This window comes from Streptomyces sp. NPDC097129 (genome assembly GCF_055668065.1).
On the sequence record NZ_JBVOQE010000014.1, the window covers coordinates 112,470 to 157,986 of the forward strand.

General features: G+C 72.6%; 38 protein-coding genes (1 of these 38 running past the window's edge). 16 read left to right on the forward strand and 22 right to left on the reverse strand.

Annotation, left to right across the window (positions count from 1 at the left end; all coding sequences use genetic code 11):
* The 6 genes from AC0B9F_RS32765 to AC0B9F_RS32790 all read left to right on the forward strand — a co-directional run.
* Window positions 1–455 carry the 3' portion of a flavodoxin family protein gene (locus AC0B9F_RS32765; protein WP_472008680.1) on the forward strand. 217 nt of this gene lie to the left of the window's left edge, so the window shows 455 of its 672 coding nt (coding positions 218–672); its start codon lies beyond the left edge, outside the window; it ends in the stop codon at window positions 453–455.
* Window positions 452–1,894 carry a phenylacetate--CoA ligase family protein gene (locus AC0B9F_RS32770; protein WP_472008682.1) on the forward strand — a complete coding sequence of 481 codons (1,443 nt, stop codon included), beginning with the start codon at window positions 452–454 and terminating at the stop codon, window positions 1,892–1,894. The genes AC0B9F_RS32765 and AC0B9F_RS32770 overlap by 4 nt, the downstream gene beginning before the upstream one ends.
* A gap of 16 nt (window positions 1,895–1,910) precedes the next feature.
* Window positions 1,911–3,389, forward strand: coding sequence for an anthranilate synthase component I family protein (locus AC0B9F_RS32775; RefSeq protein ID WP_472008684.1), 1,479 nt, complete (start codon window positions 1,911–1,913; stop codon window positions 3,387–3,389).
* Complete coding sequence (locus AC0B9F_RS32780; RefSeq protein ID WP_472008685.1) at window positions 3,386–4,036, forward strand: anthranilate synthase component II; 651 nt, start codon at window positions 3,386–3,388, stop codon at window positions 4,034–4,036. The genes AC0B9F_RS32775 and AC0B9F_RS32780 overlap by 4 nt, the downstream gene beginning before the upstream one ends.
* A 93-nt stretch (window positions 4,037–4,129) precedes the next feature.
* Window positions 4,130–5,437, forward strand: a complete 1,308-nt coding sequence (locus tag AC0B9F_RS32785) for a phenylacetate--CoA ligase family protein (RefSeq protein WP_472008687.1) — start codon at window positions 4,130–4,132, stop codon at window positions 5,435–5,437.
* Window positions 5,409–5,648, forward strand: coding sequence for a DUF6052 family protein (locus AC0B9F_RS32790; RefSeq protein WP_472008688.1), 240 nt, complete (start codon window positions 5,409–5,411; stop codon window positions 5,646–5,648). Before AC0B9F_RS32785 ends, AC0B9F_RS32790 begins: the two co-directional genes overlap by 29 nt.
* Before the next feature lie 170 nt (window positions 5,649–5,818).
* Here the strand turns inward: AC0B9F_RS32790 and AC0B9F_RS32795 are convergent, their stop codons facing one another.
* Window positions 5,819–7,231: an extracellular solute-binding protein gene (locus AC0B9F_RS32795; protein ID WP_472008690.1), complete on the reverse strand. Its 1,413-nt coding sequence runs from the start codon at window positions 7,229–7,231 to the stop codon at window positions 5,819–5,821.
* A gap of 62 nt (window positions 7,232–7,293) precedes the next feature.
* Window positions 7,294–8,463: an epoxide hydrolase family protein gene (locus AC0B9F_RS32800; protein WP_472008691.1), complete on the reverse strand. Its 1,170-nt coding sequence runs from the start codon at window positions 8,461–8,463 to the stop codon at window positions 7,294–7,296.
* 297 nt (window positions 8,464–8,760) lie between these two features.
* Here AC0B9F_RS32800 and AC0B9F_RS32805 point away from each other — a divergent pair, with 297 nt between their 5' ends.
* Entirely contained in the window at window positions 8,761–10,299 is a 1,539-nt protein-coding gene (locus AC0B9F_RS32805) for a methyltransferase domain-containing protein (protein WP_472008692.1), read from the forward strand.
* 53 nt (window positions 10,300–10,352) lie between these two features.
* A complete protein-coding gene (locus AC0B9F_RS32810) occupies window positions 10,353–11,738 on the forward strand; it encodes an FAD-binding oxidoreductase (RefSeq protein ID WP_472008693.1) in 1,386 nt (461 codons plus the stop codon).
* A gap of 160 nt (window positions 11,739–11,898) precedes the next feature.
* Here AC0B9F_RS32810 and AC0B9F_RS32815 read toward each other — a convergent pair whose 3' ends face one another.
* Window positions 11,899–12,339 (reverse strand): enediyne antibiotic chromoprotein, encoded by a 441-nt coding sequence (locus AC0B9F_RS32815; RefSeq protein ID WP_472008694.1) that lies wholly within the window; start codon window positions 12,337–12,339, stop codon window positions 11,899–11,901.
* Between the two features lie 281 nt (window positions 12,340–12,620).
* Here AC0B9F_RS32815 and AC0B9F_RS32820 point away from each other — a divergent pair, with 281 nt between their 5' ends.
* Complete coding sequence (locus AC0B9F_RS32820; RefSeq protein ID WP_472008696.1) at window positions 12,621–14,198, forward strand: MFS transporter; 1,578 nt, start codon at window positions 12,621–12,623, stop codon at window positions 14,196–14,198.
* Window positions 14,199–14,273: 75 nt separating this feature from the next.
* Here AC0B9F_RS32820 and cmdF read toward each other — a convergent pair whose 3' ends face one another.
* The 4 genes from cmdF to AC0B9F_RS32840 all read right to left on the reverse strand — a co-directional run bounded on the left by cmdF (window position 14,274) and on the right by AC0B9F_RS32840 (window position 19,774).
* Window positions 14,274–15,884 (reverse strand): tyrosine 2,3-aminomutase, encoded by a 1,611-nt coding sequence (gene cmdF / locus AC0B9F_RS32825; protein WP_472008698.1) that lies wholly within the window; start codon window positions 15,882–15,884, stop codon window positions 14,274–14,276.
* An 88-nt stretch (window positions 15,885–15,972) separates the two neighbouring features.
* Window positions 15,973–17,451 carry a class I adenylate-forming enzyme family protein gene (locus AC0B9F_RS32830; protein WP_472008700.1) on the reverse strand — a complete coding sequence of 493 codons (1,479 nt, stop codon included), beginning with the start codon at window positions 17,449–17,451 and terminating at the stop codon, window positions 15,973–15,975.
* Window positions 17,448–18,476, reverse strand: coding sequence for an FkbO/Hyg5 family chorismatase (locus AC0B9F_RS32835; protein WP_472008701.1), 1,029 nt, complete (start codon window positions 18,474–18,476; stop codon window positions 17,448–17,450). The genes AC0B9F_RS32830 and AC0B9F_RS32835 overlap by 4 nt, the downstream gene beginning before the upstream one ends.
* The gene (locus AC0B9F_RS32840) at window positions 18,473–19,774 is read right to left on the reverse strand and encodes a cytochrome P450 (RefSeq protein WP_472008703.1); all 1,302 of its coding nucleotides are present in this window, start codon (window positions 19,772–19,774) and stop codon (window positions 18,473–18,475) included. Before AC0B9F_RS32840 ends, AC0B9F_RS32835 begins: the two co-directional genes overlap by 4 nt.
* Window positions 19,775–19,964: 190 nt before the next feature.
* Between AC0B9F_RS32840 and AC0B9F_RS32845 the strand changes: the two genes are divergently transcribed.
* Window positions 19,965–21,443: an MFS transporter gene (locus tag AC0B9F_RS32845; RefSeq protein WP_472008704.1), complete on the forward strand. Its 1,479-nt coding sequence runs from the start codon at window positions 19,965–19,967 to the stop codon at window positions 21,441–21,443.
* A gap of 8 nt (window positions 21,444–21,451) precedes the next feature.
* Here the strand turns inward: AC0B9F_RS32845 and AC0B9F_RS32850 are convergent, their stop codons facing one another.
* The 6 genes from AC0B9F_RS32850 to AC0B9F_RS32875 all read right to left on the reverse strand — a co-directional run bounded on the left by AC0B9F_RS32850 (window position 21,452) and on the right by AC0B9F_RS32875 (window position 28,092).
* Window positions 21,452–22,684 (reverse strand): ATP-grasp domain-containing protein, encoded by a 1,233-nt coding sequence (locus AC0B9F_RS32850; RefSeq protein WP_472008705.1) that lies wholly within the window; start codon window positions 22,682–22,684, stop codon window positions 21,452–21,454.
* Entirely contained in the window at window positions 22,681–23,643 is a 963-nt protein-coding gene (locus AC0B9F_RS32855) for a PLP-dependent cysteine synthase family protein (RefSeq protein WP_472008707.1), read from the reverse strand. The genes AC0B9F_RS32850 and AC0B9F_RS32855 overlap by 4 nt, the downstream gene beginning before the upstream one ends.
* Window positions 23,644–23,680: 37 nt before the next feature.
* Window positions 23,681–24,388 (reverse strand): serine O-acetyltransferase EpsC, encoded by a 708-nt coding sequence (gene epsC / locus AC0B9F_RS32860; protein WP_472008709.1) that lies wholly within the window; start codon window positions 24,386–24,388, stop codon window positions 23,681–23,683.
* Window positions 24,389–24,418: 30 nt separating this feature from the next.
* Window positions 24,419–25,687, reverse strand: coding sequence for an ATP-grasp domain-containing protein (locus AC0B9F_RS32865; protein ID WP_472008711.1), 1,269 nt, complete (start codon window positions 25,685–25,687; stop codon window positions 24,419–24,421).
* Window positions 25,684–26,934, reverse strand: coding sequence for an ATP-grasp domain-containing protein (locus AC0B9F_RS32870; protein ID WP_472008713.1), 1,251 nt, complete (start codon window positions 26,932–26,934; stop codon window positions 25,684–25,686). Before AC0B9F_RS32870 ends, AC0B9F_RS32865 begins: the two co-directional genes overlap by 4 nt.
* Window positions 26,935–27,171: 237 nt before the next feature.
* Window positions 27,172–28,092 (reverse strand): GNAT family N-acetyltransferase, encoded by a 921-nt coding sequence (locus AC0B9F_RS32875; protein WP_472008715.1) that lies wholly within the window; start codon window positions 28,090–28,092, stop codon window positions 27,172–27,174.
* A gap of 526 nt (window positions 28,093–28,618) precedes the next feature.
* Here AC0B9F_RS32875 and AC0B9F_RS32880 point away from each other — a divergent pair.
* The 3 genes from AC0B9F_RS32880 (at window position 28,619) to AC0B9F_RS32890 (ending at window position 33,112) form a co-directional block, all read left to right on the forward strand.
* Window positions 28,619–29,842: an aldehyde dehydrogenase family protein gene (locus tag AC0B9F_RS32880; RefSeq protein WP_472008716.1), complete on the forward strand. Its 1,224-nt coding sequence runs from the start codon at window positions 28,619–28,621 to the stop codon at window positions 29,840–29,842.
* A 193-nt stretch (window positions 29,843–30,035) separates the two neighbouring features.
* A complete protein-coding gene (locus tag AC0B9F_RS32885; protein WP_472008718.1) occupies window positions 30,036–31,742 on the forward strand; it encodes a thiamine pyrophosphate-binding protein in 1,707 nt (568 codons plus the stop codon).
* On the forward strand, window positions 31,739–33,112 hold the full coding sequence (locus AC0B9F_RS32890; protein ID WP_472008720.1) for a class I adenylate-forming enzyme family protein: 1,374 nt from the start codon (window positions 31,739–31,741) through the stop codon (window positions 33,110–33,112). The genes AC0B9F_RS32885 and AC0B9F_RS32890 overlap by 4 nt, the downstream gene beginning before the upstream one ends.
* A gap of 138 nt (window positions 33,113–33,250) precedes the next feature.
* Here the strand turns inward: AC0B9F_RS32890 and AC0B9F_RS32895 are convergent, their stop codons facing one another.
* From AC0B9F_RS32895 to AC0B9F_RS32935, 9 genes are all read right to left on the reverse strand, one after another.
* Window positions 33,251–33,580: a hypothetical protein gene (locus AC0B9F_RS32895; protein WP_472008722.1), complete on the reverse strand. Its 330-nt coding sequence runs from the start codon at window positions 33,578–33,580 to the stop codon at window positions 33,251–33,253.
* A gap of 69 nt (window positions 33,581–33,649) precedes the next feature.
* A complete protein-coding gene (locus tag AC0B9F_RS32900) occupies window positions 33,650–35,476 on the reverse strand; it encodes an NAD(P)H-dependent oxidoreductase (protein ID WP_472008724.1) in 1,827 nt (608 codons plus the stop codon).
* Window positions 35,473–36,891 (reverse strand): dihydroorotase, encoded by a 1,419-nt coding sequence (locus AC0B9F_RS32905; RefSeq protein WP_472008726.1) that lies wholly within the window; start codon window positions 36,889–36,891, stop codon window positions 35,473–35,475. Before AC0B9F_RS32905 ends, AC0B9F_RS32900 begins: the two co-directional genes overlap by 4 nt.
* On the reverse strand, window positions 36,879–37,979 hold the full coding sequence (locus AC0B9F_RS32910) for an acyl-CoA dehydrogenase family protein (RefSeq protein ID WP_472008728.1): 1,101 nt from the start codon (window positions 37,977–37,979) through the stop codon (window positions 36,879–36,881). Before AC0B9F_RS32910 ends, AC0B9F_RS32905 begins: the two co-directional genes overlap by 13 nt.
* Window positions 37,976–39,037, reverse strand: a complete 1,062-nt coding sequence (locus tag AC0B9F_RS32915; protein ID WP_472008729.1) for a PrpF domain-containing protein — start codon at window positions 39,035–39,037, stop codon at window positions 37,976–37,978. The genes AC0B9F_RS32910 and AC0B9F_RS32915 overlap by 4 nt, the downstream gene beginning before the upstream one ends.
* On the reverse strand, window positions 39,034–40,881 hold the full coding sequence (asnB, locus tag AC0B9F_RS32920) for an asparagine synthase (glutamine-hydrolyzing) (protein ID WP_472008730.1): 1,848 nt from the start codon (window positions 40,879–40,881) through the stop codon (window positions 39,034–39,036). Before asnB ends, AC0B9F_RS32915 begins: the two co-directional genes overlap by 4 nt.
* A 30-nt stretch (window positions 40,882–40,911) precedes the next feature.
* On the reverse strand, window positions 40,912–41,853 hold the full coding sequence (locus AC0B9F_RS32925; protein ID WP_472008732.1) for a PLP-dependent cysteine synthase family protein: 942 nt from the start codon (window positions 41,851–41,853) through the stop codon (window positions 40,912–40,914).
* A 26-nt stretch (window positions 41,854–41,879) separates the two neighbouring features.
* Window positions 41,880–42,677: an HpcH/HpaI aldolase family protein gene (locus tag AC0B9F_RS32930; RefSeq protein ID WP_472008733.1), complete on the reverse strand. Its 798-nt coding sequence runs from the start codon at window positions 42,675–42,677 to the stop codon at window positions 41,880–41,882.
* On the reverse strand, window positions 42,674–43,534 hold the full coding sequence (locus AC0B9F_RS32935) for a TauD/TfdA dioxygenase family protein (protein ID WP_472008734.1): 861 nt from the start codon (window positions 43,532–43,534) through the stop codon (window positions 42,674–42,676). The genes AC0B9F_RS32930 and AC0B9F_RS32935 overlap by 4 nt, the downstream gene beginning before the upstream one ends.
* Window positions 43,535–43,835: 301 nt before the next feature.
* On the opposite strand from AC0B9F_RS32935, the gene AC0B9F_RS32940 reads away from it, so the two are divergent.
* From AC0B9F_RS32940 to AC0B9F_RS32950, 3 genes are all read left to right on the forward strand, one after another.
* Window positions 43,836–44,042, forward strand: a complete 207-nt coding sequence (locus AC0B9F_RS32940; protein ID WP_472008736.1) for a tautomerase family protein — start codon at window positions 43,836–43,838, stop codon at window positions 44,040–44,042.
* Window positions 44,039–45,298 (forward strand): MFS transporter, encoded by a 1,260-nt coding sequence (locus AC0B9F_RS32945; RefSeq protein WP_472008738.1) that lies wholly within the window; start codon window positions 44,039–44,041, stop codon window positions 45,296–45,298. Before AC0B9F_RS32940 ends, AC0B9F_RS32945 begins: the two co-directional genes overlap by 4 nt.
* 91 nt (window positions 45,299–45,389) lie before the next feature.
* Window positions 45,390–45,517, forward strand: a 128-nt coding sequence (locus AC0B9F_RS32950; protein WP_472008745.1) for an S-adenosylmethionine synthetase N-terminal domain-containing protein, incomplete at its 3' end; no start/stop codon positions are given.

Sequence of the window (45,517 nt, forward strand, 5' to 3'; positions counted from 1 at the left end):
TACAGAAGATGATCGAGGCGGACGGCATAGTCTTCGCCGCCCCGGTCCACGGATTCGGCACCGCGAGTCTGATGCAGACCTTCATCGAGCGGGCCGGCGTCGGCTACCTGCGCTTCGACCGTCCGCTGAGCAACAAGGTCGCCGGCATCATCTCCGTCGCACGCCGCTACAGCGCCGGCGAGGTGTGGGCCCAGCTCACCGTCAACGCCCTGCTCAACCGGATGATCGTGGTGGGCAGCGGATTCCCGGCCACGGTGCACGCGCTGCACCGCGGCGACGCGCTCAAGGACGACGAGGGGCTGACGAACGTGCAGCGTCTGATCGACCGCATGGTCGACATGATCCAGCTGCTCGACGAGCACCGCCGGCTGACCGGACGGGACGACCTGCTCGCCTCCGGCGAGGTCAACGAACGCGTCGGCCTCGCCCTGAACGAGACGCAGGTGCCGGCATGACCACTGCGCTCCAGACGCTGCGGGCTCCCGCACGCGGCCGCGACCTCGACGACTTCCTCGCCGTCTACCAGGACGTCAGCCACCGCTTCTACGCCGGCACCCTCACGGACGCCCAGCTCGCGGACTGGCGCAGCGAGCAGCTGACCACCGTGCTGCACCACGTCACCGAACGCTCCCCGTTCTACCGCTGTCACCTCGCGGGCGTGGACATCGACGCCGTCACCCCCGAGGACCTGTCGGCGCTGCCTTTCACCACCAAGGACGACCTGCGCCGCGAGATGTACGACGTGCTGTCGGGACGGGTCGGCGAGGCGAGCATCTACTACGAGACCAACGGCACCACCGGCGCCGCCACACCCTGCCCGCGCGGCCCCCGGGACATCGCCACCTCCAACGCGGCAGTCGAGGAGTCCTGGCGGCGGCTCTTCACATCCCGCTTCGGCGACCGCATGCCCGTCGTGGGTCTGATGGGCCCCTCCGAGCTGTACGCGTTCGGCGACGTGTTCAGCGCCGTCACCGCCTCGCTCGGCGCCTGCCACGTCAAGATCTGGCCCGAGTCACCCCGGGTCGGCTTCCAGAAGGCCCTGCGCCTGATCGAGGAACTGAACGTCGAGGTCGTGGTCTGCGCGCCCGCCCTCTGCCTGAGCCTGGCCAAGGCCGCGCTGCACTACGGCTACGACCTCGCCCAGCTACCGGTGAAGCTCTTCTTGGTGCTCGGCGAGATCTGCACACCGCAGTTCGCCGCCAACGTAGCCACCGTGTGGCCCCAGGCCGTCGTACGTCCCGCGCTGTACGGCTCCCAGGAGGCCCTGTGCATCGCCACCGGAGCCGACGACGGCCGGCTGCACCTGTCGGCGCCCAACTACGTCACCGAGTTGATCGACCCGGACACCGGAGCCGTGCTCGGCGACACAGGTGAGGGCGAACTGGTGCTGACCATGCTCGTCGACGGCATCAAGCCCCTGATCCGCTACCGCACCGGGGACCTGGTCCGCCTCACCCCCGCACCCGCCGGCGCACCGCTGCCCGGCCCCGTCGTCGAGGTCGTCGGCCGGGTCGCCGACCGCGTCGCCGTGGGACGGGCCCGGCTCCACCCCGGGCAACTGGAGACGGCCGTCCTCGACGGGGTGCGCGGCTGCCTGGGCTACCAGGTCGTCATCGACCGCACGGACGACGGCGAGGACGAGATCACCGTCCGACTGGACCTGCTGCCCGGGACCGCGGACCCGGACACCGTCGCCGACGCCGTGGCCGGACGGCTGCGCACCCTGACCGGCGCCCGGGCCAGAACCGTCATCGAGGCCGAGCTGGATCCAGTGACCCACACCGGCTCCTTCGTGAGCTGGAAGGCGGCCCGGGTGCTCGATCTGCGGTCGGCTCCGGACCACGCGGCCGTCACCGCCCGGCAGGTCGCGCCCCGCTACGCGATCACCACATGAACCGAAGGAACCTGCGATGACCGAGCCCTGCCCGGCTCCGGCCGCGGTCCGGGTGACCACCCGGACACACCGGCTCCCTCAGCTGCCGATGCTGCCCGCCTACCGCGCCCTGGCCGCGCACTTCGGCGACGACAGCGTCTACCTGCTCGAATCGGCGGCCGGCCCCATCCGCGAATGCCGCTTCCAGTTCGTCGGCTTCGGCGCACTGCTGTCCGTGGCGGTCACCGACGGAATCGTCCGCGTCGAAGGCGTCCCCGCACTGCGCGAGCCGCTGCTGCAACGCATCCGGCCACTGGTCGCCGAGGGAGCCGACGGCACCTTGCGCCTGCGGACCCTGGCCGGCCTGTGGCCGCTGCTGCGCACCGCCCAAGGGCTGTTCGACGCCCCCGGCTCGGCGACCCGCTTCCGCTTCGGCTTTCTCGGCTACTTCGGCTACGACACCGTGCGCTACGTCGAAGACCTGCCCCACCTCATCGAGCAGGGCCCCGACCTGCCGGACGTCGCCCTCGTCCTCCACCAGGGCCTCGTGGTGCGCGACGTCGCCGAAGACCGGACCGAACTGCTGCTGCACGAGTCCGACGCCTGGCCGGCGTACGACCCGCAGGAGATCACCGAGCTGCTGGACGACGCGGTGAGCACCTGGCCCGAACCCGAAGCGGACGACGTCCCCGAGGCGCTCGTGAGCGACGACACCGACCCCGAGGCGTTCCGACGGGATGTGGAACGCTGCCTGGAGCACATCGCGGTCGGCGACATCTACCAGGTGCAGATCGGCCATGAACTGACCATCCGTTCCGGCGCCGACCCCGTCGACGTCTACCAGCGACTGCGCCGACGCAACGCCTCCCCGTACATGTACCTGGCGAGTGTCGGCGGCCAGCGGATCATCGGCGCCAGCCCCGAACTGTTCGTACGGATCGAGGACGGCACCGTCACCATGCGGCCCATCGCCGGCACGCTGCCGCGCACCGGCGACGACGAGGCGGGCGCCCGGCGCCTGCGCTCGGACCCCAAGGAGATCGCCGAGCACACGATGCTGGTGGACCTGTGCCGCAACGACATCGGGCGGATCGCCCAGGCGGACTCCCTCGACGTGCCCGACGAGTTCTCCGTCGAACGGTACTCCCACGTCCTGCACCTGGTCTCCACCGTGACCGGGCAGGCCGAGGCGGCCAAGGACGCCTTCGACGCCGTCGCCGCCCTGTTCCCCGCGGGCACCATGACCGGCACCCCCAAGATCCGGGCCATGGAGATCATCGAGTCCCTCGAACGCAGCCGCCGCGGCCTGTACGCCGGCGCGCTCGGTGTCATCGACGTCGGCGGGTACACCAACCTCGCGCTGTGCATCCGCACCCTCTTCCAGCACGACGGCGTCTACCGCACACGTGCCTCGGCGGGGATCGTCGCCGACTCCGAACCGGCGAACGAGTGGCGCGAGACGCTGGCCAAGATGAGTGCCGCCCACTGGGCGGTCACCGGAAAGGAGCTGTTGTGACGACACCGCCGCCCGCCGCCGGACACCCCGTCCCACGACCGCGCATCCTGGTGGTCGACGCCTTCGACAGCTTCGTCGACATCCTGCGCCAGTACCTGATGTCCGCGGACGCCGAGCCTTTGATGGTGCGCTCCAACGCGCTGCGGCTGACGGAAATCGAACGACGCCACCCCGACGCGATTCTCCTCGGCCCGGGCCCCGGGCACCCGGACGACTCCGGACACGTGGAGATCGTGCGGGCTTTCGCCGGCCGGCTGCCGCTGTTCGGCGTCTGTCTCGGCCATCAGGCCATCGGCCGCGCATACGGGGCCCGAGTGGTACCGGCGCAGCGGCTCATGCACGGCAAGGCGAGCCACATCGAGCACGACGGGCGCGGACTGTTCGCCGGAGTGCCCAACCGTTTCTCCGCCACCCGCTACCACTCTCTGATCGTGCCCGAGGCGACCGTGCCGGCCGAACTGGAGGTCACCGCCCGCTCCGCCGAGGACGGCTACGTGATGGGTCTGCGCCACCGCACACTTCCCATCGAGTCCGTCCAGTTCCACCCGGAGAGCTTCCGCACCGAACACGGCCTGCGCATGATCTCCAACTGGCTGCGCACGGTACGGGGCTTCGCCACCGAACGGGGCCACGTACTGGCGGCCTGAGGCCGCCGCCCGAACACGGCACGCAGCGAGATGCGCCGCCGTCCGCCCGGATGATGGGCTCGCCGAGTCGGAGTCACGCACCCCGGAGGCGACGTGGAGTACTGGAACGGCACGGCGGAGACCATGCCCCGCGAGGAACTCGAGCAGTGGCAGTGGCGCCGCCTTCGGCGCGCCCTGGACCACGCCCGGCACAACTCCCCCTTCTGGGCGGAGCGGATCCCCGACGGCATCACCTCGATGGCCGCGTACACCGAACGCATGCCCCTGCTGTACAAGGCGGACCTCCTCGCCTCCCAGCAGGCCGCACCGCCGTACGGCACCTGGCCCTCGCTCGACCCGGTCCACGGAGTGCGCCACCACCAGACCAGCGGCACCAGCGGCAACCCGCCGGTGCGCACCTTCGACACCGAACGCGACTGGAAGTGGATCACCGACACGTTCTGCACCGCGCTGTACGCCAACGGTGTGCGAGCCCACCACCGGGCCCTGGTGTCCTTCGGCTACGGCCTGTTCGCCGGCTTCTGGGGCATGCACTACGCCCTGGAACGCATGGGCTGCACCGTCGTACCCGCCGGCAGCCTGGACTCCCGGACGGTGGTGCGGCTGCTGGTCGACTACCGGATCGAGGTACTCGGCCTCACCCCGAGCTATGCCATGCGGCTGATCGAGACCGCGAGCGAGATGGGCGTCGACCTCGCCCGGGACGCCAACGTGCAGGTGATGCTGGCAGGTGCCGAGCCGCGCTCCGACTTCACGACCCGCACCATCGAGCAGGCGTTCGGCGCCCGCGTCTTCAACGCCGCCGGAACGACCGAGTTCGGCGGGGTGTTCATGTTCGAGTGCCCCACGCGCCGCGGCGCCTGCCACATCAACGAGCCGACCGTCATCGAGGAGGTGCTGCACCCCGAGACGCGGCAGCCGGTGGGCTACGGCGAGGAAGGCGTCCGCGTCACCACCGGCCTGTACCGCGAGGGCATGCAGCTCTTCCGCCACTGGACCGAGGACATCGTCGTCAAGCGGCCCTACAGCGAGTGCGGCTGCGGCCGGACCTGGGACTTCCTCGACGGCGGCATCCTGCGGCGCGTCGACGACATGCGCAAGATCCGCGGTGTCTCGGTGACCCCGGTGATGATCGAGGACGTGCTGCGCTCCTTCCCCGAGGTCCACGAGTTCCGCTCGTCCCTGCGCACCGTGCGCGGGCTCGACACCATCCATGTCCAGGCCGAGGCGGGCGAGCTCAGCGGCGAGGCGGCGCAGGCCCTGTGCGCGCGCATCGCCGAGGAGTTCAAGCGCGAGATCGGCATCCGGCCCCAGGTGGAGCTCGCCCCCCGGGGCAGCCTGCCCCGAACCAAGTGGAAGGCGGCACGACTTCATGACGAACGACACCTCGCTCACGCCTGAGCAACTGGACCGCCTGCTCGAGAGCTACCGCACCTTGATGGGTCTGTCCGGCACCTGCCGGGTGCCGGCCGTCCGGGCCGCCCTGCGCGGCGCCACCGCCGAACTCCGTGTCGCCCTCGACGGCCAGGCCGTGGACCTGGACGACTACTACCGCCCCGCGCCGGCCGAGCGGGACGGGACAGCACACACGCTGCCGGACCTGGTGGCCTGAAGGAAGAACAAGCACGAGGAAGATCGTTGCGGGCCGGTTCACGGCACTCGACGAAGTGGTGGAGGCTCCGGAGAAGTGGAGCATGCTGACGCGTCGTCGCCGCCCGTTACCGGCACACCACGAGGGGGGCGGACCATCCGGTCCGCCCCCCTCGCCGTCCCTGCAGGCGGCTACTTCGAGCCCTTCACCGCGTTCTCCAGCTGGGCGCCCGTGTAGGCCTCCGCGTCGCGGAAGTACTCCACCCGCAGGCTCTGCGGGCTGCGCACGCCGTGGGTGACGCGGTCCTTCTCGTAGGCGTCGAGGAGTTCCTGTGCCTCCGCCGTGGCCTCGGCGAACCGCTCGGCGGGCTCCGCGCCCCGCTGGAGCACGTCGTCCATGGCCCGCGTCATGACGTCCTGAGCGCCGGCGAAGTCGCCGAACAGGGCGCCGCGGCACGGCGGCACGCCCTCGCCCTGGCCCTGGCCCTCGGCGTACGAGCCGAGCTGCTCGCTGGCCAGGCGGTGGTACGGGTTGGCGTCGAACCAGCCCTCGTCCTCCAGAAGCCGGAAGGAGGAGCGGGTGACCGGGACGAAGCTGGAGGCGATGTGCCGGTCTGCGGCGTTGCGCGGGCTGTTCAGGAACTGCATGAAGGCCAGCGCGCCGTCCTGCGTGACCTCGTCCAGACCGTCGGCCAGCCACAGCGACGTGCCCGCGATGATGTTGCCGCCGTACGACTCGCCGTCGCGGCCCGGGAAGCGGCCGACGCTCATCTCGAAACCGGCGTTCTCCGCCGCCATCGCCATGTAGTTGAGGTCGTTGGAGGAGGTGATGCGCAGCGCCACGTCCTGGTCGGCGAACGCCTTGATGTTGCCCTCCCAGTCCGGGATCTTCCCGGTGTACAGGTAGTGGCCCCGGCGGTGCAGTTCCCGCCACCACTCGACCCAGGTGAGCATCTCCTTCGACGACAGGTCCAGGCGGCTCGCCCGGCCCGTACGGCCGTTGGCGTTGTCGGCCAGCTCACCGCCCTGCACGGCGAGCGCCTGCTGGAAGAACAACCCGTGGTTGGACCAGGTGACCCCGTGCGAGGGACCGCCCTCGAGGGCCGCCACCGCCTCGCAGGCCGCCTCGATCCCGCCCCAGGTCGTGGGCAGCGAGCCGATGCCGGCCCTGTCCAGGATCGTCTTGTTGCCGTAGACCAGCATGGCCGTGACGACGGCGGGCATGGAGGTCAGGTCCCCGTCCACCGAGTAGTACTCGCGCACGGCCGAGATCAGGTCGTCGACGACCACCGGCTCGCCGAGGATCTCGCTGCGGCCCGCGATCGCCTTCTGCACGGAGGTGAACAGCGGCCTGCCGTCGGCGGTGCGCGAGTCGCGGGCCGCCTGGGTGACCGCGAAGTAGTACTCCGCGACGGCCGGGGGACGACCGGACTGCGCGGCCTCGGCTATCTGCTGCGACAGCAGCCGGAAGTCACGGCCCTCGATGTTGATCCGGTACTCGGGGTGCGCCTTCTCGAACTCCGCTCCGAGCCGGTGGAGCCGGTCCATGTAGCCGGGGAACGTCAGGTCGGCCACCCAGACGTCGATCACGGTCCTGGCGGTCATGCGGTGCCTCGTCTCTCTTGGTCTGTGTTGTCGAACCGGGTCGGGGGCGTGCGCGCCGCGCCTCAGGCCGCCACGGCCACGGGGCGCAGACTGCGGGCGAAGGCGCGGATGTCGCCGGTGAGGGCGGCGGGCTGCTCCAGCGCGGCGAAGTGGCCGCCCCGCTCGAACTCCGTCCAGTGCGTGATGGTGGGGATGTCCCGGTCGGCGAGGCTGCGGATGGGCACGAAGATGTCGTCCGGGAAGACAGCGACACCCACCGGCACGGTCAGCGGCGGCGGTACGGACCCGGCCGCCGCGGCGCGCACACCGGCCGCGCCCTCGTAGTAGAACTGCGCGGAGGAACCCGCGGTGGCCGTCAGCCAGTAGATCGTCACGTTCGTCAGCAGCCGGTCGCGGTCGACGGCGTCCTCGGGCAGCGCGGTGGCACCCGTCCAGTCCAGGAACTTCTCCACGATCCAGGCCAGCTGACCGACAGGGGAGTCGGTGAGCGCATACGCCAGCGTCTGCGGACGGGTCTGCTGGAGCTTCATGTAGCCCGACAGCTCCGCGTCGAAGCGGGCGAGCTTGCCCAGGCGCGCCTGGTCGCCCTCGTCGAGGCCTGCCAGCTCGGCGGGGTCTCCGGAGGGGAAGGTCATCAGCATGTTCACGTGCACGCCGGCGACGTGCTCGGAATCGATGCGGCCGAGTTCCAGTGAGATCACCGCTCCGGCGTCGCCGCCCTGCGCGACGTACCGGTCGTAGCCCAGACGCGCCATCAGCTCGGCCCAGGCGCGAGCGATGCGCGCCGTGTCCCAGCCGGTCTCGGTCAGCGAGGAGAACCCGTAGCCGGGGATCGAGGGGATCACCAGGTGGAAGGCGTCCGCCGGGTCGCCGCCGTGCGCACGCGGGTCGCTCAACGGACCGATCACGTCCAGGAACTCGGCGACGGAGCCCGGCCAGCCGTGCGTGAGCAGCAGCGGCGTCGCGTCCGGCTCGGGGGAGCGCACGTGCAGGAAGTGCACTCGAGCGCCGTCGATCTCCTCGGTGAACTGCGGGTGGGCGTTGAGCTGGGCCTCCGCGGCCCGCCAGTCGAACGAGGTGCGCCAGTACTCGGCGAGTTCCTTGAGGTAGCCCAGCGGCACTCCGCGGTCCCAGCCCACACCGGGCAGCTCGTCAGGCCAGCGTGTCGCGTCCAGGCGGCGGTGCAGGTCGTCGAGCTGGGTCTGCGGGATGTCGATGCGGAAGGGATGCATGAGCGCTCCGTCAGTGGCTGACCGTCAGGCGGTCGTCGAATCGAGGGGTACACGGGCGCGCTCGCACAGGGCGGGGATCGGCTCCCGGACCACCCGGAGCGCCCAGCCGTATCGTCCGCCGCCCCGCAGGCCGCCCGCATCTTGCGGATTGCTGGACCCGCCCGACTGCCCGTGCACAACGGCCCGGCAGGCAACAGCGCAGCCAGGAAGATGCAGCGCCGCCGTGCTCCCTGGCAGCGTGGCGCACCGCGCGCGGCGCCGGCGCCTGCCGCACCGACCCCGGAAGGACCACACCAGATGACCGTTTCCCCCGCCCCTGCCGCCGTCGGACTCGCCGACGCGTTCGTGGACGCCCGGCCAAAGGACGTGCCCGCACGGTTCCGCGCCCTGGCGGACGCCGTGTGGAGCAACGGCCGGGCGCACCCGGACGCCCTCGCCGCCGTGCCCGCGCTCGTGTCGGCCCTTGAGCGGTCCGGCACCGACCGCAAGGGGTATCCGGCCGTGCTGCTCGGCCTGCTGGCCGAGACCGAATACCCCGACCCCGACGGCCCGCTCGGCACTGCCGTGCGCGACCACCTCGACGTCTATCTCGACCTGCTGGGCACCGAGGGGATCGGCACACCGCTCACCCTCGCCCTGCTCTACCTGCTGTCGCACTTCCCCGGTGACCGCGAGCGCATCCTCGCCGCGACCGCGGGGCTCGCCCTGGAGGCGGAGGACCTCTCCCGCCTGGACCGGTCGCTGAGCACGCTCGACCCCTCCCGGCCGGACCTCGGACGGGTGTGGCCGTCGCCCTCGGCGTGGACCCTCAACGCGGACGAGCGCGCCTTCGACCAGAGCTGGATCAGTGAACTGACGCCCCAGCAGGTGCAGGCGAACTGGGAGAACGACACCCGTACGGTCCTGGGCTGCACCGGCGCCCGCGCGTACTGGGCGGTGTGCCACGGCGACCCGCGCAACCTGCCCGAGGCCCCCCTGCCCGACCACCGCGACGTCAGCGCCCCCGTCGCCGACGCGGCCCTGTTCGCCCCGCACCTCAACGCCCTGCGCTGCCCCGCCTGCCGGGGGTCCCTGGCCTCCCACGACGGCGTCGCCCGCTGCGCCGGCTGCGCGGCCCGCTACCCCGTGGCCGGTGGCATCCTCGACCTGACCGCACCCGCCGGGGAGCACGACGCCGACGCCTCCGCCGACTTCCTGGAGAAGCTGTCCAGGGTGCCCAGCATGGGCCTGTTCTACGAGGCCGTCGCCCGCCCCGCCTTCCTGCGGGTCTCCGGCTCCAACTGGGGCGGCGCCGTCACCCCGCAGGACGAGGACCGGTACATCGCCGACCACGTGCGTCCCGTCGACGGGCCCGTCCTCGACCTGGGCGCCGGCGCCGGACGGTGGACCGCCGTCATAGCCGAGACCGTCGGTGCCGACCGGCTCATCGCCCTCGACAGCGCGCTGCCCATGCTCAACGTGCTGCGCGGGCGGCTGCCCGAGGTGCCGTCCGTGCTGGCGTCCGCCGCCGAACTCCCCTTCGACGACGCCTCGCTGGGCGCCGTCGTGTGCTGGAACGCCCTGCAGGCCTTCTACGCCGACGCCGGCGCGGCGATCGCCGAGGTGAGCCGGGTGCTGCGGCCGGGCGGCACGTTCACCATGATGACCTTCCGCCGCTCCGACGACCCGGTCTACAGCTACTTCCAGTCCGCGCACCGCTTCCCCCAGCACCAGGGCGGCCTCCAGCTGTTCGACCTCGACCGGCTCAAGGGATGGCTGGCCGACGCCGGCCTGACGGTCAGCGAAGAGAGCGGGCCGGGAACCTTCGTGTTCATCACGGCGGTACGCGAGCACTGAGGCACGGCGAGCCCGTCGCAGCACCGACGCACAGAAGAAGGAAGAACGCTGTCATGAACCAGCACGACGTCCTGCGGACGGCCCTCGCGGCACCCGGCACAGCGCAGTACGACGAGGCCACGGCCGTCTTCAACCTCGCCGTACCGGCGCGGCCCGAGACAGCCGTGACCGCACGCAGCGTGGCCGAGGTCCGCTCTGCCGTGCGTGAGGCCGCCAACCGGGACCTGCCCGTCCGTGTGCACACCACCGGTCACGCCTCGGGCGCCCGGCCGGCCGTCGACGGCGGCCTGCTCATCCGCACCCGGCTGGAGGGCGGTGTCGTCATCGATGCGCGACGCCGGATCGCCCGGGTACCGGCCGGCACGACGTGGGGCGAGGTCGTCGCGGCGGCGGCACCTCACGGCCTGACCGCCCCGCACGGCTCGGCGGCCCACGTGGGCGTGGTCGGCTATCTGCTCGGCGGAGGCGTCAGCTTCTACGGCCGCCACACCGGACTGGCCGCCAACAGCGTGCGCGCGGTCGAACTCGTCACCGCCGACGGCACATCGGTGCGCGCGGACGCCGACAACGATCCCGAGCTGCTGTGGGCCCTGCGCGGCGGGGGCGGCGGCTTCGGCGTCGTCACCGCCGTCGAGTTCGAGCTGTTCGACGTGGCCAAGGTGGTCACCGGAGGCACCTACTGGTCTGCGGCCCACGCCCCCGCACTGCTCTCCGCCTGGCGCGACTGGGCCGCGCACGCCCCCCGCCGGGCCACCACCTCGCTGCGCGTGATGAACCTGCCACCCGTCCCCGGTGTCCCGCCCGCGCTGGCGGCCGGCCCGGTGATCTGCGTCGACGGCGCGGTGTTCGCCGCCTCCCCGGACGACGTGGCCGACGCGCGACGCCAGGCCGACGATCTGCTCGCACCGCTGCGCGACATCGCCGAACCGCTCATGGACACCTGGGCGCTCACGGACGCGGCCGGTGTCCTCGACGCCCACATGGACCCCGCGGAGCCGGTCCCCTTCATCGGCGACCACCTGCTCCTGGCGGAGCTCGGCGACGACGCGGCCGAGGCGTTCCTGCGTGTGCTCGGTGAGGGCTCCGGCTCCCCGCTGGCGGTAGCGACGCTGCGGCAGCTCGGCGGCGCGTTCGCCGACGCCGACCCCCGCGGCGGCGTGCTGAACCAGGTGGACGCGGCCTTCGCCTACATGGGGTCGGGCCCGCCGTTCGGGCCCGTCACCCCGGCGGACCTGGACAGCCACTGCGCCACCGTCCGGGCCGCGCTGGAGCCCTGGAACACGGGTCGCACGATCCCCTCTCTGGTCGAGGGCGTGCAGCGGCCGCAGGGCCATCTCGACGCCGACGCGGTGACCGCCGTGGACCGGGTCCGCTTCCGGATCGACCCGCACGGGCGCTTCGCCGGCGACATCGCGCCCGGAGCGAGCGCGCGAGCCTGACACCTCACCGAGGGGCGACGGTGCGGGGGCCGAAAAGGGCCCCCGCACCGTCGTGTTGTGCCGGCCGGGACCGCGAAGAAACGCCAGAGCCCTCGGCACGCCGGCGGGGGACCGGCGTACCGAGGGCTTCACTGTGCGGCGGGGGAGTGGGGGCCGTGGACTACTTGAAGCTGATCACCTGGCCGCCACCCTCCCCGGTGTCGCTGCCCAGGCCGACCTGGGTGGGGGTGGTCTTGGCGTCCACCGTGCCCCAGACCTGGCGGTCGGCCCCCACCACGGCCTGGAAGGAGCTGTGCACCACCAGCGTGGTGTTCACCTTGCCCTGGGCGTCCGAGACGACGTCCTTCGACGTGGTCGCGTCACAGCCGTACTTGGTCGGCTCCACGAACGCGCACTGACCGACGTGGAAGACGGTGTTCGGGGTCAGCCCCGACACCGCGAGGGTGACCTGCTGGCCGTCGGTGAGGCCCGAAGCCGGCGAGACCGAGACGACCGGCGAGGCGGCCATGGCGGAGGGCTGGACGGCGATGGCCAGGCCGGCGGCGATGGCGGCGGTGGCGCCGATGCGGGCAACGAGACCGAGCTTGTTGTTGACGGTCATGATCTTTGACTCCATGTCATATGTGAGGGGACCAGAAGGACGGGGATCGGGGCTTTTCTCGGGGCCGCATCCCCTGTCCGCCAATGACGTTAGGCGTCGGTGATCAACCCGGGCATCTTCCAGGTTGCTTCATGAAACCCATCCCGTTCCCGGAACAGGAGGGCATTCTGCGAGATGCGGCCGGCCCGCCGGCAGGGGGAGGCTCGGGGGCGGGCGCCGCATGTCCCAGAGGCAGCGACGCCAACACCCCCACCCCACACGACGACGGGAAGAACAAGCACATGACTGCAGGCGGTGCTCCCAAGGCCGGGCGGAAGGAGTGGATCGGGCTGGGAATCCTCGCCCTGCCCACCCTGCTCGTCGCCCTCGACGTTTTCGTACTGCTCCTCGCCCTGCCGCATCTGAGTGCGGACCTCGACGCGAACAGCAACCAGCAGCTGTGGATCATGGACATCTACGGCTTCATGGTCGCCGGCTTCCTGGTGCCCATGGGCACCCTCGGCGACCGCATCGGCCGGCGCAAGCTCCTGCTCATGGGCGGCGCGGCCTTCGGCGCCGCCTCCCTGCTCGCCGCGTTCGCCACCAGCCCCGGCATGCTGATCGCGGCCCGGGTCCTGCTGGGCGTCGCCGGCGCTGCGATCAGCCCGTCCACGCTGGCTCTGATCTCCACCATGTTCAAGGACGAGAAGCAGCGGGCCGCCGCCATCGGCATGTGGGCCAGCTGCTTCACCCTCGGCGCCATCATCGGACCCATGCTGGGCGGCGTCATGCTGGAGCACTTCTGGTGGGGCTCGCTCTTCCTCATGGGCGTACCGGTGATGGTCCTGCTGCTGGTCACCGGACCGAAGGTGCTGCCCGAATCCGCCAACCCGGAGGCGGGCAGCATCGACCTGCCGAGCGTCGCCCTCAACCTGGGCACCACCATTCCGGTGATCTACGGCATCAAGGACCTGGCCCGCAACGGCTGGAGCCCGCTGCCCGTCGCCGCCATCGTCATCGGCGTCGCCCTCGGCACGCTCTTCGTCCGTCGCCAGCGCACGCTGACCTCTCCGTTGCTCGACGTGACCCTCTTCCGGCACGGCCGCTTCAACGCCTCGCTGCTCGGCCTGCTCGCCTACAGCCTCATCGGCGGCACGGTCATGCTCCTGATGACCCAGTACTTCCAGGCCGCCCAGCGCATGAGCCCGATCGAGTCCGGTCTCGGCCTGCTGCCGGGCATGGCGGCGGCGACCGTCTCCTTCATGGTCTGCCCGATCATCGCCCGCAAGGTGCGCCCCGCCTACGTCATCGGCGCCGGCCTGGTCGGCGTGGTCACCGTCCTGCTGTTCTTCTCCCAGCTGAGCGCCGACTCCGGTACGGCCACCCTCGTCATCGGATTCGCGGTGTTCTCCTTCTGCGGTGCCCCGCTGGTCGCTCTCGGCACCAACATGGTCGTCGGAGCCGTCCCGCCGGAGAAGGCCGGATCGGCCGGCGCTCTCTCCCAGATCAGCAACGAGTTCGGTGCCGCCCTCGGCGTCGCGACGCTGGGCACCCTGGGCCTGGCCATCTACCGCGACCAGATTCACTCCGCTGTCCCGGCCGGCGTCCCCGCCGGTGCGGCCGACGCCGCTCGCGACAGCGTCTCCGGCGCCGCGGCCGCCTCGCAGAGCCTGCCCGCGCAGCTGGGCGACGCGCTGATGGAGCCCGTCCGCACCGCCTTCACCGGCGGCATCCACACCGTCGCCGCCGTCGCGGCCGGCCTGATCGCCGTCGCCGGAGTGTTCTTCGTGGTGCTGATGCGCCACATCCCGCCGATCGGCCAGGAACAGACCGCACCTGCCGAGGCCGAACCGACGGAGGAGAAGATCCTCGCCGCCTGAGCCCGCTGCGGCCATCACGAAAGCGCCGCCGGACGACCCGCGAGGTCGTCCGGCGGCGCTTTCGTCCCAGGCGCCTCAGCGCAGCTCGATCCCGGTGTACTTGCCGAGCGCGGCGAGGAACTCGCCGCGCGAGAGCGCGGCCGCGACGAGTTCGATGTCGTCGGCCATGTACCGGTCCACGCCCAGCGCAGGCACGAGCGAGCGCACCGCGTCGTACGTCGCCTGGGAAGCCGGGCTCAGATCGTCGTAGCGGCGTGAGACGTCGACCGCCTGCGCGGCGGCGAGGAACTCCACGGCGAGGATCCGGTTGTTGTTGCCCAGCACCCGGCGGGCGTTGCGGCCCGCGATCAGGCCCATGCTCACCACGTCCTGGTTGTCGCCGTTGGACGGCACCGACTGGGTGGATGCCGGACCGATCGTCCGGTTCTCGGCGACCAGTGCCGTCGCCGGGTACTGGGCGCCGGCGAACCCGCAGTTCAGCCCCGGATCGGCGGCCACCAGGAACTCGGGCAGGCCATAGCTGAGGTGACGGTTCAGCAGTCGGTTGAGCTGCCGCTCGGCGAGCACACCGAGCTGGGTGAGGGCGATCGTGACGAAGTCCAGGACGAAGGCGATCGGCTGCCCGTGGAAGTTCGCGCCGTGGAAGATCTCCTGGCCTTCGAAGAACAGCGGATTGTCGTTCGCCGAGTTGAGTTCGATCTCCAGCTTGTCCTGCGCGTGGTACAGGGTGTCGCGCACGGCGCCGAGGATCTGCGGGACGGCCCGCAGCGTGTACGCCTTCTGGAGGTAGGTGTCGGTGCGCTGAACGTCCCGGCCGTCCTCCTTGACGTCCTGCACCTGCCGGCGCAGTTCCGCGTGTTCGGCGATCAGCCGGCTGCCGGCCAGCAGGGCCCGCAGGTTCGCGGCCGAGTCGATCTGCCCCCGGTGCGGACGGGCCACGTCATGTCCCTCGGCCAGGAACGGGCTGGCCGAGCCGCGCAAGACGTCGTTGAGCAGGGCCGACACCAGTTCCGCCTGCCGCGTCTGGGCCATGGCGCGCTGCACGACCAGCGAGCCGAGCCCGGTCATCGCGGATGTCCCGTTGATCAGCGCGAGGCCTTCCTTGAACCGCAGTCGCAGCGGCTCGATGCCCTCCTCCCGCAGCACGGTCGCCGTCTGCACCCGCCGGCCGTCGCGGAGCACGTACCCCTCGCCGATCAGGGTGCTCGCCAGGTGTGACAGGGGCACGAGGTCACCGCTGGCGCCCAGCGAGCCGATCTCCGGAATCGCCGGGACGATACCCCGGTTCAGATAGAGGGCGAGGCGCTGGAGGATTTCCGGGCGCACCGCGGAGTACCCCTTGGCCAGGGTGTTGAGGCGCGCCGCCACGATGGCCCGGGCCTCGTCCTCCGCGAACAGCGGCCCCACGCCGGAGCTGTGACTGCGCACCAGGTTGGTCTGGAGCTCGACCTCCTTCGACTTGTCGACCTGCATGTAGATCATCTCGCCGTACCCGGTGGTGACGCCGTAGATGGGGACGTTCTGGCCGGCCAGCTCCTCCAGCATCGCCCGGCTGCGCAGCGTCCTGGCGACCGCGTCGGGGTCGACGACCGCCGTCGCCCCTTCCTCGGCGATGCGCCGGACGGCGTCGATGGTCAGGGTCTGGCCGTCGAAGGAGACGGCGGCAAAAGTCTCGACTGAGGTCAACGTTTCACTCCAGGCAGAGGCGGGGCGAGGAAATGGGGCGAGGGAGACAAGGGAGGAACAGGGGCGCGCAGTCGTGTCCGGGATCAGCTCAGGCGTTGTCGGCGGCGAGCTCGCGGATGGTCCGACGCAGCAGCTTGCCGGTCGGATTGCGCGGCAACCGGGCCGCGAAGACGATGTCCTCGGGCACCTTGTACCAGGTCAGTGAGGAACGGCAGGCGTCGAGGAGTTCCGCGCGCAGTGCCGTGGCCGCCGCGTCGTCCACCGTTTCACGCAGGACGGCGTAGGCACGCAGCACCGAGACGCCGGTGTCGCGCCGCACCGCGCAGACCGCGGCCTCCTCGACCGCCGGGTGCGCCATGAGCCGGTCCTCGATCTCGGCGGGGTGGACGTTGATGCCGGCGACGATCTCCACGTCGTCAAGCCGTCCGTGGACCCGGACGAACCCGTCGGCGTCCATCGTGGCGGCGTCATTGGTGGTGAACCAGGTGTCCGTTCCGAGCCGGACGGGGGCGTCGCCACCGCGCGGGACCGGGAGCCCGATGGTCGGCCCCGACACCTCCACCCGGCCCTCGACGCCCGCCGGGACCGGCCGGCCGGCCTCGTCGACGATCCGCAGCCGGTACGGAGGAAGGACTCGGCCCAGGGTGAACTCACGCACCCCGCCGGGTCCGTTGGCCAGGACGGCGTGCCCGATCTCGGTCGTGCCGTACACGTTCATCAGCCGCGCCCCGAGCACATCGCGCAGCTCCCGCTCCAGGGACTCGGGCAGGACCTCTCCGGCCACCACCGCCACCCGCAGACCGCCGAGCACCCGCCGGGCGTCGGGGTGGCCCAGCATGTGCGCGAAGAAGGTGGGCTGGGTGTAGAACACGCTCACGCCGTGCTTCTCCAGGACGCCCAGCGCGTCACCCGGGGCGAGCCGCCGGGGCGTGAGCACGGCGGCGCCGCCGGTCAGCAGGGGAAAGAACAGCGAGTTGCCGAGCCCGTAGGCGAAGTTCATGCGCGGCACCGAATAGCTCACGTCCGAGGCGTTCACTCCGACGGCACCGCCGGCTGCCCGCGCCAGGACCTCCGGGTCGCCATGGGTGTGGAAGCACAGCTTGGGACCGCCGGTCGTTCCGGAGGTGAACGCCGCGAACGCCGGGGTGTCGTCGCGGACCGAGGCGTACGGCGGCGCCACGGTCTGACTGTGCAAGGCGTCAGGGGTGAGCACCGGCGCCGTGAACCGGTCCGCGAAGTCGGCCTGCGCCACGACGGCCGCAGGCTCGGCGACGAGTGCCGCGCGCCGCATCTCCTCGGGGTGGAACATCGAGTTGACCGGCACCGCCACGGCCCCGATGCGCAGCGCGCCGAGGAACGCCCAGACGAACTCGATGCCGTCCGGCAGGGCGATCAGGATACGGTCGCCGCGCCCCAGCCCGCGGGAGGCGTATGCGGCCGCCGCCCGGGCCGCGCCCGCGTACACGTCCTCGAAGCGATACAGGCAGTCGTCGACGTGGAACGCGGGCCGCTCCAGCCAGCCCCGGGACAGGGCGGTGTCCGCCAGCCGCTGCACGAAGTTGGTCATCGGCAAATCCCTTCGATCTCCACCAGCAGGTCGGGGCGGCATACGTCGACGTTGAAGAAGGCGACGTCCCGGCCGGCCCCCAGGGCCTGTGCGCAATGAGCGCGGACGGCGGGCAGGTCCTCGGCGTCGCGGACGTAGACCTTCACGCAGTCGAGGTCCGTCAGGCGGAAGCCGCCCGCCAGGCCGTGCCGGTCAAGGTTCTCGGGTGACACCAGAGTCTCGATGTTGGCGAGGGTGACGGCGCACTGCCGTTCGATGTCACCGCGATGCACGGTGTCGTCGCCGATGATGCTGGCCGTACCCGACACGTAGAGCACCGGCCGGGAGCCGTCGGCAGGTTCCACGACCGTGGCGCGGGCGAAGCTGGGCGACTTCGGCCCGTACCGGTCCGGATACCGGTGCGCCGGGGTCTGACGCGGGTTCTCCAGGTGCCGGGCCCGGCCGTCGCGGCAGGCCAGGAAGTACATGTCGATGCCAGGGCGCAGGGAGCCGATACCCGTGGCCGCCGGCATGCCCGCGATCCGCCCGGACCAGGACTCGAACGCCTGGGCACGGCCCACGCAGAAGTCCCGGTAGTTCTCCATGCCCTCGCCGTTTTGGCCGGTGATGTCTCCCACGAGGTTCCACATCCGCAGCAGCTCCGTATAGCCCAGCCGCCACATGAGCGTGAACGCCGCCTCATACACCGCGCGCACCGTGTCGCGGTACACACCCTGCTCCTCGATGCGTACCGCGCACAGGAAGTGCTCGCCGTCCTCGGCGTACACCAGGTCATCCTCCCGGCCGCGGCGCACCGGCCGGTCGGTGGTCCACACCTCTGTGATCCGTTCGCCGCCCGCGGTGGCCATGGCGACCCGGGCGAGGGGTGCGCCCTGATGCAGTTGCGGCTGCCTGCCGCCATGGCCGTAGGTCACTCTGCCGAGCACGTGCCGGCCGGCGGTGCGGGCCCGTTCGTCCTCGCCGGGCCTGAGGAAGAGGCAGTCCAGTGCGGCCGTCCGGGTCGTCCCCGGGTGTGTGACAGTCACGATGTCCTTCCCGCCGCGTCTCGCGCGGCATGGGCGGGTGGTCGAAGGTCCGGCGCCGGGCCGTCGGCCGGCTGCCAGGGCACGTCCCGGGCGGCGAAACCGTCCGCATCCACCCACAGCGCCCGCAGGCCGCGCAGCGCGACGGAGTGCCGGTAGGACGTGCTCCCGCGGGCGAACCGGGCCCCGGTGACGCGCTGCGCGAAGCGCACCAGCACGGTCCGCGCGATCAACCGGGCCAGTGACGCCCCGGGGCAGCGGCGCGGGTGCGCGCCGAACGCCAGGTGCGGCGAGTCGCCCGCCGAACCGGGGATGCCGGGGGACGCGAAGAGCGCCGGGTCGCGAGGGGCCGCCGCGAGCAGCAGAAGCATCACGGTGCCGCGCGGGACACGCGTCCCGCACAGGTCGAGGTCGGTGCCGGCCCGGCGCTGGACGACCTGTACCGGCGGGTCGGTACGCAGGGTCTCCTCCACCAGGCGGTGCGCGTGTGCGGGGTCGCGGCGCAGCGCGCCGATCTCGTGCGGGGCCCGCAGCAACCCCAGCACGCCGAAGGAGACGAGGGAAGCACTGGTCTCGTACCCGGAGACGAGAGCGAGCCGGCAGACCGACGCGGCCTCGGCATCGGTGAAGCGCTCTCCGTGCGCGCCGGCCCCGGCCAGCCGGGACAGCAGATCGTCCCCGTCCGCCCGGCCCCGCCGGCCGCGCACCAGCTCGGCGAGGTACGTCTCCAGCTCGGCCTCGGCCCAGCGCTGCTCGGCCAGACGCCCGGGGTTCCGCGTGCCGCTGGATGGCGGCAGCTCGAAGGCGGCACCGAGGGCGGTGAGCCGCCGGTGCAACCACTGGGCGTCAACGGAACCGAGGCCGAGCACATGGGAAAGGACCGCCAGGGGCACCGGGTGCGCCAGGTCGCTGACCACCTCGAGGCGGCCGCGGGCCGCCACCGAGTCCAAGCGGTCGTCGACGAGTGAGCGTACGAGGGGCACGAGGGACGCCACCGCACTCTCGCCGAGGACCCCGTCCAGCACACGGTCCAGCCGGGACACCGGGACCGGGCAGGAACCGAGACGGGCCGGCGTGCGGTCCCCCGCCCGCAGGGCGGCGGCGCAGTGCGCGTAAGAGGACAGAACGACCACGTCGTCGCCGAGCCACACCGCTCCCGCCTCCCGAATGCGGTTCAGCACCGGATACGGGTCGACGTGGACGTCACCGCTCAGGAACCGCATCACGAGGGAGCGGGCCTCCCCATCACGGCCCGCGTCGTTCTCGAAGGACAGGTGCATCGCCGAACGACCGCTTCTCATCGCACAGCCTTTCTGCGTCCGCTTGCGTCGGCAGGATGTGCGGCCCTTCCGGCCCGTGTCCACGGCGAGTTGGGCAAGCGCGCGCGGGCCCCGGCGCCCCGCGCCGACTCCGCCATGTCCGCTTGCCGCTTGCCGTGCGCCGCCCCTGGGATGTCCCGCAGGACTCGCTGCGTGGAGGGGACAGGCACTCATGACGGAACTCGTCGACCGGCAGCCCGGGGCACGGTTGGACAGGCACGAGCAGGCCGGTGCCGGCCATCCTCCCGGCCCGCCGCCCCACCCGCGACGCCGGGCGGCGCTGCTCCTGCTGCTGGTCGGGCCCTTCCTGTCCTTGTTCGACCAGTTCTGCGTCAACCTCGCTGCGCCCTCCATCAACCAGTCGTTCCGGATGACGCCGTTCGAGTTCCAGGCCGTGGTGGGCGGCTACGGGCTGGTCTACGGACTGGGGCTGATCACCGGCGGCCGGCTCGGCGACCTGTTCGGCCGGCGGCGCATGTACCGGGCCGGCGTCGCGATGTTCGCGTTGACCACACTGGCGTGCGCGCTCGCCTTCTCACCCGGCACGCTCATCGCGGCCCGGCTCGCCCAAGGCGCGGCCGCCGCGCTCCTCCAGCCGCAGGTGCTGGCCCTGATCCGGACCCAGTTCCCGCCCGACGAGCAGCCCAGGGCGCTGTCCTGGTTCGCGGTGTCGATGAGCCTCGGCATGGTGCTCGGCCAGATCCTCGGCGGCGCCCTTCCCGCCTGGGACGTCTTCGGTCTCGGCTGGCGTCCGGTCTTCCTCGTGGCCGTGCCGCTGTGCGTGGCGGTGTTCCTGCTGCTGCCCGCCACGTTGGACGCAGACCGGCCGGCTCGGGCCGGCAAGGGCGCCGACATCACCGGCGCGCTGCTCAGCGCGGTGTCGGTGGCATTGGTGCTGCTGCCGCTCGCCGCCGTCCGGCAGTGGCCGTTCCTGCCCACGGGCCTGGCGCTGTGCGCGTCGGGATGCGTCCTGGCGGCCGTGTTCGTGCGCAACCAGCGCGCCAGGGTGCGGCAAGGGCAGCCGGCGTTGCTGCCCGTGGACCTGTTCTCCGTTCCCGTCTTCGTGCACGGGGTCCTGCTCAACTTCCTGCTCTACATGGCGAGCGTGCCCTTCGCCGTCGTGCTCGCCCTGTACCTCCAGGACGAGGCCGGGCTCAGTTCCGCCGAGGCGGGGCTGACGTTCACCCCGGCGGCCGTTGCCATCGCCGTCGGATCTCGTTTCGCCGTTGCGCTGCGGGGACGATTCGGGGAGCGCGTCATCGTCCTCGCCGCCGCTCTGATCGCGTTCGGTCTCGCTGCGGCGCCGGCCGCTGCCGGCCTCACGTCCGAAGGCGCCTTCATGGCCGTACTGCTCACCGGCATGGCCGTGTACGGGCTCGGCAACGGCATGATCGTCCCCCTGCTGACCGGTGCCGTGATGAGCAGGGTGCCGCCGAAGGACGCGGGAGCCGGGGCCGGTGTCCTGGCGACCACCCAACAGCTCGCCGCGGCGCTCGGCATCGCGGTCGTCGGCGTCGTGCTGTACCCGTCGTCGGCCGCACTCCCGTTGCGGTACACCCCGGCGATGGTCACCGAGGTCACGATCGCGGTCCTCGCCGTGGTCCTCGCCGCCCGGCTGGTCGCCGTCCTGCGACGCCACGGCGTGGGCTGAGCCCGGTGTCAGCCGATGTCGAGACCGGCCCTGAACCACTTCTCCGCGGCCCGGATCCGGGCCTCCGTCTCGGCCCGGTCCGCGCCCGTGATGACGAACGCGGCGAGGAAGTCCCCGGAGTGTGTGGCGTCCTGGACGGTCTGTCCCACCTCGGCGTACGTCGTGTACTTCACGACACCCGGCGGCAGGGCCGCCGGGTCCGGCAGCGAGCGCAGCACTCCGGGCCGCTTGGTGAACAGCAGCTGCCCGGCCAGACGTCCGGGATCCCGGCGCTCACCGGCCGCCACGGGCAGGCCCAGCTGGCGGCGGACCGGATACTCCATCGGGTCGAAGTCGAACAGCACCCGCTGCACGTCCCGCACTCCCGCGCCGCCGGCCCGGGAGGCCGCCTCGCACAGCACCAGTTCGCCGTCGGTGGTGTGGAACACCTCGATGTGGAAGGCGAAGTGCTCCGGGCCGCCGAAGGCCTCCAGTACCCGCTCGCCGAACGCGACCAGCCGGCCCGCCAGCGGGTCGGCGACGTCCAGGGCGATGTCGACACGGCCCTTGCGGTCCCGGAAGTCGGCCAGCGCGTACTGGTACTGCGAGGGCCACAGCGTGGCGATCCGGCCGTCCAGGACCGTGCCGTCGATGTGGCACATGGATCCCTCGACGAATGCCTCGGCCAACCACTGCGGGGTGCCGTCCGCGTCGAACAGCTCCACCTCCCGCAGCCGGTCCCGCAGCTCGTCCCGGGTGCGCAGCACGGACACGCCGATGGACAGCACGCCCTTGCGGGGCTTGAGCACGACGGGGAAGCCGTGCCGGTCCGCGAAGGCGTCGAGGTCCTCGGCGGAGCGCAGCAGCAGATGGCCGGCCACGGGTATCCCCGCGCGGATCGCGGCCTGCTTCATCTCCCACTTGTCGCGGTACACCCGCGCGGAGGCGGGCCGCTGACCGGGCAGGCCGTAGCGCTCGCGCAGGATGGCCGCCCGCTCGATGTCGTACTCCTGGCAGGCGACGACGTCGGTGACGCCGAACTCCTCGACGAGTTCGGCGGCCCGCGCGAGGACGTGCTCCCCGGTGTCGTAGTCCGCCAGCGCCTCGGCGTGCAGATAGGGCGCCCCGGTCGGCAGTTCCTCGCCGAACAGAGCCAGCTGCTCGGCCGAGCCCAGCAGGACGAGCTTCTCCCCGTGGTCGGCCAGCCACCGCTCGTAAGGGTTGGCGCGCAGGGAACCGCGGTGCAGGACGAGGGTGGTCATGAGGAGGTCCTTTCGTTCCAGATGCTGACGTAGCGCTCCCCGGTGTCGGGCAGGATGGTGACGATCGTCCGGTCGGCGTAGGCGGGGTCCTGGGCCAGCACCGTCGCCGCGTGCACGGCGGCACCGGAGGAGAGTCCGGCGAAGACGGCCTGCTGACGGGTCAGTGCGCGTGCGGTGGTGAGAGCCGCCTCGTCGGAGCAGGTGAGTACCCGGTCGATGAGCGAGACGTCCGTGGTGGGGGAGACGAAGCCGCCGTTCAGGCCGGGGATGCGGTGGGTGCCGGCGTGGCCGCGGGACAGGACGGGTGAGCCCTCCGGCTCCACCGCGACGACCTCCAGTGCGGGGTTGCGTTCCCGCAGGTAGCGGCCGGCACCGGTGAGGGTGCCGCCGGTACCGACGCCCGCGACCAGGACGTCCACCCGGCCGCCGGTGTCCGCCCAGATCTCCGGGCCGGTGCTCTCGTAGTGGGCGCGGACGTTGTCGGGGTTCTCGTGCTGGCGGACGTACCACGATCCGGGGGTCGCGGCCTGTATCTCCTCGGCCTTGGCGATGGCGCCTGCGAAACCTTCGGCGCTGGGCGTCTGCACGACCTGCGCGCCGAGCGCCGTCAGCAGCCCCGTCCGCTCGGGTGTGGCGCTGTCGGGCAGCACCACGATGCAGCGGTAGCCGCGCCGGGTGCTCAGCGCGGCCAGGGCGATGCCGGTGTTGCCGGAGGTGGACTCCACCACGGTGCCGCCCGGCTCCAGGTCACCGCGTATCTCGGCGCCGTTGAGCATGGCGAGGGCGGCGCGGTCCTTGCTGCTGGCGAAGGGATTGGCGGACTCCAGCTTGGCGAGGACCTCGGCGCCGGGGGCGGCGGCGGGGACGGTGAGGCGAACCAGGGGCGTGTGTCCGATGAGATCTTCGAGGTCGGCGGCGACGCGCCGGGCGGCGGGCGCCGCGGGTGGGGCGGTGGTCATGTCCGGCTCCTGTCGGGAGGGGGGAGGGGGCGCGGGGTCACCAGGAACCCGCTGAGGCGAGAAGGCGCACCGCGTCGGGCACCTCGCGAGGTCCGGGGCCGCTCCGGGCGCCGTCGGGTGCGGAGGGCGCGCCGGCAGGCTGGGGTCCGGCCTCCTCGGGGGCGGCGGCCGCGGTGCCCGGTACCGGTCGCAGCGCGGGGCCGGGGCGGACGACGCAGCGCGGGGCGTACACCCGCGCCCCGGGCGGCAGATCCTCGGTGACGGTGGCCATCGCGCCGATGAGGGCCTGGTCGCCGATGGTCACGGGGCCCAGCACGGTTGCGTTCGCGCCGAGCACCACCCCCTTGCCGACGACCGGGTGCCGGCGGGCGCCCGCCGGGCGGTGGTTGTCCGTCCACCATCCCACCGCGCCCAGCGTCACCTGCTGGTAGATGGTCACGTCGTCGCCGACGACGGCGGTCTGCCCGATCACCACGGACGCGCCGTGGTCGATGAAGACACGGCGGCCGAGCACCGCGCCGGGATGGATCTCGACACCGGTGCGGCGGCGGGCTATCCGCGCGAGCAGGTTCGCGGCCGTCCGCAGCCGCCGCCGGTAGAGCCGGTGCGCCACCCGGTGCGTCCACACGGCGGACAGGCCCGTGTGGCCGACGGCCTGCAGGCGGCTGGTCAGGGACGGGTCGCGGGCGACGACGACGGCGAGATCCTCGCCCAGGGTGCGCAGCAACGACAGTTCCTCGGGCATGTGGTCGGCTCCTTCCGGCGGGCCCGCCGCTCAGGCGGCCCGGGCCGGCACGGGGGCCGCCGCGGGCTCGACGTGGATACGGATCTCCTCGCGCACCAGGCGCTCGCACAGCTCCGCCGCGGCGTCGGTGTCGGCGGCGGTGGCGACGACGCTGCCGAGCCGGTCCCAGTTGTCGCGCAGCGGCCGAACGGTGTCGCCCGGGCCCACGGTGACCTGCGCGGTCAGTACGTCCGGCCGGGCGCGGACCCGCTCCACACCGCTCACCTCGGTGACGGTGCCCGGCTCGCGCACCACGGCCCGCATGACCGCTGCGGCCCTGGGCTGCGGCGGCGCGGCGAGCGGCTCGGTGAGCCCGAGCGGCCAGGCGGCGCCGTAGGCGATCATGTCGATGCCGTAGGCCGCCTCGACGAGTTCGACGATGTGGTCGCCGCCGAGCCGGTTGTGGGACTCGATGACCACCGGCCCGCGCGAGGACAGCCGGATCTCGGTGTGGCTGGGGCCGTCGGTGACGCCCATGGCGGTCAGGAACTCCTCCACCGCGCCGGTCAGACGCTGCCGGTCGGCGCCGGAGAGCCGGGCGGGCACGGCGTGCCCCAGCTCCGCGAAGTGCTCCTCGGCGGTCAGCTTCTCGGTCACGGCGACGACGACGTGCCGGCCGGCGAAACTCAGAGCCTCGACGCTGAACTCGGGTCCGTCGATGTAGGACTCCATCAGGAAGCCGTCGACGGTGAACATGGTCGAACCGCGGTCCGTGCGGCCGCCGTCCAGCTCCCGCACGCGTGCCCAGACCCGGTCCAGGTCCTGCGGGCTCTCCGCCCGCAGCAGGCCGAACCCGGCAGTGGTGGACACCGGTTTGACGATGAAGGGGTAGCCGGCCCGCTGGCCGAACGCGTTGAGCGAGGCCCGGTCGGACACCCGGGCGGCGTGCGGCACCGGCAGACCACGCTCGGCGAGGTGGCGGCGCATCAGCCACTTGTCGCGCATACGGCGGCTCACCTCGTACCGGCGGCCGTCGGTCAGCCCGAACAGGTCACCGAGCCGGCTCGCCGGGTTCAGTCCGGGCTCGGTGAGCGAGACGACGGCGTCGACGCCGTGCACGGCATGTGCTGCCTGGGCGTAGGGCCGCACGGTCTCCCAGTCGGTGTAGTCGACGACGAGCAGCACGTCGACGGCGCGCATCTGGTGCTCGGTGACCTTGTCGGGGTGCTGGATCAGGACGACCTTGACGCCGAGCGCCGTGAAACGGTCCACATGGGCGTCGACGCCGCCGATCAGCAGCACGGTCTTGCGGTCGGTCATCGAAGGGCTCCCTTCGGGGCGGCCAGGGCGGCTTCGCGGATGTCGGCGCGCAGCAGTTCACGGACCCGCGCGATGCGGCGCTGGGCCTCGGAGGGCGACTCGGCGTCGACGACGACGTAACCGTGGCGGGTGAACGAGTTGGTGGTGGGCGGCAGGTCGTCGCCCGGCTGGAAGGGGAAGTGGAGCGCCTGGACGAAGGGCAGGGCGCGGATGGCGTCGAGCCCCGTGACGGACTCCAACCGCCCGGCGGGCAGGAAGAAGAAGCCGACGGAGGCTGTGTGCCGCGGTGACGGCGGCTCTATGGGCGCCCCGGCCAGGGTGCGGAAGATCGCGGCCTCGATGTCGTAGTCGGACGCGGTCTCGATGAGCAGCGGGATGCGGTCGCCGCCCAGCCGGGTCTGCGACTCCACGATGCGCGGGCCGTGCGCGGTCAGCACGACTTCGGTGTGCGCGGGCCCGAAGCGGTAGCCGGCCAGGTCGAGCAGTCCGATCACCACCGCGTGCAGGGCGGCGCGTTCACCGGGGCCGAGCGGGGCGGGGTGGACGTGCGCGGTCTCGATGAAGAAGGGCGCGCCCGTGGTGTGCTTGGCGGTGATGCCGATGACGTGGTGCTCGCCTTCGGCGGAGAGGGTCTCCACGCTGTATTCGGGGCCCTCGAGGTACTCCTCGACGAGGTAGGGGCCGGCGAGAGCGGCTTCGGTGACGCGGGCGGTCCACTCGTGAAGGTCGTCGGCGTCGCGGATCAGCGCGATGCCGCGACTGCCGGAGGCGCGGGCCGGTTTGACCACGACGGGCAGCGGCAGTGCGGCCACGACGGCGGCGACCTCCTCGACGGTCCCGGCCGTCTGTGCGCGTACCGGCGACAGGCCGTGGGCGGCGAGCAGTGCTCGCATCGCCGCCTTGTCGTTGAGGGCGCCGATCGCGGCGGCCGGGTTGGGAGAGACACCGAGCGCCTCGGCCTCGGCGAGCGCCGGTGGCATGGACTCCTCCGCACCCAGGTGCAGCACGGCGCCGATGTCGTGGGCGCGGACCGTTTCGGCGATCAGTGCGCGCAGGGCGGTCTCGTCACCGAAGTCGGTCAGCAGCAACTCCTGGGCGCACGCGGCGACTTCGTCGAGGTATTCCTGCTCGCGCAGGGAGGGGTCCCAGATCGCCCAGACTTCGAAGCCCGCCTCGGCGGCCTTGCGGACGAACTGGCTGTACGGCATCACCATCAGCAGGCGCCGGGATGCGGCGGTGCGGTTCATCAGGGGCTCCGTTCGGATACGGCGGGCCGGTGGACCGGGCGGGTGGGGGTGCCCGAAGCCGGAAGCGGGGGCGACTTGACGAAGAAGCGCCAAACGTCCGGCGAGCGTTCGGGGGGTGGCGGCGGATCGGTATCGTTGCCGTCAGACGTCGGGACGGACTCGGTCGGGAGTGCTGTCCCTGTTCGGCACCGACATGCGCGGCACGCACGGGGTGACGGCCCCGTACGGCGGCCGGAGTCAGTCGCCGGCGCGGTGAAAACGAGTGACGGTACGCACCGTCCGGACGGTGAGGTCGCGCCCGAGGGCCTCGGGATCGTGCAGGTCGACCGTGTCCACCAGGACCCGGGCGCGGGCCGCACCCAGGGCCCGCAGCTCGGCGAGCCCGGCGGTGAGCAGGGCGTGGCCGATGCCCAGTCCGCGAAAGGCGGGTGCGACCGCGAGTTCCGCGATGCGGCCCTCCTTGCCGCAGGCCGTGTGCGTCAGGACGTAGCCGGTCGGACGGCCGGTGACCTCCACCAGCAGTACGGCGCCACCCGTCTCGAGCCGCTGCCGCGTGCGGGTGTCGAAGAGATCCGCCTCCTCGGTCTTGGGGTCGGCACCCCGGCTGGACAGATGGATGGTGTGCAGTGCCGTGAGATCGTCCGGGCCTGCCTGCCGGATGCTTCCCCCGTCGGGGAGCACGGGCGGCGACGGCGGCAGCGTCAGGTCGATCGTGTACTGCTCGGCGGTGGCACCGGGGCTGAACCCGGCCTCCCCGAGCACTGACGCGACCACGTCGTCGCCGCTGGGCACACCGCCGACGGTGAGCGTGTAGCGCATGCCGTGCCGGGCGGCGAGTTCGTCGGCCCGGTCCAGGACCCGGGCCAGCAGGGTACGGGCCACGCTCTCGGCGTGCCGTCCGGGCCGCACGGTCAGTGCGGTTTCGAGGGTGTCACCGAGCGGGGTCAGCGTTGCCCAGCCGTGCACCGTGCCGTCGGGACCTGCCAGGCACCAGCTGTTGTCCTCGTAACCGGGACGGCAGGTCTCCAGCAGGATGTCGTCCCGGGTGCAGGCGGCCGCTCCCGTGGTGTGTTCCTCGTAGGCGCGCACCAGGTCGACCAGGCTGTCGAGCGGTACCGTGCTCGGCCGTACGACGGCGAAGCGTCCCTGCTCGGTCATGGATGGTGTCCCCCTTCCTGGGGGAGTCGGGTCCGGCGGTCGGGCCGGAGCATTCGGGTCGCCGGCGCCTGGTCGGCGGCGCCGGCGGAGGCCGGGAGCGGACGCGGTGGTCCGGGGCAAGAGGCACGGGGCGCGACGCCGTCTCCCGGCCGGGCGACGGTTGTCACCTCCTCGTGACCATCGAACTTCCGGGCCGGCCATGGGAGAGCACAATTGGTGAGACTTCAAGGGCTGTGGAGAGGAAAGGGCTGAAACAGAATGCAAGGGCAGTCACCATGTTTCTCCTTCCTCTTCACACAATTTTTTCGAGGCTTATGCGTAAACGGCTTAATTGTGTTCCGTGGGCCGTCCGTCGACCTCCTTGTGAATGCTAGTGGCAGCCCAGCAGGGGTCGTTCTCCGAGAATGCTCACTGGGTTCGCCGCACCGGAAAGAGAGCATGAACCGAGATGCGCGACGGCACCTGGCCGGGAGACGCTTCCTGACCGAGCCCGAAGGTCCACGGGCGGGTGCAAGGGGGTACGCGCATGCACAGCAGCGTCGCCGAGGCGGAGCGCACCGGGCCGCCCGCGACCGTCGCGGACACGGTCGCTGCCAGGTTCGCCGGCACACTCCTGCACCACCGGGACGAATTGCACGCCGTCCTCACCCGCGTGGCCACCGCCCAGGCCGCGACCGACGAGCTCTTCCGGTCGCTGCGCGCCCTGTCCGGCGCGCCGTGGGAAGTACTGCGCAATGCGCCGCGCCGCCTCGCACGGCTCGCGACCTTCCTGCCGTCGAACAACCTCCTCTACTCCTACGTCCTGTTCGGCGTCATCCCCTCGCTGTACACCGACGAGGTCCGCCTGCGGCCCTCGGCACGGGTGGCTCCCACGGCCATGGCCCTCCACGAGATCATCGACCCGCATCTGCGCGGCGCCGGCGCCGGACGGATCCTCATGGAGCCGGTCTCGCAACGGCGGTTCCTCGCCGACTGCGCCCGCTGCGACGCCGTCGTCTTCACCGGGCAGCCGGACAACGGACGCACGGTCGCCGCCGAACTACCGGCCGACGTGCTGCTGCTCACCTTCGGCTCCGGACCAAACCCGCTGGTCGTCGGCCCCGAGGCAGACCCCGACACGGTCTGCCGGACTGTGCTCGACGCCCGCCTGTACAACTCGGGCCAGGACTGCCTGTGCACGGACATCGTCTTCGTGCACCGCTCAGTCGTCCGCCAGGTCCTGCCCCGGCTCACCGAGGCCCTCGCCGCGACCCGCGTGGGCGAGCGCGCCGACCCCGCCACCCGGGTGGCACCGCTGATCTATCCGGACGCGGTGAGAGCGGCGGCGGATTTCCTGCGCACGCACCGCGAGTTCACTGTCCACGGCGGCCTGGTGGACCTCGCCGGCTCTGTCGTCGAGCCGACCCTGCTGCACCTGCCGTGGCAGGACGCCTTCCACCCGCCCGAGTTCTTCTCCCCCGTCGTGCTCACCATGGCCTACGACGACCCCCGGCAGATCGCCCGGTGGCTGCACTCCGCCGAGGAGCGGGCGCGCGGCATGTACGTCAGCGTCTTCGGCGAACCCGCCCTCGCCGGCACCACACGCATCGCGACCAGCGTGGTCTGCGAGGAGCGCATCACCTTCGACGTGGAGGACGGCAACCGCCCCTTCGGGGGTTACGGTCCCCTCGCCGGCAGCGTGCACCGTCGCGGCACGGTCAATGGGCGGCCCCTGCTGCTGTCCGCCGAGGCAGCCGGAACCCGGTCGTGACGGCGGCCTCGGCCCCACCGGGCCGGCAACCCGCCACGTCGACGGTCGTGGCCGCCGCAGTACGGGCGTCGCCGGCGGCCACCGCCGCCCACCCGCACTCCGCCCCCGGACCCGGCCCCCGACCCCGCCGCCGCAGCGCCGTCCTGCGCACCCCCCCTCGTCCCTTTCACCACGACCTTGCCGAGGAGCAGCAGTGAGCGCGACGTTCGGTCACCACCCCTGGCACGTCGTCGCCGGCACCCTCGCGGACGCCGGATGCGACATCGTCGTCGGGCTGCCCTCCGACGAACCCGGCCTGATGGACGCCGCACGCAGCACACCCGGGCTGCGCGTCCTGGGCGTGCGCGACCAGCGGGCCGGCGCCTGCGCCGCCATCGGCCACGCGGCCGTCTCCGGCCGCCCCGCCGTCCTCGCCGTCAATTCCGGACCGAGTTTCACCAACGCCCTCACCGGTCTGCTGGAGGCCTCCTCGCTGGGCGTCCCCGTCGTGGTCGTCACCACCCGCGTCCCCGTCCTCGGCATCGGCCGGGGCGGCTTCCAGCACACCGACCAGGCGGCCATGGCCCGGCCACTGACGAAATGGGACGTCCTCGTCGAGGACCCGCGCCAGCTGACCTGGGCACTGCGCCGGGCCGTCCACCTCGCCGTCAACGGCGGCCCCGGCGTGGTCCTGGTGGAGATCGCCGACGAGGTACTGCGCGCCCCCGCCCCCCAGCGGCGGCCCGCCCCGCCGGTACGCCGCCTGCGCTTCGCCGCCGACGCCGAGGAGGTGCGCCGCGCCGCCCGGCTGCTCATCGAGGCCCGCCTGCCCGTCGTCGTCGCCGGCGGCGGCTGCAAACCAGCCGCTGCGGGTCCCGCGGTACGGCGGCTGGCAGAGCTGCTGGCCGCGCCACTGTTCACCACCGCCGCCGGACGCGGCCTCGTCGACGAGGAACACCCACTGGCCTGCGGTCTCGTGGGCCTGTACACCACCCCTCCCGCAGACCGGCTGCTCAGCGAGGCTGACGTCGTCCTCGCGATCGGCTCCCGCCTGGAGGAGACCGCCCGCATGGGCTGGGACGGCTTCGAGGACAAGACGCTGATCCACATCGACGTCGATCCGGCCGTCTTGCACACCGCGGCGGAACCCGAGGTGGCCCTGCTCGGCGACGCCGCCCTGGTGGCCCGCCAACTCGCCGACGCCGTGATCGCCCAGGCGCCCGCGATGACCGCCGCCGGCGCCGCCCGCAGCACCGACGTCGCCGCCGTACGCGAGGCGATGCGCGCCCGTCACCGCAGTGCCGCGGACGGGGCCGAGCTGACCGTCACCTCGGCGCTGCGGCTGCTCCAGGAGTCGGTGAGCCGGGGGGCGACCCTCGTGCAGGAGAACGGACTGCACGACATGTGGGGCTACCACCACCCCGTGGTGTCCGTCGGTCACGGCGCTCGGGTCGTCACCCCCGGCGAGCAGACCATGGTCGGCTTCGGCCTGCCGGCCGCCGTCGGCGCCGCCCTCGCCGACCGCACCCGGCGCACGGTCCTGGTCTGCGGCGACGGCGCCTTCGAGATGGGCCTGGCCGCCCTGCCGACGGCCACCGAGCTGAACCTGGGCCTGACCGTCCTGGTCTTCGACAACCGCGGCTACGGCTGGCCCCGCCACATACGCGCCGGGGAAGGGACGGCAGACACCCTCACCCGCTTCACCGCACCCGCGCACACCGACGCCGCCGTCCGCGCCCTCGGCGGTCTCACCGCGCGCTGCACCACCGCCTCCGAACTCGCCGCCGCCCTCGACGACGCGGCCAGGGCCCATGCCGAAGGCAGGACGGCCGTCATCACCGTCCCCGTGCGCGACGACGACGTCCCCGTAGGTGTGCGCCGGGTGTTCGGCACCGGCCCGTGCGCCGAGGACGCCGCGTGACCGCCCGCCCCGGCGCCGGAGCAGCGCCGCGTCTGACCGTCGACGGGCAGCGTGTCCCGCCCGCTCACCTGGCCCGGCTCGTCGCCCGCACCGCGCGTCACCTCACCGCGGCCGGAGCGGGACCCGGCCGGGCCGCGGCACTGGCCGCGGACCACCCCCTGACCGCCGTCGTCGCCGCGCTCGCCGCCGACGCGGTCGGCGCGCCCCTGCTGCTGGACGGGACGGCCCCCGCCCGGCGGATCGCCGCGGCCGCCGCCGTCCACGCCACCGCCTGCGGCGACCCCCTCGTCGAAGCACGCAGCCGCCCGCTGGCCCTGCCCGAGGAGACCGCCGCCGTCTTCTGGACCTCCGGCAGCTCCGGCGACCCGAAGGCGGTCGCCGTCCCCGCCGGCGCCCTCGCCCACCAAGGCAGCGCCACCGCCGCCCGGATGGACATCACGGCACAGGACCGGCTGCTGCTCCCGCTGCCGCTGCGGCACGCCTACGGGCACAGCGTGCTGCGGGTGTGGCGCACCACCGGCGCCCATCTGTACGCCGAGTCGGGCTTCCACCTGCGCGGCGTACTGACCCGGCTCGCCACCGAGGGCATCACCTCCATGGACGGCGTGCCCACGATGTACCGGATGCTCGCCGCCGAGGCCGCCCGGGACGCCGAGTCCGCCCGGCTGCTCGCCCGTCTGCGCATCCGCGGCTGCGGCGGCGACGTGCTGACCCCCGCCCTGTACGACGACTTCCTGGCGGTCACCGGGGCGCCGCTGCACGACGGTTACGGACTCAGCGAGGCCGGGCCCAACGTCGCCCTCAACGCACCGGGCGACCTGCGGCCCGGCACCGTGGGGCGCCTCCTGGACGGAGTGCGGGCGAGGGTCACGGGGCCGCGGCGCGAGATCGAGATCGCGAGTCCCGGGCTGATGCTGGGCTACCTCGACCCGGTCACCGGCGCCCTCGACCGCGACGCGTTCACCGCCGACGGCTGGCTGCGCACCGGTGACACCGGCTCGGTCACGGCCGACGGGTGGCTCACGGTCGGCGGCCGGATCAAAGAGATCCTCGTCGTGCACGGCGAGACGGTCGCCCCCACCGTGGTCGAGGACGCGGTGCGGGCCGCGGCCGGTGTCGTGGACGCCGCGGTCGTCGGTGTCCGGCGCGGCGACCGCGGTGACACCGTATGGGCGTTCGTGGAGAGCCCCGACAGCGACAGCGCGGCCGTGGCCGGACGGGTCGCCGAGGCATGCCGGCGCCGCCTGCCCCCGCACGCCCGCCCCCGCACCATCCGCGTCCTGACCGCGCTGCCCCGCACCGGCAGCGGCAAGCACGACCGGACGCGTCTGCGGGCCTGGGCATCGAACCCGGCGGCGGCGGCCGCATGACCCCCCGCTCGGCCGCACCGCGCACTCCACACTGCCGAGCAGGCGGGAACCGGGAGGATGGGACGCCGCAGGCTGTCAGGCCCCACCTCCCGGAAAGCGGTCGGCGCGCCGGATCCCGGCGCGCCGACCGCAGTGACGTCACCGGCCCGGACGCCGGCCGGGATCGACGCTGACGGCGTGCGCCAGCAGCCCGGTCACCGTGTCGGGCTCGAAGTTGACGGCGCTGGACCAACCGCCGTCCGCCAGCCGGAGCCAGACGGAGCTGGTGATCACGCCGTCCGGGTGCTGGTCCTCCACCACCTCGTCGCCCTCAGACCAGCCCTCGCACGCGTAGGAGACCGCCGGGTCGGGCGGCACCACCCGGAGCACCGGGCTGGTCAAAGAGGGCCCCGAGCGGATGTTGGCCTCTCGCCACACGGGCCCGAGCAAGGCTTCGAGGGCGTGGGACGCGGCAGCGGGCACGGACATGGAGGTCTCCTTCCGGCCGCGTGCCCGTCGCACGCGGCCATGGGTGGGCGTGAGGGAGATATCGGTGGGTCAGGCGACGACGCCGAGAACGGCCGGCCGAGCGTCCTCGGCCCGTTTCCCGCCCAGCCACACCACCTGCGACACCATCTGCGTCAGGCGGTCCACGTCCGGCGCGCTCTCCCCGCCGTCCGTGGTGTGCTGCTGCGGTGCCTGCGACACGGCCACGCCCACCGGTGTCGGCCAGCCGCGCAGGGCGTGCCCGATGGTGCGCAGCGTGGTCAGCGTCGACACCGCGCCGGTGGCGGCCGAGCCCACCGCGACCGTCCCGATCGGCCGCCCCTGCAGGTAGGGCACCGGCCCGTCGATGTCGTTGACGTAGTCCAGGGCGTTCTTCAGCAGCCCCGACACGGTCGCGTGGTACGTCGGAGACACCAGGATCACGCCGTCGGCGGCGCGCAGTTCCTCCAGGAACCCGGTGACGGCCGCGTGCCGGCCGGCCAGCCCCGGCCGGTACGCGGGGAAGTCGATCTCCGTGCCGGTGAACACCCGCGCGGACGCGCCCTGTTCGGCGCACCGTTGGGCGCACCACTCGGCCACCCGGTCGCAGGTCGAACCCGGGCGTAGTGATCCGCTGATCAGGACGATGTGCGGTGCCCCCATGGCGGTGGCCCCTTTCCTCGGACGGACGGTGGTCGTGGCGGCCGGGGCGCGCTCCGGTTGCGGACCGTGCGGCCGGGGCCGCCAGCCGACGACGTCGGTGAGGTCCGCGTCCTTGCGGCCGGCCGCCCTGATGTGTGCGTTGCGTCTCTCCTCGCCCGCCCGGTCCGCGCCCTGGTCCAGTGCGCCCTGGCGGCGGGAGGCGAGGACGACCGCCGAGGCCCGCTCCATGCGTTCGCGGGCGTAGCCGGCGAGCGCAGCCGCCACGGGGGCCGACGAGGCGAGCGCGTCGGCGAGCACGGCGGCGTCCTCCAGCGCCAGGTTGGCACCCTGGCCCAGGGCCGGGACCATCGGATGCGCGGCGTCACCCAGCAGCGCCACCCGGCCGTCCACCCAGCGCGGAGCGGGGTCCCGGTCGTGGATGTCGGTGACGACGACATCGTCCGGGTCGGCGGCACGCACCAGGTCGACGACGGGGGCGTACCAGCCCTCGAGGGCGTCCAGCAGGGCCAGCCTGGCCCCGGCCGGGCCCAGAGCGGGCCACGCACCGGCCGGTGCGGTGATCTTGGCGGTCCAGTACAGAGTGTCGTCGCCCACAGGGGCGATGAACAACTGGATGCCGCGCCCGTTGACGACATGGCCGCGCTGCCCCAGCACCGAGCCGGTCGTCCGGCCCCGTACCGAGGTGTAACCCCGGTACTGCGGGGGACCGTCGGCGAGCATTCGGGCGCGCACCGCCGAGTGGATGCCGTCGGCGCCGACGAGCGCGTCGCAGGCGATGACGGTGCCGTCCGAGAGGCGCACGGCGACGTGGTCGGGGCGCAGCGTGTAATCGGTGACGCAGGTCGCCAGCACGACGCTCGCGCCCGCGGTGAGCGCCTCGTCGAACAGGGCCCGGTGCAGCGTCGAACGCAGCACGGGAATCGGTGGAGTGCCGCCGAAGGCGTCGCCGCCCACGGGCTCCTCGGCCAGTACCGTGCCGTCGGCGTCCATCAGGACCCGCACCTCACCGGGCCGGCCGGGTCGTCCCACCGCCCGGATCCGGGCGCCGATCCGCGTGCCCAGGGCGTCGGCGGCCCGCACCCCGTTGGGCTGGAGCACGAGTCCCGAGCCGCCGATGCCGATCCGCTCCGCCTTTTCCAGGACGGTGACGTCCAGGCCCCTGGCGGCCATGCCTGTCGCGGCCGCCAGCCCCCCGACACCGCCGCCCGCCACCACCACCGACCTCTTCCTGGTCATGTCGTTCTCCTCCTGGCGGCGAGCGCCGCCGGCCGCGGTCCGTCACCGGCCGCCGCCAGCAGGCGGCCGTCATAGGCGCCGAAGGCGCCCGAGGAGGCGTCCCAGACGGTGCGTCCCGCCCGCAGGGTGCGCTCCACGCGCCCGGTGAACGTCCAGCCCTCGTAGGCCGACCAGCCGCACTTGCTCTCCACGTCGCGCGCCGAGAACATCCAGGGCGTGTCGGGCGCGAAGACGACCAGGTCGGCGTCGGCGCCCGGGGCGATCCGCCCCTTGCCGGGCAGCCGGAACAGTTCGGCGGGTGTCTGGGACAGCTGCCGCACCAGACGCGTCACGGCGACGTCCGGGTCCTCGTCGGGCCACCTGCGGCGCATCCCCGTCCACACGGCGACGGCCAGCTCCTGCACACCGGGCAGCCCCGGCGGCGAGGCCGCGGCCGATCGGGTCTTCTCCGCGACGGTGTGCGGGGCGTGATCGCTTCCCAGGGTGGCGAGCTGGCCCAGTGCCAGGGCCCGCCACAGCCGGTCCTGGTCCGTCCGGGAGCGGATCGACGGAGACAGCCGGGTGCGCGCGCCCAGGCGCCGGGTGTCCTCGTCGGTGAACGACAGATGGTGGCCGGTGACCTCGAAGGTGACCGGATGCCCGGCGGCCTGCGCCGCGCACACCAGGTCGGCCTCCTCGGCGCTGGACAGGTGCAGGATGTGGGCCCGGGTGCCATGGCGCCGCGCCAGTTCGACGACCTTGGCGACGGCGACGATGCCACCGGTGCGCGGCCTGCGCCGCTCATAGTCGAGGTATCCGGCCGGCTCCCCCCACCAGGCGTCGAGCAGCGCGAACAGCCCGTCGTCCTCGGCGTGCAGGACGAGCTGCAGGCCCGCCTCGGCCGCCGCCGCGAACGTCTGCTCCAGCACCGCCGGGTCGCGGACCACCGTGGGGGCCGTGTGGTGGCCCGCCATGAACACCTTGGCGCTGGTCGCCACCGAAGGGTCGAGGTCCGCCAGCAGCCGCGGGCGCGCCGGGTCGACCCCGATGTGGAAGCGGAAGTCCACCAGTGAACTGCCCCGCACCAGCTCCGCCTTGTCGGACAGCGCCTGCGGGTCCAGGGTGGGCGGCACCGTGTTCGGCATGTCCATCACCGTGGTCACGCCGCCGCGCACCGCCGCCCGGCTGCCGTGCTCCCAGTCCTCCTTGTGCGTCAGCCCGGGCGTGCGGAAGTGCACATGGGAATCGATCAGTCCGGGCAGCACGTAGTGGTCGCCGGCGTCGATGTACCCGGCCGCGGCGGGCGCCGCGCCCGGTCCGGTGACGGCGGTGATCCGGCCGCAGCTGATCAGGATGTGACCCGCTCGCACGCCGTGCGGCGTCACCAGCCGGCGGCCGCTGACGACGAGTTCGGGTTCGGTGTTCAGCCGGTCCATGCCGCCGCCACCAGATCTCGGCACAGGTCGTTCGTCGGGCCCATGAAGGCGATGCCGCGGGCGTCGGCGAGGAGCCTGCCGATCGGCGCGTCCGCACGGTATCCGGCCGAACCCAGCATGCGGGCGACATCGAGGCAGATCTCCTCGGCGGCCACGGAGGCGTGCAGCTTGCTGTGCAGCGTGGTCAGTCCCGGCTGCGCCGAACTGCGGGCACCGGCACGGTCCACGACGGCCCGCGCCGCCTCCAGACGCGTCGCCAGGTCCACCAGCCGGTGCCGCACGGTGGCCAGCTCGAGCAGGCCCTGTTTCTCCGCGTGACGCACAGCCAGGTCGAAGGCGGCCCGCGCGATGCCCACGGACACTGCTCCAAGGCTGGCGCCCGACTCGCGTACGCCCGCGATGACCGACGCGGCCCCTCCGGCCGGTCCCAGCCGGTCGGCGTCGGTCACGACACAGCCGCCGAGGGCGAGGAGGCCGGTCGCCGAGCCGCGCATCCCCGCCAGGTCCAGGCCGAGGTCCGCGACCAGCCCCTCGGTGCCCGCCTCGACGAGGAAGAAGGTCTGCCCGTCCGATCCGTAGCCGTGCGCGGTGGCGGCCGGCCGGCCGGTCTGCACCAGCACCAGGTAGACGTCGGCGACCCCGGCGCCGGTCGTGAAGGTCTTCGCACCGTTCAGACGCCAGCGGCCGTCCGTGAGCCGCTCGCCGCTGCTGGCGAGGTTCCGTTTGGCCGCCCCGGCCCCCGTCTCGCTCCACGCGGAGGCGGCCAGCCAGGTGCCGTCGGCCAGCAGCGGCAGCCATCGTTGCTGCTGCTCCTGCGTGCCCCACTCGGAGATCCGGGCCGACACGGCGAAGTGCTGGAAGGCGATGATGGCCAGGGACGGGTCGACGGTGGCGATCTCCTCGACGACCGCGTTGACCGCGGCCGCGTCGCCGCCGGCGCCGCCGTATTCGGGTGCGACCGCAGTGCCCAGCAGCCCGCCGGCGCGCAGGGCCGCCAGCGACTGAGGGTCGGGAACACCGGCCGGCCCGCTGCGCGCGGGGGACTGCGACAGCCGGGCGCGCAGCTCGGCCGTCAGCAGCGGTCTCACACTGCTCCGGACAGCGCCAGGCATTGGGCGACCTCCTCGAACTGAAGGTGATGCAGGGGAGTCAGAGCGAACGAGCCCTGGAAGGCGACGTGCTTGTGCGCGACGGTCGCCCACAGCAGGGCGCCCTCGCCGGAGGCCGTCTCCGCGGCCGAGGTGACCGCCCTGACCGCCGTGCGGCCACCGGGGGTGGTGATGTCCACCAGGCCGTCGACGATGCCGTGTTCGCGGGCGATCTGCCAGGGCAGGGTGCCGGGGATCCGCATGGCCGTCCCCAGGCAGACCGCACCCGTCAGGGCGATCGACGGGTGCCAGCCCGGCACCGTCACGGCGCGGGCCGCGATACCGCCGTCCGCGCCCGGCAGCACCGCGGCGATCTTGGGGAAGGCGCCGCCGCGCGGCCAGCCGAGCAGGTCGGCCGCCGCACCCCGGAGCGACTCCAGCCGCTGCAGCAGTTCCCCGCCGGCGTCGAAGAGTGCCGCCTGGTCCGGTACGCCGAGCGTGCGCGCGTCGACGAAGGCGTAGGTGTTGGAACTGGCGACCAGGGAGACCTCGACGCGCTCACCGCCGTCCACCAGTACGGTGCGCGGCCGCCCGGCCGGCAGCAGATCCGCGAAGGGCAGCGGGGACGGCTGGACGAAGGTGACCGTGAAACCCGCCATGTCCCGTTCGACGCGCTCGGCTTCGCACACCACGCTGTCGCCGTTGTTGCGCACCCGCACCCGGATCCGGGCGCCCGGCACCAGCCGCGGCAGCATCCCCGAACGGGAGGCCGCCAGCACCGACGCCAGTACCGAATGGCCGCACGAACCGCGCACGTCGAACCGGTCCGGGGCGTCGGGCAGCGCCTGCACGAACCGGTAGTCCAGGTCGAACATCGGATGCGCCGACGGCTCGATGAGAGCGATCTTCAGCACGTGCGCGCCGCCCGCCGACGCCAGATAGCGGCGGGCCTGGGCGAGATGCGCCAGCAGTGCCTCGTCCTCGCGCGGCAGCCGGGCGGCGTCCAGCACGAAGGTGGGGCAGGGACTGCCCGCCGCGTACGCGAGGTGCCCGATCACGCCGCCACCGCCAGCGGTCTGGTGTCCCCGGGCGCCGTCGCGGCCCGGCCCGCGCCGTGCAGGGTGCGCCGGAACTGCGCGTCCCACACCTCGTGCACCAGCAGCGTCCACAGCGCCAGCGCGGCGGTGTCGTCGGGACGTTCTGCCTGCGTGGTGAACAGGGCGTCGACCGCCCGGCCGTCCAGCCGTCCCGCCGGAGCGGTCCGGTCCGTCGCCAGCAGGTCCCGCGCGTACTCCCACAGCGTGCTGCCCGGCCGGAGCATCGCCGTCACCGGCAGCGTGAACGGCTGCTTCGGCCGGGACAGCACCCGGTCCGGGAGCAGCCCGGCCGCCGCCGCGTAAAGGGTCCGCTTGACCTGGCCGCCCTGGATACGAAGGTGGTCGGGCAGCGGGCGGCCGAGGGCGAGGACGGACGGCTGGCAGAACGGCAGCCGTGCCTCCACTGCGGAGGCCATGCTGAGGTGGTCGACCCGGCGCAGATGGTAGGCGGGCAGCCGCTGTTCCAGCTCGAATCGGGTGATGCGGTCCAGGACGGTGCCGGGGCCGTTCAGCAGATCCTCGCGGGCCGCCTCCGGCAGCGCCGGGTCGGCGGCGACGTGGGCACGGTAGTCGTCGGTGTACAGGCGGCCGCGCAGCGCCGCCGGCACGGCGGACAGCGCGTCCAGGTAGGCCGGCGCCCAGTCCGCCCCCGCCGCAGCGCGCTCCGCCGCCACCCGCATCCGCTCGTACCCGCCGAACACCTCGTCGGCGCCGTCACCGGTGAGCGCCACCGTGAAGCCGGCCTCCCGGATCGCCCGGAACAACGCGTAGGTGCTCAGTGCGATCGGATCGGCGTTGGGCTGGCCCAGATGCCAGACGGTGTCCTCCAGCAGGGCGGGGAAGGCCGCGGGGTCGATCTCCACCTCGTGGTGGACGGTGCGGGCCCGGTCGGACACCTCACGTGCGAAGTGCCGCTCGTCGAAGGGCCAGTTGCCCCGGTAGGCGATGGTGAAGGTGTGCTGGAGGCCGTACTCGGCCGCGAGAGCCGTCACCAGGGAGGAGTCCAGGCCGCCGGAGGTGACCACGGCGACGGGCACGTCTGCCGCGAGGAGCCGGCCCACCTCGTGGCGCAGGGTGCGCCGCACCTGCCGTGCCGCGGTGAACCCGTTCCTGGAGCCCGCGTCGTCCCGGAGCGCGGGAGCGGCGCGCCGTCGCGTCCGCGGCAGGCCACCCAGCTCGCACACCCAGGTCGTGCCGGGCTCCAGCACCTCCACGTCCTGGTACATCGTCCGCGTGCCGAACGGCGTGCGGGTCGACAGCAGGGCGTCCAGCGCCGTTTCGCGCACCCGTGCGCCGATCCCGCCGAAACCGAGCAGCGCGGGCAGCTCGGAGGAGAAGTGAAGCGACCGGTCCGCCGGGTCCCACCGGTGGTACAGGGGTTTCATCCCGATGTGGTCGGTGGCCAGCAGCAGCCGCGGCGCCGCGCCCCGCGTGTCCACCAGCGCCAGCGCGTACATGCCGTCGAGGTGTTCGGTGAACTCCTCGCCGTACTCCAGGTACAGCGCGGGCAGCACCGAGCCGTCACAGCGGTCGGGGATCACATGGCCGAGCGCCTCCAGACGGCGGCGCAGCTCCTCATGGTTGTAGATCTCCCCGTTGAAGACCACCTGCACCGGCCCGCCCCGCCCGTAGGGCTGCTGTCCGCCGTCCAGGCCGACGACGGCGAGCCTGTTGTTGCCCAGGCCCCACCCGGGGCCCTGCGCGACGCCCGTCGCGTCCGGGCCGCCGTGCCGCTGGAGGGCGGCGACGGTCCGCATCGCGTGCGGCGTGACCGCCGCGTTGAAGTATCCGAAGATCCGGCACATCTCTGCCTGTCTTTCCGTGAGGACGGCGGATCAGCGGGCCGTCGACAGATAGCGCTCTCCGCTGTCGGGGAACACGGTGACGACCGTGGCGCCCGCCCAGCAGGACCGGGCCGCCACGGCCCGGCTCGCCCAGGCGGCCGCGCCCGAGGAGATGCCGACCGGCAGACCGGTCGCGCGCGTCACCTCGTCCGTGGTGGCCGCGGCCGCCTCGTCGGGGACGGCCACCACCTCGTCCACCAGGGAAAGGTCGGTGATCTCGGAGACGTAACCGGCTCCAATACCGGGAATGCCGTGCGGGCCGGCCTCGCTCCCGGACATCACGGCGCTGCGGGCGGGTTCGACCGCCACGACGTGCAGCGCGGTGCGCTCCTTCAGATAGCGGGCGGTGCCCGTCAGCGTTCCTCCGGTGCCGACCCCGCACACCAGCACGGCGATCCGGCCCCGTGTGGCCTGCCAGATCTCCGGGCCGGTCGTCTCGTAGTGCGCCCGCACATTGGCGGGATTGCGGTCCTGATGCGGAACCCACGACCCCGGCACGGCGCGCTGGAGTTCCTCCGCGTACGCCCAGGCGGCCAGCAGACCGTCCTGGTGCGGCACGAGATGCACCTCGGCGCCCAGCCGGCGCAGGATCAGCCGGCGTTCCTCGCTGGCGTTGTCGGGCATCACGATGATGCACCGGTGGCCTCGGCGGGCGCACAGCGCCGCCAGCGAGATGCCGGTGCTGCCGGAGGAGCACTCGATGACGGTGCCCCCGTTCGGCGGAAGCAGGCCCGACTCCTCGGCGGCCCGCATCATGTACAGCGCGGCCCGGTCCTTCACGCTGGACAGCGGGTTCTTCATCTCCAGCTTCGCCAGCAGCCGCACCGAGTCGGCGAGTCCCGGCAGCGGGACCTCCAGCAGCGGTGTGTTCCCGACCAGGTCCTCCACGGACCAGGCCGCTCCTGCTGCGGTGTTCTGCACCTGCGTCGTCATGTCGTCCCCCCTCTTTCCGTCGCCGCTCAGGCCGAGTGCAGGCCGCGGGCGGCGTGCAGGTGCGCGGTGGCCGCCTGCTGAAGGTGGGTGATGTCGCTGGAGACGGTCGCGAAGGTGAAGCCCTCGGCCAGCCGCTTCGCGGCGCTCTCGCCGTCGGGCACGTGGATGCCGCAGGCGATGCCGTGACGACGGGCGGCCTGCGTGATCTGCCGCAGCGCGGCCTCCAGAGCGTCGGCGGCCGCCGGGTCGCCGAACCAGCGCGCGCCGAGCGCCGCCGACAGGTCGGCGGGTCCCACGTACACCGCGTCCAGGCCGTCCGTGGCGCAGATCGCCTCGAGGTCGTCCAGCGCGGCGGCGGTCTCGATCATCACGACACACGCGACGCGGTCGTCGATCTCGGCCGGTACGGATCCGAGCCGCAGCTCCGCGCGGACCGGCCCGGCCAGACTGCGCGTTCCCGCCGGATGGTGCCGGCACGCCCGCACGGCGTCGCGCGCCTGCCGCGCGTTCTCCACCATCGGCACGATGACGCCGCGCGCCCCGGTGTCGAGCGCGATCCCGATGGCGACCGGGTCCGGCGACGGCACCCGGATCACCCCGGCGGAGCAGCCGCGGGCGTCCACGGCCAGCATCGCAGCCTGCCACCCGGGCTGGTGCGTGACACCGTGCTGGCCGTCCACGCCTATGTAGTCGTAGCCGAGCCCGGCGATCCGCTCGGTCGCGATCGGGCTGTCCAGGGAGACCCAGTAGCCGACGAGGGGTTCCCGGCGGCGCAGACGCGCCGCGAACCCCGGGTCCGGGTGGGAGACGGGCGACATGGTCATTCCCCTTCCTTCAGTGCGTAGCTCTGCTTGCCGTCCAGGCCGACGGGCACATCACCGGTGATGGACACCCGGTGCAGCACCCGCTGGTGGTGCCCGTAGTCGTTCACCGCGAAGTGCTGCGTGCTGCGGTTGTCGAAGATCAGTACGTCACCGGGGCGCCAGCGCCAGCGCGCCACGTTCTCCGGACGGCGCACATAGCTCTGGAGCACGTCGAGGATCGGCCGCGAATCGCGCGGCTCCACACCGAGCAGCCACTGGGCGAAGCCACCGAGGAACAGGCTCGGCTCACCGGACTCCGGGTGGACCCGCACCACCGGGTGGGCGGCCTCGAACCGGCGCGCCAGGAACGCCGCGCGCACCTCGTCACCGCGTTCGGTGCCCAGCCGCGGCTGCTCGGCGTGATTGGTGTGCACGGCCCACAACCGGTCGGCCACCGCGCGCAGCTCGGCCGGCAGGTCCTGGTAGCCCGCGGCCGCGTTCGCGACCAGGGTGTCGCCGCCGTACGGGGGCAGTACCACGCTGCGCAGGGTCGTGCCCAGCGACGGGGTGGTGGTGAAGCTGATGTCGGTGTGCCAGTGGTCGGCGCGCTGGTCCTCACCGTCGACGGGAATGACCTGCGGCGCGCCGTCGACGGTGCGCATCATCGGGTGCGACTGGGTCAGCGGGCCGAAGCGGCCGGCGAAGGCGAGCTGATGCTCGTCGGTGATGTCCTGGTCCCGGAAGAAGAGGACCTTGTACTCCAGGAATGCCTGGTGGATCTGCCGGAAAACGGAATCCGACAGCTCGGTGGACAGATCGACGCCCGTGACCTCCGCGCCGATCTTGCCGCCGATCCGGCGTATGTCGAACAGAGACACCAGCATTCCCTCCGAAAGTGTCAGGGACTCACGTGGCCATGCCGGTGGAGCGCGGGTACAGCACCGCAAGTCCTTCGGCGGCGTCGATCACAACACGTGGCTCAATCCAGGAGCAACGGAAGGGTAATTGGCGCGACAACTTCACCAACTCGCATCCCGGACGGAAACGAAAGCCCGAATGGGAGCGACTTGTTCAAGTCGTATTCCCTGCGTGCACTTGGCTTGTCAGGGCTGTGCCGGCACGGGGATTCTCTAGCCGCCGCGCCCTTGAATCGTCCTCCGGAGCAAAGGACCCGCTGATATGCCAGTGATCACCGTCAACTGGTGGCAGGGAAACGACCGGCGCATGCGAGGGGAGTTGGTGGCGGGCATCACCGACGTCGTCACGCGTGTGTCCGGCTGCCCGGACGACGCAGTGACCGTCATCGTCCGGGACGTGGAGCCGGACCACTGGGGCAAGGGCGGCCACCTCGCCGACGAACCCCGTTCCTGGCGAGGCCCGCGATGACCCTGCGCTCCCTGCACCCCAACATCCGGCTGCGGATCGCGGTCGGCTTCGTCCAGCGGCTGCTGTCGGTCATGCTGATGCCGCTGCTCGTCATCCACCTGGCGGCCCTCTACGGCCCTGCCGCGGCCGGTGTCCTCACCGTCTGCGTGGCCGCGGCCGGCATCGCCGCCAACTTCCTCGGCGGCCACCTCGCCGACGTCCACGGCCGCCGCCCCGTGATGGTGGCCGGCGAACTCGGCGCCACCCTCACCTTCGGCCTGCTCGCTCTGGCCAACTCGCCGTGGTGGACGTCGGGACCCGTCACGTTCGGCCTGTTCCTGCTCAACACCTGCTGCTCACAGCTGGCCACGCCGGCGGCCGACGCGATGATGGTCGACGTGTCCACGCCGGAGAACCGCCCGCTCGTCTACACGATCAACTACTGGTCGATCAATCTCGCGTTCACGGTGGGCGCCCTGGCCGGCGGATTCCTCTACGACGGCCACTTCCTCCAGTTGCTGACCGGTGCCGCCGCACTGTGCCTGCTGACCACGACGGTGATGTGGCGGTGGATCAGCGAGAGCGCCCCGCGTACCGGTCGGGCGGCGGCCGGCCCGGGCGCGATGCTGCGCGGCTATCTGACCGTGGCCCGCGACCGTGTCTTCCTGCGCCAGCTGGCCGCGGCCGCGCTGATCGCGGCGGTGGAGATGCAGATCGGCTACTACATCGCCGTGCGCCTGTCCCGCCAGTTCCCGCGGCAGACGCTGCTCGCGTTCGGCGGCTGGCGTCTGGACGTGGACGGTGTCGCCGTCCTCGGCATCCTGCGGGCGGTCAACGCCGCCCTGGTCGTCGCTCTCGTCCTGGCCGCCAAGACGCTGCTGGCGCGGGTCCCCGAGCGGGTGCGGCTGTACGGCGGGATCGCCGTCTTCACCGCCGGCTACATGGTCTGGGCCGTCAGCGACGTCGGCTGGGTGCTCATCGCGGCAGCCGTCCTGCTGACCTTCGGGGAGATCGCCAGCGTCCCGGTGCGCCAGGCGCTCCTGGCCGATCTGATCGACGCCGAAGCCCGCACCAAGTACATGGCGGCCTACGCCCTCAACGCCCGGATCGGCCTCCTCGTCGCCGCCCTGTGCGTGACCCTGGGCGCGTTCGTCCCCGCACTCGGCATGAGCCTTCTGTACGGGACGGCCGGCTGCGCGGCCATGCTGCTGTACCGGTCCGTGCTGAGCGTACGTGCTGCGCGCACCGCGGACGAGAAGGTCCCGGCCGCGGCCTGACCTGCTCAAGTGTCATGCCTTTGCGGTGGCGGGACGTGACTCGAGCAGGTTGCTGTTGCGAGCCGCCCACGACCGCGGATCTGATGCGACCATGACGAAACGGCTGTTCACCTCCGAGTCGGTCACCGAGGGTCATCCCGACAAGATCGCTGACCAGATCAGCGACACCATTCTCGATGCGCTCCTGCGTGAGGACCCGTCGTCCCGGGTCGCCGTGGA

Coding starts and splice junctions, on each gene's coding strand:
- AC0B9F_RS32770 (WP_472008682.1), top strand. CDS start 452: ATGACCACTGCGCTCCAGACGCTGCGGGCTCCCGCACGCGGCCGCGAC.
- AC0B9F_RS32775 (WP_472008684.1), top strand. CDS start 1,911: ATGACCGAGCCCTGCCCGGCTCCGGCCGCGGTCCGGGTGACCACCCGG.
- AC0B9F_RS32790 (WP_472008688.1), top strand. CDS start 5,409: ATGACGAACGACACCTCGCTCACGCCTGAGCAACTGGACCGCCTGCTC.
- AC0B9F_RS32795 (WP_472008690.1), bottom strand. CDS start 7,231: ATGACCGCCAGGACCGTGATCGACGTCTGGGTGGCCGACCTGACGTTC.
- AC0B9F_RS32800 (WP_472008691.1), bottom strand. CDS start 8,463: ATGCATCCCTTCCGCATCGACATCCCGCAGACCCAGCTCGACGACCTG.
- AC0B9F_RS32805 (WP_472008692.1), top strand. CDS start 8,761: ATGACCGTTTCCCCCGCCCCTGCCGCCGTCGGACTCGCCGACGCGTTC.
- AC0B9F_RS32810 (WP_472008693.1), top strand. CDS start 10,353: ATGAACCAGCACGACGTCCTGCGGACGGCCCTCGCGGCACCCGGCACA.
- AC0B9F_RS32815 (WP_472008694.1), bottom strand. CDS start 12,339: ATGACCGTCAACAACAAGCTCGGTCTCGTTGCCCGCATCGGCGCCACC.
- AC0B9F_RS32820 (WP_472008696.1), top strand. CDS start 12,621: ATGACTGCAGGCGGTGCTCCCAAGGCCGGGCGGAAGGAGTGGATCGGG.
- AC0B9F_RS32830 (WP_472008700.1), bottom strand. CDS start 17,451: ATGACCAACTTCGTGCAGCGGCTGGCGGACACCGCCCTGTCCCGGGGC.
- AC0B9F_RS32840 (WP_472008703.1), bottom strand. CDS start 19,774: ATGAGAAGCGGTCGTTCGGCGATGCACCTGTCCTTCGAGAACGACGCG.
- AC0B9F_RS32845 (WP_472008704.1), top strand. CDS start 19,965: ATGACGGAACTCGTCGACCGGCAGCCCGGGGCACGGTTGGACAGGCAC.
- AC0B9F_RS32850 (WP_472008705.1), bottom strand. CDS start 22,684: ATGACCACCCTCGTCCTGCACCGCGGTTCCCTGCGCGCCAACCCTTAC.
- AC0B9F_RS32855 (WP_472008707.1), bottom strand. CDS start 23,643: ATGACCACCGCCCCACCCGCGGCGCCCGCCGCCCGGCGCGTCGCCGCC.
- epsC (WP_472008709.1), bottom strand. CDS start 24,388: ATGCCCGAGGAACTGTCGTTGCTGCGCACCCTGGGCGAGGATCTCGCC.
- AC0B9F_RS32865 (WP_472008711.1), bottom strand. CDS start 25,687: ATGACCGACCGCAAGACCGTGCTGCTGATCGGCGGCGTCGACGCCCAT.
- AC0B9F_RS32870 (WP_472008713.1), bottom strand. CDS start 26,934: ATGAACCGCACCGCCGCATCCCGGCGCCTGCTGATGGTGATGCCGTAC.
- AC0B9F_RS32875 (WP_472008715.1), bottom strand. CDS start 28,092: ATGACCGAGCAGGGACGCTTCGCCGTCGTACGGCCGAGCACGGTACCG.
- AC0B9F_RS32880 (WP_472008716.1), top strand. CDS start 28,619: ATGCACAGCAGCGTCGCCGAGGCGGAGCGCACCGGGCCGCCCGCGACC.
- AC0B9F_RS32895 (WP_472008722.1), bottom strand. CDS start 33,580: ATGTCCGTGCCCGCTGCCGCGTCCCACGCCCTCGAAGCCTTGCTCGGG.
- AC0B9F_RS32900 (WP_472008724.1), bottom strand. CDS start 35,476: ATGACCAGGAAGAGGTCGGTGGTGGTGGCGGGCGGCGGTGTCGGGGGG.
- AC0B9F_RS32905 (WP_472008726.1), bottom strand. CDS start 36,891: ATGGACCGGCTGAACACCGAACCCGAACTCGTCGTCAGCGGCCGCCGG.
- asnB (WP_472008730.1), bottom strand. CDS start 40,881: ATGTGCCGGATCTTCGGATACTTCAACGCGGCGGTCACGCCGCACGCG.
- AC0B9F_RS32925 (WP_472008732.1), bottom strand. CDS start 41,853: ATGACGACGCAGGTGCAGAACACCGCAGCAGGAGCGGCCTGGTCCGTG.
- AC0B9F_RS32930 (WP_472008733.1), bottom strand. CDS start 42,677: ATGACCATGTCGCCCGTCTCCCACCCGGACCCGGGGTTCGCGGCGCGT.
- AC0B9F_RS32940 (WP_472008736.1), top strand. CDS start 43,836: ATGCCAGTGATCACCGTCAACTGGTGGCAGGGAAACGACCGGCGCATG.
- AC0B9F_RS32945 (WP_472008738.1), top strand. CDS start 44,039: ATGACCCTGCGCTCCCTGCACCCCAACATCCGGCTGCGGATCGCGGTC.